The organism is Zunongwangia mangrovi, assembly GCF_900112105.1.
Lineage (GTDB): Bacteria > Bacteroidota > Bacteroidia > Flavobacteriales > Flavobacteriaceae > Zunongwangia > Zunongwangia mangrovi.
In genome coordinates this window covers 230,687-288,357 of sequence record NZ_FOKV01000003.1, presented here as the reverse complement: position 1 = coordinate 288,357, position 57,671 = coordinate 230,687, and the positions used below count along the sequence as shown (strand labels likewise).

Here is a 57,671-nt window from a genome sequence, read left to right as displayed (position 1 = left end):
GCTTTTGATAATTATCATAATCGAATTTATATAGAAAAGCGCCTCTTCTCGAAGAGCTTTTATCTTTTTCGTTCAGTTTGATCAATAAGCCAAGCGTCATCAATTTTTTTCTGAAATTTCGATCGTCCAGTTTCTTTTGGTAAATAGCTTCGTATAAAGATTGTAATTGCGGGATCGTAAATTTTTCTGGTAAAAGCTCAAAACCTATAGGTTGATATCTCGCTTTACGCTTTAATCGTGCCATTGCATCTTCTACCATTTGGCTGTGATCTAATACCAACTCTGGCAATTCTTCTAAATCAAACCAATGTGCACCGTGCTTTTCTGTAAGCTCTTTATCGTAATCGTCGATTCTTATCAAAGCAAACTGTGCGATTGAAACACAGCGATAGCCAGGATCTCGATCTGCCAGCCCATAAGCTTTAAGTTGCTCCATAAAAACATTGTCTAAACCTGTAATTTCAGTAAGTACACGTTTGGCAGCAACGCTTACGTCTTCTTCCATTCGCACAAAACTTCCTATCAAAGACCAGGTTCCCAAAAATGGTTCTACCCTACGTTTAAAAGCAAGTAGCTTTAACTTCCCTGCATCAAAACCAAAAATAATACAGTCGGTTGCTACATACATTTTATCTTTTTGAACGTATAGATCTTTTAAAGCTGGCGTCATAAGTGTATTTTATACAGTTGGCTGTTAAATATAGGGAAATAGTTAAAAAATAATCAATTAAAAAGATGAATGTAAATTTTACGTTTATTATATTTGATCTATAAATTTACTAAAAATAAGCACTTTGAGTACTTTAACCAACGCGCAAAAATTACCGGAAACTTTCACTAATTTTAAGCCTAGCATTAAAGTGGCTTCTCCCGGAAGAATAAACCTAATTGGCGAGCATACAGATTATAACAATGGTTTTGTGATGCCTACCGCAATCGATAAAAAAATATACTTTGAATTTAAAGAAAATGAGACAGATAGTACCTGTCGTATTTATAGCGTTACCTATAACGCCTATTTAGAATTCGATCATAACAATTTATCGATAAGCGAAAAATCCTGGGAAAACTATGTTTTAGGAGTAACTAACGAAATCAAGGTTTTAGGAAAATCTTTGAAAGGATTTGATTGTATCATTAAAAGCGACCTTTCTACCGGTGCAGGAATTAGTTCTTCTGCGGCCTTAGAATGTGGTTTTGCTTCTGGACTAAATGCTCTTTTCGATCTTGGTTTAAGCAAAGTTGAAATTACTCAGCTATCGCAAAAAGCCGAACATAATTTTGTAGGTAATAAATGCGGAATTATGGATCAATATGCTTCAGTAATGAGTAAACAGGATCATATTATTCTTTTGGATTGTGAAAGTTTACATGCTGAATATATTCCGGCAGATTTTAAATCCTGTAAATTGTTGTTGCTGAATACCAATGTTTCTCACAATCTTGCCGATAGCGAATATAATACGCGTAGACAGGAATGTGAAGCTGCTGTTGAAGTGATTCAGAAAAAATATCCTGAAGTAAAAAGTCTTCGTGACGTAAACCTTGAAATGCTTGAAGAATTTAAAGCGCAGTTAGAAGGAAAACAGTACCAAAGAGCACGTTATGTGATCGAGGAAAACGAGCGTGTAATCAATGCCACAACTGCGATAAAAGCAGGAAAACTTAACGAATTTGGAGAATTAATGTATGGATCTCACGACGGACTTCAGCATAATTATGAAGTTAGTTGCCCGGAACTCGACTTTTTAGTTGAATTTTCCAGAGATAAAGATTACATCTATGGTTCCCGAATGATGGGTGGTGGTTTTGGCGGCTGTACCATTAATTTAATTGAAGCTGATAAGATCGACGAATATGTTGCTGAAGCTGCTGAAGCTTACTTCAAAAAATTCAATATAAAATTAGATACTATTGCTGTTTCACCAAGTGAAGGAACAATCGTAGAAAAATTATAATTACTAATTAGAAAACGATAAAAATGAGTCACGATATTAATTCGATCCCTCATAGAAGATATAATATTCTAACCGGTGAATGGATTCTTTGTTCTCCGCATCGTACAAAGCGACCATGGCAGGGAAAAACCGAGAAAGATACCACGCCTAAAAAAGAAACTTACGATCCCAGCTGTTATTTATGCCCGGGAAATACAAGAAGTACCGGTGATAAAAACCCAGATTATAAAGAACCTTATACTTTTATAAACGACTTCTCTGCGCTTTTAATTGATAGCCCTATGGCAACTCAGGAAAACGGATTAATGAAAGCCGAAACCGAAGTTGGTATTTGTAAAGTGGTTTGCTTTTCTCCAGATCACTCGCTTACGCTTCCTCTTATGGAAGAAGAAGATATTACCAAAGTTGTGAAAACCTGGAAAAAAGAATACGCCGAATTAGGTAGCCAGGACAACATTAATTACGTTCAGATCTTTGAAAATAAAGGCGCCATTATGGGCTGTAGTAATCCGCATCCACATGGACAAATTTGGTCACAAATGTCTATTCCAACAGAGATTGAAAAAAAATCGAAGCATTTTAAAGCATATTGGGATAAGAATCAAAGCAGTTTACTTGGGGATTATATAAAACAGGAATTAGAAGCTAAAGAGCGCATTATTGTTGAAAATAAGCATTTTGTGGCGTTAGTTCCTTACTGGGCAGTTTGGCCTTATGAGATTATGATCGCTCCAAAAAAACATCAACAGCATATTGGACAGTTAAACCAGGAAGAAGAAAAAGCTTTTGCTGAAATTCTTAAAAAACTGACCATAAAATACGATAACCTGTTTGAAACCTCGTTCCCATATTCAAGCGGAATTCACCAAATTCCAACCGATGGATCCGATTATCCTGAATGGCATTGGCACATGAGTTTTTATCCACCGCTTTTACGTTCGGCTACCGTAAAAAAATTTATGGTAGGATACGAAATGTTTGCCGGCCCACAACGTGATATTACTGCAGAGCAAGCTGCAAAAACTTTACAAAACTTAAGCGATATTCATTATCTAAAGCAATAATTTTTCCACCTAACCAACCAATAAAAAATCCCGAAGTGTAATGCTTCGGGATTTTTGTTTTATATGTATTTTCTTTGATTTCTACCAGAACATGGCGTAAAGCATCGCAACAATTAAAATGATAGCAAAACTACCAATATTAAAAATTGGTCCTGTTTTGAAAAGATCTTTACTAAGTTTAATAGATTTCTCCTGAATTTTACCACCGGTTTCAAGATAGGTAATGATAACCATAATGATCATCGTTAAAATCCATGTTGCCATCATCTGGTGCATAAATGGCCAGGTAATAAAGAACGGAGAATCGATCCAGCCGTTTGGCCCTATCTTGAAATATAAAGCAATTGGAATAGATACTAATACTCCCCAAATTGCAGCATTATTTGTTGTTTTTCTCCAAAATAAACCTAACATAAATACCGCTAAGATCCCTGGGCTAACAACACCTGTATACTCCTGAATATACTGGAAAACCTGCCCCAAACTCTTTAGTTGTGGTGCTAAAATAATTGCAATGATCAAAGCGATAGTTGCAGTTACTCTACCAACATTTACTAATCCTTTTTCTGAAGTACCTGCCTTCTCCTGGAAGAAAGGCTTATAAATATCCATTGTAAAGATGGTAGCCGTAGAGTTCAGCATCGAAGCTAAAGAAGATACGATAGCTGCTGCAAGAGCGGCTAAAACAAGTCCTTTAAGACCTGCTGGTACAAATTCTTTAATTAACCATGGTGCTGCGTTATCATTTATAATTCTTCCGTTTTCACCAAAGAATGAAGCACTGGTTACACCTTCGCTAATTAGTCCGCTAGCATCGGTATTCATCACGAAAGCGATTATTCCCGGAATTACTGTAATAAGCGGAATTAATATCTTTAAAAATCCTGCAAGCACAATACCACGCTGAGATTCTTTTAAACTCTTAGCAGCAAGTGTTCTTTGAATAATATACTGGTTAAAGCCCCAGTAATAAAGGTTAGCAACCCAAAGACCACCAACTAAAACGGCGATTCCTGGTAAATCCCACCAAGCATCTTTACCATTTGGAGTAATAATTTCCCCCTGATCTAGGATCATCGAGAATTTTTCTGGTACCTGCTCAAAAACTTCAGACATTCCTGTAAAGATGTTTCCATCACTAGAAACGTGTTCTAAAGCGATATAAGTTGTAATTAAACCCCCAATAACTAAAAGTACTACCTGCACAACATCTGTCCAAGCAACCGCAGATAAACCACCATAAAGAGAATATGCCGCTGCGAACAAGGCAAGACCGATGATACATTCCATAAAGATAGCACCATCACCACCACCAATAATGGTATCTAGCGCAGTAGCTCCTAAATAAAGAACAGAAGTAAGGTTAACAAAAATGAATAAACAGATCCAGAAAACCGCTAAGATCGTTTTTAAGTTCTTACTATAACGAACTTCAATAAATTCTGGAATGGTATAAAGTTTCTTTTCAATAAAAATGGGTAAGAAAAATTTACCCACAACAATTAAAGTGATCGCAGCCATCCATTCGTAAGATGCAATTGCTAATCCTAATGCAAAACCAGAACCAGACATCCCGATAAATTGCTCTGCTGAAATATTTGCTGCAATTAAAGAGGCCCCAATTGCCCACCACGGCAAAGATTTACTGGCCAGGAAGTAATCTTCTGAAGTATCCCCTTTTCCTCGAGAAACCCATAATCCAACCCCGATTATAAGCAACGCGTAGGCGACGAATACTATCACGTCTAATAATTCAAATTCCATATAAAATAAGTTTAGAATGTATTTTTAAGAAAATCTCAAAAGTTGAAAATAAATCGATGTAGCTTTCTAGCTTTAGAAAAATGCACCGTGTCCCAAATGAAATAAAATTTTCACAATATTTCGCTAAAGATATTACTTTTTTAATTTATAAACGTAAAATTTACGCTTATAGTCAAAAGTACTATTTTTTCACACTGAATTTAAAACTAATTCTGTTATAATAATCTTCTCCTGGCTCTAAAACGCTATTCGGGAAATTCCTGAAGTTGGGCGCATCGGGGAAGTTTTGTCCTTCAAAACAAATCGAAGGAAATTCAGATATTCTGGTTTGATAATCCAGATCGTCTGGTAAAGACTCTGGTGCATAAACTACTACCGCAGGTTGATTGGTAGACATATCTAATTTTATACCGGTTAGCGGTGCAAAAAGTTGTGCTCCCAGTTCGTCCCCATCACTGTTCAATACAAAAGTATCGTCCAGATTTCTATTCCCTATTAGGCGATTGTTCCCAAAATCTTTTGCGTGACCACGTAGATTGTTAAGATTTCCGGTTGGTAATTGCTTTTCATCGATCTCGAGGATCTTATCAGCATTGATCTTTAAAAAATGATCGCTTACACTTCCCTCACCATTCAGATTAAAATAGGCGTGATTTGTTAAATTCACAACCGTTTTTTTATCGGTCTTTGCTTCGTATTCGATAATAAGATCATTGTCTTCGTTCAAAGTATAAGTCACAAAGACTTCCAGATTACCAGGGTATCCTTCTTCGTTATGTTTACTAAAATATTTCAACTTAACAGAAGGATTTTCCTCGTGCTTTTCTTCTACGATCTCCCAGTATTTATACTGAAATCCATTCTCTCCCCCATGTAAATGAACTCCGTTTTCCTGATGAAGACTATATTCTTTGTCTTCTAACTGAAATTTACCTTCAGCAATTCTACCGGCATACCTTCCTATTGAAGCTCCAAAACACTGGTTATGCGTTTTGTTTAACGGTGATGGTAAATCTTCAATCTTTGGAGAGACCATTACGTTTACCATTTTCTGGTTTTTATCGTATAACTTTATACTACCAATTGCAGCACCAAAATTTACGATAATAACCTCTGTACTGGCTCTATTTACCAGTTTTACGGTTTTTAATTCTGTATTATTTTCCAATCCCATATTATTTATGATAAAAAAATCGTCCTGTTTAGATCACAGGACGATTTTTTAAGCTTATTTATTTTCTTCGATCCAATTATCGATTTTGGATTCTAAAACATCTAAAGGTAGTGCGCCATCCAGCAAAACTGCATCATGAAATTCTTTGATATCAAAATCTTCACCTAAAGCACTTTTGGCTTTTTCCCGTAGATCCAAAATCTTTTTCATTCCTATTTTATATGCCGTAGCCTGTCCTGGCATCACTATATGTCGTTCTACCATTTTTACACAGTCACTCTCGGCATTTGGAGTGTTCTTTTTGTAAAATTCGATACCCTCTTCTCTACTCCATTTTTTATGATGAATCCCGGTATCTACAACTAACCGACAAGCCCTCCATAATTCCATCGCTAAACGTCCAAAATCGGCATAGGAATCTTTATAAAAACCAATTTCTTTTGGTAAATATTCGCTATATAATCCCCATCCTTCTACATAAGCGCCGTAACCGTCAAATTTTCTAAACTGCGGAATATCTTTTAGTTCCTGCGCAATTGCAATTTGCATATGGTGCCCGGGAATTCCTTCGTGATAAGCTAAAGCCTCTAATTGATAGGTTGGCATCGCCTTCATATCATAAAGATTTACATAAAAAATACCTGGACGGGAACCGTCTGGCGCTGGTTGCTGATAAAATGCCTTACCTGCACTTCTTTCGCGAAAAGCCTCTACCGCTTTTACTTTGATTTTTGCTTTTGGTTTGGTTAAAAATAATCCATCTAGACTGCCTCGCATTTCATCGATTATTCCCTTGGCATCAGCTAAATATTGCTCTTTGGCTTTGGGAGTATTCTCGTAATAAAATTGCTCGTCATTTCGCATAAAATCGAAAAAATCCTGCAGCGAACCTTCAAATTCGACCTCTTTCATGATCTTTTCCATTTCGCCATGAATTCGGGTAACTTCACTAAGTCCGTATTCATGGATTTCTTCCGCAGTCATATCAGTTGTCGTTGTGCGTTTTAATGCTAGCGCATAAAATTTATCTCCCTTCGGAAATTTCCAGGCACCATCATCACTATTTGCACGTTTTTGCTGACTTTCTAAAATCTCTATCAACGAAAGATAAGCTGGCTGAACATGTTCTACCAATGCTTTTTCAGCTTCGCTTATCAATTTCACTTTTTGATCTTCAGTAATTTCAAGTTTTTCGATTTTCTCCTTGAAATCGGCCAAAAGTGTACTGGCATTTTCAGATTTTTCAAAAGGTTTTCCCTTAATGATATTTCTACTATCATCAATTACCTTTTCAAAAACAAATCTAGGCGGAACAATCCCGTTTTGCTCTCTAATTTTAATTCCTCCTATAACATCTTCAAATGCTTTTGTAAAACCTTTTAACCTTGAAATGTAAGCTTTAGCATCTGCAACAGAATCGATTCTGTGGTTATTGATCAAAAAAGCCGGTAAACTGGAATGATACCCAAACATCTGGTTTACCGGATAATCGTAAAACCGAAAATCGTAATCTTCAATTTCCTTATCGATCTGTCTTTTGTATAACTGATAACTTAGATTTGTTTCTCTATTTAGCGAATTTGGATCTATATTTTCAAGATATTCTTTTCGCTTTCTTGCTTCTTTCAACTCATCTGCATAACGTAAATGAGAAAAATCGTCCCATTTCCCATAATTGGTTTTTCTACCAAGTTGGGTTTGCATCATAGGTGATTCCTGAACTTCTACCTCGAATTGCTCTTCAAAATATTGGTTCAGTTCTTCTGAAGCTTTAGTAATTTCAGCTTCAGAATAGCTCTCTCCCTGTTGATTTTTACAGGAAGCAAAAGCTAAAATTGTAAGAAAAACGCCTAAATTTCTAAGATTCTTCAGCATGACAAATTATTTTTTCAATACCGAAAATTTTATGGCTGAATCACCAAATACGGTATGGGTTTGTTTCTGAAAATCTTCTTTTTCAGCTTTAAATATATTGTCCACATAATTTTGTGGATTAAGGTCGATTAAAGGAAACCAGGTACTCTGAATCTGGATTTGCATCTTGTGCCCTTTCTTAAATGTATGATTTACCCCTTGCAATGTAAGATTTACATCGGTTTTAGTGTTAGGCTCAAACGGTTCTGGTTTAGAAAAATCATTTCTAAAACGACCTCTCATCACTTCACTACGCACCATCATGTGATAATTACTCATTTTTAAATGATCCATCGTTTCAGGGTAATTCTCGGCATCTGGTGGATACACATCGATCACTTTTACTACCCAATCTGCCGCTGTTCCTGTTGTTGCAACTTTAAGCATGGCTTCAATTTCACCTACCACACTAAGATCTTCGTCTAGAACTTCAGTTTCATACACCAAAACATCTGGACGTCTTGCAGCAAAACGCTGGTCACCCGTCATGTATTCACGTGGCGTAAAAACAGTTTTAATTTCGTTATTATACGAAACTGGCTTTTCTGGATCACTTACAAACTCTTGTTTTGTGTCTGTAGCGGCTGTAGTAAGCTCTTGATCGTCCCCTAAATAGAATGTTTTAGCAACTGTATTTTTTGGAGGCCATTGCTCGTAATCTGTCCATTCTCTTTTCCCGGTATCATAAATATGTGCTTCAGCAAGATCTAAAGAACCTTTACCGTTTTGCTTTAAGAAATGGTTGAAGAATTTTGTCTCGTAATCCTGCTGATATCTTGTAGAAAGACTGTCTTCAAAATATACATTTCCAACAGATTGTCTTCCGCCTTCTCTAGCCCAGTCTCCATGACTCCATGGCCCGTAAACCAAAATATTATAAGTGTTGCTAGTTTCTTCGATCTTTTTGTATTCATTAAAAGGACCGTAAAGATCTTCGGCATCAAATAATCCACCAACGATCATTACCGCAGGCTTTACATCATCTAAATGCTGAATAATTCCTCTAGATTCCCAGAATTCGTCATAATTAGGATGATCTTTTAGTTGTTGCCAAAACTCATTGTCTTCTTTATAATATTCATCTAAAGAACTAAGTGGTGTATGATCTAAAAAGAACTGATATTGATCCTGAGTACCAAGACCTGGTAATTCGTACCAACTCTCTGTTGTAGGAGCATCTTTTTGATATCCAAAAAGAGCTGTTGCTCTCCAGTAACTTAACAGATAAGCACCATTGTGGTGAAAATCATCGAAAAAGAAATCTGAAATTCCCGCCTGCGGAGAAACCGCTTTTAAGGCTTTATGAGAATCTACTAAGGAATAAACAGAATAGAAACCAGGATATGAAATTCCCCACATCCCAACATTTCCATTATTGTTATCTACGTTTTTTACCAGCCAATCTATAGTATCGTAAGTATCGCTGGCTTCGTCAAACTGCTCGCCTTTTTTATTCGGGATGTAAGCACGCATATTATCGTACTTCCCTTCACTCATCCAACGCCCACGCACATCCTGGTAAACAATAATGTTACCTTGTTGCATAAGATATTGGTTAGGACCAATCAAAGAACGCATTTGCCCTTCTCCATAAGGTCTGGAGCTGTAAGGCGTTCTTTGCATTATTATAGGATACTTTTTAGAAGTATCTTTTGGAGAGTAAATTGTGGTGTGAAGCTTAGTACCATCCCGCATTGGGATATCAACTTCAGTTTTAGTGTAATGATCTTTTACATTATAATCACTGCCAGATTGAGCAGCAACCTGAAATACTACAAATAGTAAAAATGTATAAAGTAATGACCTTTGGTGTAATTTCATTATTCAGGAATTGTGTTTTTAATCCCTAAAGATAGAAATTACACCGCGAATCGTAAAGGATTTTTAATTTTTAGCGAGCTCCCCTTTTTTCTGAAGTCCGCTTTGCAGCCAGTTAATATATTCTGAAGCTTTTGGCGTATAACCAGTTGGCTCATTTAGCAGATTAAAATCACTATCTAAAAGCACATAAAACGGCTGTGAATTATTTTTGAAATTTAAGGTTTGGAAGGTCGCCCATTTATCTCCAATCGTCTTAATTTTCTTAATGCTACCGTCTGGGCGCTCATAATTAAACTGTTTATCTTCTGGCAATTCTTCTTTATCATCTACATAAAGTGATACCAAAATATAATCGTTTTTAAGAAGGTCGTAAACTTCAGGATCTGTCCATACTTGTTCTTCCATTTTACGACAGTTTACACAAGCCCAACCTGTAAAATCAATAATTATAGGTTTTCCCTGTTCTTTTGCTGCAGCCACACCTTCTTCAAAATCATGATAACTTTCTAATCCCATTGGGCCGCTGGTATCTTTATCGTACAAGCTATAAAAACTTGGTGGTGGAAAACCACTTAGTAATTTTAAATTTGAATACGAAGTATTGGTAAGCCCCGGAATTAAATAAAGAACAAATAGCAGACTTATAATCCCAAGACCAAATCTTGCTTTGCTGATCTTTTGTTTTGGGCCATCATGCGGAAAACGAATTAAACCGAAAAGATATAAGGTTAATCCAATACCCAAAACGATCCAAATTCCTAAGAAAACCTCTCTTTTTAAAAGTCCCCAGTGATCTACAAGATCTGCATTCGATAAAAATTTAAAGGCTAAAGCCAGTTCTATAAAACCCAATACAACTTTCACTGAATTTAACCATCCACCACTTTTTGGCAATGAATTTAACCAGTTTGGGAATAACGCAAATAAAGCAAATGGTAAAGCTAAGGCTAAACCAAAACCACCCATCCCTATAGAAAGCAAAGTTGCGCCGCCATCACTACTTAGAGAACCTCCTAGCAGGGATCCTAAAATTGGTCCTGTACAAGAGAATGAGACAATTGCTAAAGTAATTGCCATAAAGAAAATACCGATAATACCACCAATACTGCTGGCTTTATCATCAAGTTTATTTCCCCAGGAACTTGGTAAAGTGATTTCGTAATACCCGAAAAAAGAGAAGGCAAAAACGATGAATATCACAAAAAATATCACGTTTAGCGTAACATTAGTTGAAATATTATTCAGCAACTCTGGGTTTACACTATCCAGTAAATGGAATGGTAAACTTAAAAGCAGGTAAATTAAAAAGATAAAGAAACCATACAATATGGCATTAGTAACGCCTTTAGATCGCGTTTGCGCTCCTTTGGTAAAGAAAGATACCGTAAGCGGAATCATTGGGAAAACACATGGCGTTAGCAATGCGATCAAACCACCTATAAATCCTAAAAAGAAAATGCTTAAAAATGAAGATTCTTCTTCCTCTGTTTCGTAACCTTCCCATCCCTGAACTTCAATATCTAATTGCTGTGCTAAGCTTTGATCCTCTTCTTCTACAGTTAAATCTGTAAATCCCTGTGTAACTTCGTTACTTCCCAGAGAAATAGTAAAACGTTCGGTTTCCGGCGGTAAACATTGCTTATCATCACAAACAGAATAATATACTTCAGCAATAACATGTGTATCTTCAGGATTTGTAACTTTTATTTTCTGAGTAAATTCAGCTTCCTCTTCAAAATAAGTAATATCAGCTTCAAAAACCTCATCGTAAACCGGCTCAACTTCTGGCTCTAAAGTTTCTCCAATGAGCTCGTAGCCTCCTTCTTCAGCATTAAAAGTGAATTGTGTTGGGATTGGAGCAATATCCATTTCTACTTCTTTTTGCGAGTACAAATGCCATTTTCCTTCTAATTCGGCTTTAATTTTAATAATATAAATACTGTCACTTTCCTTTTCGAAAGATGCTTCCCAGGTTACCGGATTTTCAAACTGACCTCCTCCGCCAGCCATTGTTGGATCGAAAACCTGGGCTTTTAGGGGTAAAAAAGAAAGAAATAATAAGCTTAATGCTATAAATTTTTTCATTGATGAAATGTGATTTTTAATATAGGTTGATTTTCGGATGTTATCGCAAATCGATTATCTGCACGCCAGTTAACGATCCAGACGATCTTATCGCCAGAGGTTAGTAGCCAGGTATTTTCTTTTTGCGGCAAAGATAATTTATTGTCCTTAAAAAAGTCGCTTACTTTCTTTCGACCTTTCATACCGAATGGATGAAAGCTATCACCTTCCTGCCAACGGCGTAGTTTTAAAGGATATTCCAGTTTATTGACATTTACATAAATTATATGTCGATTGGTTTCCTGAATGGCTGCAACCTTATGGAAACTAAAAGCTGCATTGGGTAGCATAAAATTTTCCTCATTTTCTGCAATTTCGTAGGTCTCATTTAAATGAGATTGATCGATCCTAGTTAAAATAAGCTCATCGCGATCTTTTACCAATCGATGTGTATTCGAAAAAACCATTTTACCCGATTGGGCATCCAGCAAATTGTAAACATCGTTCCACTCGGTAAAACCAAATGTTTTTAAAAGTTGATATAAAACTGCCTTGGTATGTGGTAAACGCTGTAAAAAAAGCACATCGAAAGAATATCCAAAATCGACTTTTTTGACTGCTTTTTTATAAATCAACTCGGTATAATCTTCAACAAGATCGAGTTGCTGGCGCAGGTATTCCTGAGTGTTTTTAAAGCCATCTAAAAAATTTGGATTCATTTCTTCAAAAAGCGAAATTACCTGATGCCTTATTTTATTCCGAAGGTATTTTGTAGAGGCATTGCTGCTATCTTCTCGCCACAAAATTTGATTTTCACGGGCGAAATTTTCAATTTCTTCCCGACTAAATTTTAATAATGGACGTAAAATTTTATCATTTTCAGCTTTGATTCCCGCTAGACCTTCTGGCCCAGTACTTCTCACAAAATTGATAAGAAAAGTTTCTAAAGAATCATTGGCATGGTGCGCTACCAAAACATAATCGGCAGCTTCAGCGATCCGCAATTCCTCAAACCATCGATAACGTAGTTCTCGGGCTGCCATTTGTATAGAAAGCTTATGATCTTCAGCAAAAGAAGTGGTATCAAAATGCTGAATATGGACTTTTATCCCAAGATTTTGTGCTGCCCTTACCACAAATTCCTCGTCACCATCACTTTCATTATTTCTTAGATTAAAATTGCAATGGGCAACAGCAACATCTAATTTTGCCTTTTTACAAAGATGCATCAAAACCATACTATCTACACCACCACTTACTGCAAGGATCAACTTGGCATTCGCCAAATTAGGGAAGTTCGATTTTATATGATTTTTAAAGGCTTTTTCCATAAAAATCAAAGATACAAAATTCGATAAGCTGAAATTTTAAAGTTTGCTGTTTTTAAGCCTAAGAATGGCTTAATCCCTCATTAGGCATTAAAAAAAGTTTTTCCTATTTAATATTCTTAAGCTTACACCTAAATTCTTAATTTAAAATTCAAAAAAAATACTTATCTTTGACGTTAGTAACGTAATGCAGAATATTTTTGATTAAATCGTTTACAGATAAAGAAGCAGAGAAAATTTGGATTGGAATACCTTCCAAAAAACTCCCTCCAAAAATTCAAAATGTTACGCGAAGAAAATTAAGAATGATTAATAATGCTCAAACTATAAATGATTTAAGAATTCCACCTGCGAATCATTTGGAAAAACTAAGCGGAAATTTAGAAGGATTTTATAGTATTAGAATTAACAAGCAATGGAGAGTGATTTTTAAATGGAATAATGACAATGCTTTTGAAGTAAAAATTATTGATTATCACTAAAATCGAAAAAATGAACAAATTAGCTAACATACATCCAGGCGAAATACTAAAGGAAGAGTTTCTAGATCCTTTAGAAATCACTGCTTATAGACTTTCTAAAGAAACCTTTATTCCACAAACAAGAATTAGCGAGATTATTAATCGTAAAAGAAGAATTACAGCAGATACTGCATTACGTTTTTCGAAATTCTTCGGGACTTCTGCTAAATTCTGGTTAGGACTACAGGACGACTTTGATTTAGAAGAACAAAAAAATCTGAAAGATCAAGAATTTAATAATATCAAACCTCTTGAAAACAGTGCAGCTTAAAACTTGCTAAATATTCTTTTCCAAAACCTTTCGCATCGCCCTTGCTTTCACCATGCACTCTTCGTATTCCTTTTCTGGTTTGGATTGTGCGGTGATTGCTCCTCCAACCGAGAATGATGCGTATTTATTTTCTGAATTATAAAGAATACTGCGAATTACCACGTTAAAATCGAAATCTGCTGCCGGTGTAAAATAGCCAATCGCACCACTATACAAGCCACGTTTGGTTTCTTCCAAATCTTCGATAATTTTCATTGCTGAAATTTTTGGAGCACCCGTCATACTTCCCATAGGGAACGTACTTTCTAACACATCAACGGCGGCAATATCGTCCTGAAGCTCTGCGGAAATGGTCGAAATTAACTGATGTACCTGCTTAAAAGAATACACCTCGCATAGTTCTTCAACTTTTACGCTTCCTTTTTTTGCAGTGCGAGAAAGATCGTTTCTCACCAGATCGGCAATCATTATATTTTCAGAACGCTCCTTTAGATCTTCGGTAAGATTTTGGGCATTTTCAGCATCAATTTTTGGATCGGCATGTCTCCCCGCAGTTCCCTTTATAGGTTGAGAAACTACCCTATTTCCTATCTTCTGAATGTAACGTTCTGGTGACGCGCACATCGCGTGATAGTTTTCCAGCTTTACAAAACTCGCGAAAGGCGGATTAGAAATTGTATTAAGCGCATTAAAGACATGCAAGGGCTCTAAATCAATATTTTCAGCATAAAATTCCTGACAAAAATTAGCTTCGTAAATATCCCCACGATGAATATGCTTCAACATATTTTCGATTTTCTGAAGATATTCTTCTTTAGAAAGTCGGGATTGTATTAGAGTCGATTTTTGAGGTTTTTGAGCTGTTTTTTCAGGAATTACAATATCATTGATCGCTGCAAAATCCAGATCGATTTCATCATCTACTACCCGTAAATATTGCACTTCAAGCTGATTACCTTTCAGCAAAAACAATTTTTGAGGCTGGAAGAAATAAAGTTCAGGAAAATCGAGTCCGTCGTAATTTTTACTCTTTAGATTTTCGGTATCATTTTTAAGATCGTAGGATAGATACCCAAAAATCCAATCGGCCGTAGTTTCCTGATATTCCTTTAATTTATCAAAAGCTTCTACAGCATCGGTTTTGATAGCCGTAAAAGCTTCTACTGCTAAAATTGCATCGTATTGCCGGTATTTATCTGGATACTCGTTACTAACCAGCCAAACAACTTCTCTAAAACCAGAAGCCCAGCTTAGCAATTTTTGCTTAAATAAATTTACATTAGAAAGTTCAAAAATCTTGTTACTCCGCACACTTAAGAAGTTTGTTGTGCAAAAGTATTTAATTTTGAATCAATTTCTTTTTCTAATTCAGGATTTACTACAATTCCGTTTTCAAAATTATCGTAAAAACTAGGGAAACTTAGCGTTTCAACTACTTCACCTCCAAAAATGGTGAACGCTGTTTTTGCGTATTTTAAAGAAGCTGCTGCACCACCCTGTCCAGGAGAAGCCGCTGCCAAAAATATTTTTTTACCGGCTAAAAACTGGTGTTTATAACGTGAAGTCCAATCGATCAGGTTTTTAAAATATGCAGATAAACTCCCATTATGCTCATTAATCGTGATAATTAAGGCATCATATTGTTCGATTTCTTTAGCAAATTTTTCAGCGTTTTCAGGAATTCCCTGCTCTTTTTCTACATCCTCGCCATAAAACGGAAGATCGTAATCTAAAACATTAATATCTTTCCTGTTATAATCTGAAGGTAAACGATTCATCAGGTCGTTCAGCAATTGGACATTTATTGATGAACTACTGTTAGATCCTGCAAATCCTAATATATTTTTCATTATAAATTTTTATGCAAACTTAAGATTTTCCGAGGTTTAGAGCAATTGTTTCTCAAAGAAACATTCTATCGAAAACATAAGAAATCTTTATGTTTCAAAATTGCCACTAGAAATTGAAGAGATGTTATCTTTATACTGAATAAAATTTGACGAAAATAAATCACGATGTATATTTTAAAAAACGACCATTTAGAAATAGGAATTCAGCATAACGGAGCCGAATTATGTAGTATCAAAAACCTGAAAAACAACAAAGAATATATGTGGCAGGCAGATCCCGAAATTTGGGGAAGCCACGCACCAAACTTATTTCCAGTAATTGGCGCTTTAAAAGGCAATCAGATAAAATATGAAGGTGAATTTTACGATATGCCAAGACATGGGTTTATACGCCACAATGAAAATCTTGAAGTAAAAAACCAAACCGAAACTTCGATTACCTTCAGCATAAAAAGTAACGAAGAATTACGTAAGATCTATCCTTTTGAATTTGAATTCGAACTTAGTTTTACCTTAAAAGATAAGTCTGTCGAAGTAAATCATCTGGTAAAAAATATGGATACAAAACCTATTTATTTTCAAATCGGCGGGCATCCTGCATTTAATGCGCCACTTTTTGAAGGCGAAACTTATGAAGATTATTATCTGGAATTCGATCAAGATCTCACTCTAGAAACTTACCTTTTAGGAGAAAGCGGCTTAGTAAGTGATAATACCAAAACGATCATTGAAAATTCAGATAGAATCCAGCTTACCAAAGATCTTTTTAATAATGACGCTTTAATTTTTAAAAATATAACTTCAAAAAATGTAAGCTTAAAAAGTAAAAATCATGGATCGATATTAAGCGTTTCTTACGATGATTTTAAAAATCTGGGAGTTTGGGCAAAACCTGGTGCGCCTTATGTTTGTATTGAACCCTGGCTGGGAATTGCTGATGTAGAAAGTACAGATCAAAACTTTAAAACCAAAGAAGGAATTATTGAGCTAGAAACTGGGAAAGAATACAGCGCAACATACAGCATTACGATAGTATAATTTTAAAAAAAGCAGCCCAAAAACATCGATTCTCAAACAAATTATAGATTTAAAAGTAGTTCTTTGAGAATCATAGCCTACCTTTGCAAAAAATTAAACCTCCCGTTGTGAGTTTTCAAGATCTTAATTTAAATACACCTTTACGCAATGCGCTGGAAGATATGGGCTTCCAAAAGCCAACACCTATCCAGGAACAGGCATTTTCGCCAATCATGTCTGGAAAAGATGTTGTAGGAATCGCCCAAACCGGTACCGGTAAAACCTTTGCTTATTTATTACCCTTACTTAGAATGCTTAAATTTTCTAAGCAAAAGAATCCGCGTATTTTAATCATGGTTCCTACTCGTGAACTGGTTGTTCAGGTTACCGAGGAAATCGATAAACTGGCGAAATACATTAATTTAAGAGTAGCCGGGATTTATGGTGGTGTAAATATAAATACACAGCAACAGGAATTACAACGTGGTTTAGATGTCGTTGTTGCAACACCAAGACGATTGTACGATCTTGTTTTAAGACGGGCCGTTCAGCTAAAATCGATTCAGAAATTTGTGATCGATGAAGTTGATGTGATGCTGGATCTTGGTTTTAAATTTCAGGTGCATAATATTATCGAATTGCTGCCACCAAACAGGCAAAGTATTATGTTCTCTGCAACAATGACTGAAATTGTGGAGCAGATGATCGACGAGAATTTTAAAGCTCCAGAGAAAATTTCTATCGCGGTTAGCGGTACTCCGTTAGATAATATCGAGCAACAAGGCTATATTTTGCCTAATTTCAATACAAAAGCGAATCTTTTAAAGCATCTTTTCAGTGATAAAGAAACCTTTAAAAAGATGCTTATTTTTATTTCAGATAAACGTATTGCCGATCGATTATTTGAAAGTTTAGGTAAAAAATTTCCAGGGGAAATTAGTTTGGTTCATACCGGTAAAAGTCAGAATTACAGATTAAAAAACGTTGAAGATTTTGATGAAGGTTTAACCCGAATTATGATCGCTACAGATGTGATGGCGCGTGGTTTAGATCTTAATGCTGTTTCGCACGTTATAAACTTTGATACGCCAAATTATCCTGAAAATTATATGCATAGAATTGGGCGAACAGGACGTGCTGAGAAAAAAGGACATTCTATTCTTTTTACTACTGAAAAAGAACTGGATTATCTAAAAGCCATCGAGGAATTGATGAAAATGGAAGTTCCAAAAATGGAAATTCCTGAAGAAGTTAAGATCTCTAATGAATTAATTCCTGAAGAACGCCCCAGAGAAATTGAGATTAACAATCCTAGTAAACCACTAGATGAAGCCGGCCCTGCTTTCCACGAGAAAAAAGAAAAAAATAAAAAAGTAAATCTTGGCGGTTCTTATCGTAGAGAAATTGCTAAAAAGTATAAAAAGCCAAAAACGCGAGGCGATAAAAATGCCAATCGTAGGCGTAAAAAATAAAGGAAAAAAGGAGCTACTTTGCTCCTTTTTTTATTCAATCTAAGTTTAAAACTTTAGCTTGTGTTCAATTTCTTAGCCGCCTTTGCAGCTCGCTTCTCTTTTAAGCTTAAAACCGCTTCTTTTTTAACCGAATTTTTAGCTGGTGACTTTGCTTTTGCCATAATCTTTAATATTAGGATTAACCTATTAAAGATAGTGATTCCTTCAATACAAAATTGAAAATTCTAAAGGTCAAAATGCTAAAATTTAAGCGGAATTTTAAGTAAGATAGAATATTCATTTTTGCTTGTAGAAAGCTCTAAATCATAAGCTTTCCCATAAATATATTGGAGCCTTCTTTGAATATTTTCAAGACCAATTCCTGAATTTTGATCTAAAATTTCCTTTTGCTTGGGCACCGAATTTTTCAGAAAAAATACAAGCTGATTTTCGATAATTTCGAGCTTCATTTTTATTTTCAGGATTCCTTCAGAAGATTTGCCATGTTTGAATGAATTTTCCAGAAATGGCAGAAATAGCATTGGCGGGATTTCGATATTCGATGAAAATTCAGCAATATTTATTTCAGCAATTAATCGATCCCCAAACCGTAATTTTTCTAACTCGATATAATCTTTTAAATGCTGAATTTCGCGCTTTAATGGCACCTTATTCTTCTTGGTTTCGTATAAAATATAATCTAGCAAATCGGCTAATTTTAAGATCATATCTGGCGCTGAATCCTTTTTGGTAAGCGCCAAACCATAAATGGTATTTAAGGTATTGAACAGAAAATGAGGATGAATTTGCATCTTTAAATACTGTAACTCCTGAATTTTGAGCTGTAATTCGCTTTCTAGCAGGGTATTTTTTAGCTCCTCGTTTTTATTTAAAGTTTTAAAATAAGATTTGGTAAGACTTAAGCCACAACCTAAGACGATTACCAGGTAAACCGCAAAATATATAAAGGTTAGCCCTTTAGAGACCGGATAACTTCCCTCCCATTGCAATCCAAACACCAGCAAATAGCCATAAAAAGCCGAAAAAATGATTAATGAGGCTGAAATCACTAAAGCATAAAATGAATAAAGTCCGAATAAAAAATACTTTCGTTTAGATAGATATTTTGGGATTAAGGTGTAAGAAAAAATATAAGTCGTGCCAATTGTAACCGGCATCAATGCAATTGAAAATCGCGCCGATAACCACAAATCTGAATCGTCTATCGCAAAAAAGAACATATAAAAGAAAAGCACTGCTACCCAAAATAAGCTGTGTAGCAGTAGTTTCTTAAATATCTTTATGGTCAATTTTAGTAACATTAATTTACAAATATGGTCAGAATGTTCTAACAAGATCAACTTTTGCGACCAACTACAAAAAAGCTTGGCTTTTCTACAAGTTTAGCGATAATTGTACTTAAAAATATATCTTTAATGTAGAAAAGAAGCTAAAACCTGTAATCTATCGCAAAGTGATTTTTTGAAGCTAAAAGGCTGTTAAGTTTGCTTCATCAATCTTTAAAAAAATAATTATGTACCTAGTATTACTGTATCAAAGTCGTGGATTTTTTGGCCAATTAGCCGATAGAATAAACGAGGGCGGGCCTTTTGCAATGTGGACTATACTTATTTGCTTCTTAATTACTATAGGACTTATCGCCTTTGCTGCCACAAAATTATCGCAGGATCATCTTTTCAAAAAAACGCTCAGTTTAATTCATCATATCGGCTTATTTGCATTGGTAAGCGGACTTCTTTTTCAGTTTCTTGGTTTAATACAAATGTTCGATGCAATAGAATCCTGGGGAAATGTTTCTACTGAAATGCTGGCTGGTGGATTAAAAGTAACTTTACTTACTATTATTTTTGGCACTGTAACTTTTCTGGTTGGCAGGCTGGGAATCATTATTTTAACAGCCATAAAAAAGTGATGTATTCTGAAATTGGTTAATTTTAAAAAGCATTAATTCTGAATAAATGGCGGCACCCATTAATTGTATTCTTGTAGACGACGAACCTGTTGCGTTGGATATTATGGAAAGTCATCTTTCTAAAATTGAAGACATCAATATTCTAGCACGTTGCAGTAACGCTACTGAAGCTTTTAATGTAATTAGCAAAGAGAACATCCATTTGATTTTTTTAGATATTAATATGCCGGGAATTTCCGGGATTTCCTTTGCCAGATCGATCAATAAAGACCTACAGGTTATTTTTACCACTGCTTATCGAGAATATGCGGTAGATGGTTTTAATTTGCACGCAGCAGATTATTTACTAAAACCTATTTCTTTCGAACGTTTGCTAGATGCCATAAATAATTATCGGAAAAATCATTCAGAAAAAGAAATCACGAAAATCGATGAAAAAGAAGCCGAATTTATTTTTGTAAAAATAGATCGCCAAATGGTGAAAATCGATTTTGAAGAATTGCTTTATATCGAAAGCTATGCTGATTATTTAAAAATCCACCTCTTAACTGATACGAAAATCACCAGAGAAACTATTACAGCGATTGAAGAGAAGTTACCTAGTTCAAAATTTTTAAGAACGCATCGATCTTTTATAGTTTCGATCCCAAAAATCGAATCTTATACTAATGAGCAGGTGGTGATACTACAAAAATCGATACCAATAAGCCGAAGTTTTAAAGAACAGGTTTTAGAAAAGTTGGCTGAATATCATTAAAAAAAGACTGTAAAAACATGCAAAATCTCATTCTAAAACAATCAATATTTCCCTATTGAATTTTACTCAGATTAATCAGGCTTTTAATTTACTTCCTAAACCAATTAAAAAGCCAAAACCTTATAATTTCTGAGTCAGTTTAGAATGAAAAAAGGCAGCCAGTTGGCTGCCTTTTAATTTATATCAAGTAATTATAAATATGTTCTTACATGCCTGTTTACCGGGATACATTTTGGCCCAATAACCGGCCAAGTACCATCTGCGTTAGCGCATTGATCATATTCTGTAATAACTGTACAAGTATTACAGTTTCCAAATTTTACTGAACTATCAAATTCTACGCTATTCCATCTTCCAAACATCCCGTAAGCATTGTTATCATTAACCGTACTTGGAGTAGTAGTAACAAAGTTTAAATTGCCTCTAGCCCAACCAGATTGATTAGACTGTGTGCCTGGCCATTTAAATCTACCATAATTACTAGAATCAGAATGTTCTGGCTGCTCATTTGCACCAGGCCCAGCAAATCTTATATTAGTATTAGGAGCTTCTGCGAATGTTATTTCACCTTCATTATAAATTATTGAATTGGGATCCATAGCTATCTGTTTTAAACTCATTACACTATAGTTTTGAATTCTACCTGTAGAAGAGAATGCTATAGAACTATTAGGAATTATCATATTCCCTGTATTTATAATTAAACCTCTTAAATTAAATCCCCAACTACCATTCATTCTGAATGTTCCACAATTTGAAAATACGCTGTTTTCAGTATTATCATAATTCTGAGACATCGACATAGTTCCTGCATTTTGCATATGCAATGTTGGGTCTGTTGAATACACTCCCAGGCAACTTAAATTTCCATGATTATAAAAAGTATTAGTTCCAGATGAATTACTGAAATAAATATTTCCTGTCATATCAATAGTTCCATAGTTATCTAATCTTAATGCTGATTTTGCATTACGAGTATTAATTTCCCCATCAATTGTCATCGTCCCATGATTCTCTATCGTATTTTCTCTACCATTATTATTTAAATTCAAATTCCCAAATTTATAACTACCCCCCTCGTCGATTATAAGATTAAAATTATCTCCATTCATCTGAATATCCTGTTTAATCCCTCTAAGACCTGTAATATTACCACCATTATAAACATGAATATCAAAACTTACTGGAAAAGTATTAGGTACAATAAGGTTACCGTATACGCTTATATCAACCTTATTACTAGCACCACCATTCATCGTATTATCAATTTTCAGCGTAGCTCCTTGAGGAATACAAATACTTGTATTATTTTGGAAAGTCACATTATATCTTATCGTAATATTTCCCTGAATACAATACGTTTTATTAGATTGAAATGTATAACCACCATTCCATATACTGGATGAAATGGTTTGATCACAATCACATTGCGCAATGGATGAATAAACCGAAAATAAGATCAGGAAAAGACTGAATAGTTTTTTCATAATTGTTTGCTGAAATTATTTTACAACCAATACAACATTTATGAAAGAACAGGCAGTGGCACTACCAATTACTTCATACGAAAGAACTCCGTTTTGGTTCAAAGAAAGATTGTCTAAAACTGATGAATCATAGGCCGTAACATGATAATCTAGATCTGTTGCAGATTCGAAATAAGGAATAGTTGAACCTGGTGTAGAAGACACCAATGGTTGAGAAAACTGCTTTTTGTACTCCTCGTACAAATTCACTTCTCCATTTCCTGTTTCTGAAGTATCTATGTTCAAACTAGGTAAATAAAAGAAACGAACTACATTCCCAGAAATACAAACCCAATCTGGCGAAGCGGGCGTTCCTACCTGCTGGCTTAGACATTGTCTCGTAGTATCGTAAATTAATAATCCTGTAGCAGGAGAAGAAATTCGGTTACGCTCTGCCGTTGTCATTCTTGGCACAAGTACTCCACCAGTAGAACTTTTAACATCTAGTATAGAACTATTATCAGGGCTGGACGTACCAATACCAACTTGCGAAAAACCTAAAGTAACATTAAAAAAAACAAATAATACGGCAAGAAGAATCTTCGTAGGGGAAAATTTTTTCATGTAAGGTGTAGGGTTAATTTTAAATACACTGCAATAGTATTGCAAAGTATTTTCATGAAAAAATAAAACCGATAAGCTTCATAATAAAGTCGTTAAAACGAATTAGCCTTTTATTATTTAAGAAAAATTTTAACTCCAATGATCAAAAAAGCCCTGTCAAATAATTGAACAGGGCTTCCAAAATTTTAAACTGATAATTATCTACACGTGCAACGCTCGATTATCTGTAGCAGCCAATGCAGCTTCTTTTACAGCTTCAGCAAAAGTTGGATGTGCATGGCTCATTCTAGAAATATCTTCAGCAGAAGCACGGAACTCCATCGCGGTAACAGCTTCAGCAATAAGATCTGCAGTACGAGCACCAATCATGTGAACTCCAAGTACCTCATCGGTCTTTTCGTCTGCAAGAATTTTCACCATTCCGTCGATATCTCCACTAGCTCTAGAGCGACCTAAAGCACGCATTGGGAATTTACCTTCTTTATATTTTACGCCTTCTTCTTTTAATTGCTCTTCCGTTTTACCTACAGATGCAACCTCTGGCCATGTATAAACAACACCAGGAATTAAATTGTAATTAATATGTGGTTTTTGTCCGGCAATGGTTTCAGCAACAAAAGTTCCTTCTTCTTCAGCCTTATGCGCTAACATCGCTCCTTTTACAACATCTCCAATTGCATAAATATTTTCTACATTGGTTTGTAGATGTTCATTTACGCTAATTCGGCCACGATCATCTATGGTTACTCCAGCAGCATCTGCATTAAGTCCGTCTGTATAAGGGCGACGACCTACAGAAACTAAACAATAATCTCCTTTTAATTCTACTTCCTTATCCTTTTTGTCATCTGCTTTAACGATAATTTCGTCTCCGTTTCTTTCAACAGATTTCACTTTTGTGCTGGTGTAGAATTTTACGCCCTGTTTTTTAAGAACTTTAGTAAGTTCTTTAGAAAGCGCACTATCCATAGTTGGGATAATACGATCCATAAATTCAACTACAGAAACATCTGCGCCTAAACGGCTATAAACCTGACCTAACTCTAAACCAATTACTCCACCTCCAATAATAATTAGATGTTTTGGAACTTCTTTTAATTTTAAAGCTTCAGTAGATGTAATTACTCTCTCTTTATCTAACTCGATAAATGGAAGATTAGATGGTTTACTACCTGTAGCTATTATGGTTTTCTTAGCTTCGATAGTTTCAGTCTCACCATCATTCTTTTTAATATTGATATGAGTTTTGTCTTTAAAAGAACCAATTCCTTCAAAAACATCAATCTTATTTTTATCCATCAAAAATTTTACACCATCACAAGTCTGGCTAACCACAGATGCTTTACGATCCATCATTTTTTCAAGATTCATTTTTATTTCTCCTGAAATTTCAATTCCGTGATCCTCAAAATGTTTTACTGCATCATGATAATGGTGTGAAGAATCTAAAAGTGCTTTACTTGGGATACAACCAACATTAAGACAAGTTCCACCAAGAGTAGAATATTTTTCTATGATTGCAGTTTTCATTCCCAGCTGTGCGCAGCGTATGGCTGCCACGTATCCACCCGGGCCAGAACCTATAACTGCAACATCATATGTACTCATAACAATAAGTTTTTATGTTGAATTTTAAACAATACTTACAAAAGTACGACTATTCTCTAAACCACCAATGCTAGCTAATTAGCTTTCTAAACTTTTAAGAAAACTTAAATTTCAAACGATATTGTTAATAATTCTTCTTCTATATTGAAGTTTCACCTGCTTTTATTCGATTTAAAACAGCTGCGTTGTACCTAAACCTTGCATACTTTTATCTAAAATCGTAACATTACAAACGAAAATTTAATCTATGCTAAACTTTTATATTTCCTAAAAAACATCTTTAGATTTATCGAATTTTAGCTTTTAGAAACTAAACTCTCTTAAACTGAATGGAAAACCATACTACCCATCCCGAAGAAAATGTTAAAAAAAAAGAATTAAGTATTTGGGCTGCGCTATTACCAGTGTTTGCTTTAATTATAATGCTTGGTTTTAATGTTTTGGTGGTATATGGAGATGATGCATTATCTGGTTCTAATCAGTTTATTTTACTATTAGGTGGCGCTGTTGCAGCAATTGTTGGCTACTTTAATAAAGTAAAGTTTGATACCATGATCGATGAAGTTGCCAAAAACATTCAAAGTACAGCTGGGGCAATTTTAATTCTTTTAATGGTAGGCGCTTTAGCAGGTACCTGGTTAATTAGTGGGATTATACCAACTATGATTTATTATGGCTTACAAATTTTAAATCCCACAATCTTTCTGGCAGCTACGGTTGTAATATGTTCTGTGATCTCTGTAGCGACAGGCAGTAGCTGGACAACCTCTGCTACCGTTGGTATTGCACTTGTTGGAATTGCAGATGCGTTGGGTATTCCACTTGGGATGACGGCCGGGGCAATCTTATCTGGTGCTTATTTTGGTGATAAAATGTCTCCGCTAAGTGACACCACCAACCTTGCACCGGCAATGGCAGGAACAGATTTATTTACTCATATTAGATATATGGCAATTACAACTGTCCCAACCATCGTTGTGACTTTAGTAATATTTGTTATTATAGGACTTAATTTAGATACCAGCGGTTCTACAGATACTTCTTCAATTTTAAATGCTATTGAAGCTTCGTTTAATATCACTCCATGGCTATTTGTGGTTCCTGTATTGGTAATCTTTTTAATTGTTAGAAAAACCTCTCCACTTATTGCTTTACTTATAGGTACTTTACTTGGTGCTGTTGCTGCTCTTATTTTTCAACCAGAAATTGTTCTTGAAATTAGCGGTAGTGACGAACTGACATTTGTAAGTGCTTACCGCGGAATTATGGATGCTATAACCGTAGATACTGCAATTGAAACTGAATCTGCTGCACTTAACGATCTTTTTGCCTCAAGCGGAATGGCAGGAATGTTAGGAACCATTTGGTTAATTATCTGTGCGATGGTTTTTGGCGGAATTATGGACGCCATTGGTGCTTTAGCTAGAATTAGTAAGGCCTTATTAAATCTTTTTGATAGTGTTTTTGGTCTTTTTGCAAGTACCGTTGTAAGTTGCCTTGCACTAAATGTAACCGCTTCAGACCAGTATCTGGCTATTGTTGTTCCAGGAAAAATGTTCGCAAAAGCTTATAAAGATAAAGGTCTGGCTCCAGAAAACCTTAGTAGAACTTTAGAGGATTCAGGAACAGTAACTTCTGTATTAATCCCTTGGAATACTTGTGGTGCTTATCACAGTGGTGTTCTTGGTGTACCTGTTCTTTCATATATTGGGTATAGTTTCTTCAATTATCTGAGTCCGTTTATGACCTTATTATTCGCTGCTTTCAGAATAAAAATTAAAGAGCTTGGTAATTCTACAAACACCCGTACAGCATAGCTTTTCGGATAAAATAGAATTACCCTATAAGAATATTCTTTTACAATAATCAAATTCTATCACAGTATAAAAATTAAGAATTTGATTTTTATGGAGACGCCGCTCTCTTCGCCTATATTTGCAGCAGAATTAAGAAAAAAAAGTAAAACCCAAAAACAACAACATATGTCTATTGTAGGTAAAAAATTTCCAAACCTAAGTGTAAACGCAATGAACGACTTAGGAGATACATTTAAAGTAAATGTATTAGAAGAAGCTCAGAAAAATAACAAGAAAGTATTATTATTCTGGTACCCAAAAGATTTCACATTTGTTTGCCCAACTGAATTACACGCTTTTCAGGCTGCTTTAGAAGAGTTTGAAAAAAGAAATGTAATGGTTATTGGTGCTTCTTGTGATACTCCAGAGGTTCACTTTGCATGGTTAAACACTCCAAAAGATGATGGTGGAATCGAAGGTGTTACTTACCCAATCTTAGCAGATTCTAACCGCAATTTAAGTTCTCGTCTTGGAATCCTTGATATTACAGGAGAATCTTATGATGAAGAAACTGGTGATGTAACTTTAGAAGGTGATAACGTAACTTATAGAGCTACTTACCTAATCGACGAAGAAGGTACTGTATTTCATGAAGGTGTAAACCACATGCCACTTGGTCGTAACGTACAGGAATTCATCAGATTAATCGATGCTTATACTCACGTTCAGAAAAACGGTGAAGTTTGTCCAGCAAACTGGGAAGAAGGTAAAGATGCAATGAAAGCTGACAGAAAAGGAGTTGCAGATTACTTAAGCTTAAACTAAAAAGCTTTTATTCTCGGCCAACTGAGATAGTTTAAAGATTAAGAAAAATTTTCATCCCCGGGATTTATCTCGGGGTGTTAATACCCTTAGATGGGAAAAAAATTGCTATAATGAAGACATTAGACCAAGATAATTTAAGTGAAATCGTTGCTAACAACGAAACTGTAGTTGTACAGTACATGGCTGGATGGTGTGGTAATTGCCGACTTATGAAGCCTAAATTCAAAAAGTTAGCAGGTGAAAACGAAAATGCAGAGTTTATTCTTGTTGATGCTGAAAAGTATCCAGAAAGTAGAAAGCTTGCGAACGTAAATAACCTACCAACATTCGCCACTTTTAAAAATGGAGATTTCGTAAACCAAGTTCAAACTAACAAGTTTGAAGTTCTAAAAGACTTAGTACATGAAGTTACCAGTAATTAAACACTTACAACGTAATAACGAAGTTGAAAAACTTGAAGCAACTGTAGAAGTGCTTGAAAATTTCACTGAGCATAGATCCGTTTCTGAAGAGGAAATGGACGTAATTGGTGAATTAATTACTAATATTTGTGGTGCTATAGAAGTTCACAAAATGGTAAGTGAAGAAGGAATGAAAGATACAGACGCTGCAAACGCATTTGTAAAGAAAGTTTTAGGATCTATAGATCAATAAAACTTAGTGATAAAAAGACCAAAATCGGGTTAATTGTTAATTCAGTTAACCCGATTTTTGTTTTATGATAATTTTAGTATCACTCCATTCCAAATAGTCTAAATTTATCTAGACTAATCCTTAACCAATTATTTTGCTATGTCTGAAATATCGTTTAAAGGCGAAAGAGTGATTACTTATGGAGATCTGCCTGCGATTGGTGAAAAAGCACCACATTTTGATCTTATTAAAACCAACCTATCTAAAGCCAAATTAGAAGATTTTAAAGGGAAAAGAGTTATCCTGAACATTTTCCCAAGTATCGATACCGGTGTGTGTGCAACTTCTGTTAGAAATTTTAATGAAAGAGCAACCGAATTAGATAATACCGTAGTCCTTTGTATTTCTAGAGATCTACCATTTGCACAAAAAAGATTTGTAAATGACGAAGGTTTAAAAAATGTTATTAACTTGTCTGACTTTAAAGAACGTGAGTTTGGGAAAGATTACGGGGTAGAAATGATCACCGGGCCTTTAGAAGGTTTACTTTCTCGAGTTGTAATTGTTCTGGATGAAAATTTAAATGTAATCCATGCTCAGCAAGTTCCGGATATTGCCGAAGAACCAAATTATCTTGCTGCGCTAAAAACGCTTTTGTAAGATGAAAGATAGTTTCCTAGGGAAACGTATTCGCGGTGGTGGCTATGCTCTTAAAGGAGCATGGTTACTTATAAAAAATGAACCCAGCATACAGGTACAATTTGCCATTTCTATCGTTGTAACTGTTGCCGGGTTTTATTTTGGCATTACTAAAACCGAATGGATGTTTCAATGCATCGCTGTTGGAATGGTGATGAGTGCTGAAGGGCTGAATACCGCTATCGAAGCCATTGCAGATTTTGTGCATCCAGATTTTCATCAAAAAATAGGTCATATTAAAGATGTTGCTGCCGGCGCTGTTTGTATAGCGGCGTTTATCGCAATTATAATTGGCTGTATTATTTATATTCCTTATTTACAGGCATTATAGGTGTTTCATGTAAACTACCTATGGGTAAGCCATTGCGGAATTTGTTTAAAATTTTTCAATAGTTCGAGGCAACCTCAGAGCATTCAAACTCTATCATCGAGTTAAATTTGTTTTAAAGTACTTCAGCCGCTTACCTACACTTGTAGATCTTCTTAACTTCAGGAAAAATTCATGTTATGAAAAAAATTCCTGCGCTATTTTTACTATTTTCAGTAATTCTAAACCTCAATGCCCAAGAGATAAAAGAGCTTGGCTTGATGCTCGAAAATTATGAATATCCTTATCCGGTTTCGTTTTATCATTTTAATGCACAAAAAAATGATTATAAAATGGCCTATATGTATATACAGCCAGAAAATGATAACGGAAAAACAGTAACATTACTTCACGGAAAAAACTTTAATGGCGCATATTGGGAAACCACGATCGACGCCCTAACCACAGAAGGTTTCAATATTTTGGTGCCTGATCAATTAGGCTTCGGGAAATCTAGCAAACCAGAACATTTTCAGTATACTTTTCAGCAATTAGCCGAAAATACTAAAGGATTAATAGATTCTTTGGGAATTGAAGAAACTACGATTTTAGGCCATTCTATGGGAGGAATGCTTGCCACACGTTTCACTTTAATGTATCCTGAAGTCACTAAAAACCTGGTTTTGGTAAATCCCATTGGTTTAGAAGACTGGAAAGTTAAAGTGCCTTATCAAAGCGTAAACGATTGGTATAAAAATGAAATCGGTAAAACCTACGAAGACATTAAAAATTATCAAAAAGAGAGCTATTATGCAGGCGATTGGAATCAAGATTATGCAAAATGGGCAAAACTTTTAGCCGGATGGACGCTTAATGAAGATTACGATCGCATTGCATGGAATTCTGCATTAACCTACGATATGATCTTCACCCAACCTGTTGTTTACGAATTTAGTGAAATTAGTGTTCCTACTTTATTGATCATTGGTACCAGAGATCGTACCGCACTGGGAAAAAATTTAGTCTCAAAACAGGTAAAATCGACCATGGGATTATATGACAAGTTAGGAAAATCTACTCAGGATAAAATACCAAATGCCCAGCTAGTTGAAATACCAGATACAGGGCATCTACCACATATCGAGGTATTCGATAAGTTTATAACCCCGCTTCTCGAATATCTAAAAAAGTAAACTACCACGAAGTAAGCCACGAAGCATTCGTTGGACAAAATTTAATTTAGAAGCAAGTCTCTGGGAAATATACCCTTGGGTGGTGCCAATAAAGATTAATTTTCTGCGTTTTTGTATAAAATCAGCCTCTTTTAAAATTGAATTTTATTTTCTTTATTTTAGAAGAGGCTAATTTGTATTTTTGCCAAAATTCCGAAAAACCACACATGGCCAAAAAGAAAACCAGAACTAAGAAAACTACTAAAAAAACGAAGAAATTCTCTTTAGCGCTTAACAGACATCAAAAGGTGGTTTTGGGCAGTTTTCTTATGCTTTTTGGATTGGCACTTGTAGTGGCGTTTATCTCATTTTTGTTCAATTGGCAGGCAGATCAAAGCACATTACAGGAATTTAGTGATCGTAATATCGAAGCAAAAAACTGGTTAAGCAAATTTGGTGCTCTAATTAGCGATTTCTTTATCTATCAGGGATTTGGTGTCGCTTCATTCTCGATTGCCGTTCTTATTACCATCTCTGGTATTTATTTATTCTTTGGAATGGCAGCAAAAAAACTGGCATCTTTCTGGTTTTGGGGAATTTTGGTTATGATCTGGGCATCCATAGTTTTTGGCTTTTTTACAGAGCATTCTATATTAGGAGGAACCATTGGTTATGAAATGAATGATTTTCTTCAGGATTATTTAGGCTTTTTTGGTACGGCACTGCTCCTGTTTTTCCTTTTTATCGCTTACGCTGCATTACGCTTAAAGCTTACGCCAGAAATGGTTGGTACGTTTGTAAAAACTAAAAAGGACGATATTAATGCTGAATTTAAAGCTGCCAAAGAAGCTTCTGGTCAAAAAATGACCGCCAATGAGACCGATGAAGAACAAGACTGGAAAAAACAATCTGTAAAAACTGAAGAAAAAACACTTCAGGTAGATGATTCGGCTCCAGAAATTGATTTCGAAAACAACCTTTCTGAAGTTAATGCGGCTTCAGAAATTAAGAATACCCCTCAAAAAACTTCCGAAGAAAAAGAAGAAAAGCCAGACGAGCTTGCAATGGAAGTAGAAACCGCTCCTGAAGAAGAGGAAGTAGAGGAAGATAAACTCAGCAAAAAATTAGTCAGTGATTTTGGCGAATTTGATCCTACATTAGAGCTAGGAAATTATAAATTCCCAACCATAGAATTATTGCAGGATTATGGCGGTGGCATTACGATAAATCAAAAAGAACTTGAGGAAAATAAGAACAAAATTGTAGATACGCTTAAGAACTACAAGATCGAAATTGCCCAAATTAAAGCTACGGTTGGTCCAACGGTTACCTTATACGAAATTGTTCCTGAAGCCGGAATTAGAATTTCTAAGATCAAAAACTTAGAAGATGATATCGCACTTTCATTAGCAGCACTTGGAATTAGAATTATAGCGCCAATCCCAGGAAAAGGGACTATTGGTATAGAAGTGCCTAATAAAAATTCTACCATCGTATCGATGCGATCTGTAATTGCTTCACCCAAATTTCAAGGTGCCGAAATGGAACTGCCAATGGCCTTGGGAAAAACTATTAGTAACGAAACTTTTGTGGTCGATCTTGCCAAAATGCCACACATGCTTATGGCAGGTGCGACAGGACAAGGTAAATCTGTTGGGCTTAACGCGATACTTACTTCCCTACTCTACTCTAAACATCCAGCTGAAGTTAAGTTTGTACTGGTAGATCCTAAGAAGGTAGAATTGACGCTTTTCAATAAAATTGAACGTCATTATTTAGCAAAATTACCAGATACAGATGATGCAATCATCACAGATAACACCAAAGTAATTAACACATTAAATTCTCTTTGCATTGAAATGGACGATCGTTACGAACTGCTTAAAGATGCTATGGTTCGTAACATTAAAGAATACAATGTTAAGTTTAAAAACCGAAAATTAAATCCTGAAAACGGACATAAATTTTTACCATACATTGTACTCGTGGTCGATGAGTTTGCAGATTTAATTATGACAGCCGGTAAAGAAGTAGAAACTCCGATAGCACGTTTAGCTCAGCTTGCTCGTGCTGTAGGAATACATTTAATTATTGCAACGCAAAGACCATCGGTAAACGTTATTACCGGGATTATAAAAGCTAACTTCCCGGCTCGTATCGCTTTTAGAGTAACCTCTAAGATCGATTCTAGAACTATTTTAGATGGCCCGGGAGCAGATCAATTAATTGGTCGCGGGGATATGCTTTTCACTCAGGGAAGTTCTATGAAACGTTTGCAGTGTGCTTTTGTAGATACTCCTGAAGTAGATAAGATAACCGAGTTTATTGGATCCCAAAAAGCTTACCCAGATGCGCACATGCTGCCAGCCTACGAAGGCGAGGAAAGTGGCACAGGACTTGATATAGATGTGAGCGAACGCGATAAGCTATTTAGAGAAGCTGCTGAAGTTATTGTAACCGCCCAACAGGGATCGGCTTCTTTACTGCAGCGAAAACTAAAACTTGGTTATAACAGGGCCGGTAGAATTATAGATCAGCTTGAAGCTGCCGGAATTGTAGGACAGTTTGAAGGAAGTAAAGCAAGACAGGTTTTAGTGCCAGATCTTTTAGCTTTAGAGCAATTACTAAACGAAGAACCTAAATAAAGATTTTAAAGTAAAATGAAAAAAGTAGTATTTCTAATACTTGCATGTTTTAGCCTTGGGATACAGGCTCAGAATTCTCAAAAAGCTGAGCAACTTCTAAACGAAGTTTCTAAAAAGGTAAGCAGTTATGACAATATGGTGATCGATTTTAAATATGCTTTGGAGAATACTTCAGAAAATATTCATCAGGAAACTCGTGGCGACGCCAGCATAAAAGGAGACAAATATTTACTAAATTTTATGGGAACCACGCAACTTTTTGATGGTAAAAAAGTATACACGATCATTCCAGAAGACGAAGAGATCAATATCTCTAATTATGTTGCTGAAGACGAAAATAATATCACTCCGTCTAAAATGTTCACATTCTATCAGGATGGTTATACTTTTGATTGGGACATCACTCAAAACGTGAATGGTAGAACGATTCAGTATGTAAAATTAACACCTATAGATAGCGAAGCTGAAGTGAAAAATATTTTGTTGGGAATCGATAAAGAGACCAAAAATATTTACAATTTAATCCAAACCCAGCCAAACGGAACCAAGATCACGATCACGGTAAAAAGTTTTAAAACAAACCAGTCTCTTGCTCAAAATCTATTTACTTTTGACGAGAGCAGATATAGCAACTATTACATTAATCGTTTAGATTAATCTTACATCTTTGAAAATACTCGACAGGTACATACTGGTAAGTTATTTACAAACGTTCTTTACCGTTTTTATCATCTTGATGTTCATCTTTGTACTCCAGGCCATATGGTTATACATTGGTGAACTGGCCGGTAAAGACCTGGATGTAGCGATCATTTTAAAATTCCTTTTATACACCACACCTAAGTTAGTTCCTATGGTTTTACCACTAACCATACTACTAACTTCGATCATGGTCTTTGGTAATTTTGCTGAAAATTATGAGTTCGCTGCCATGAAATCTTCTGGTATTTCTCTGCAGCGAGCAATGCGAGGTCTAACATTATTTATATTATTAGTTAGTGTTACCGCTTTTGTTTTTGCCAACAATGTTATTCCGGCAGCCGAATTCAAGATCATTAACCTGCGGAAGAATATTGCTAAAATGAAACCCGCAATGGCTATTACCGAAGGTGTTTTTAATGAAGTTGGAAACATCAATATTAAAGTTGATGAAAAATCTGGCGATAACGACCAGTATCTAAGTGATGTGATCATTCATGAAAACAACAATAGAGGAGGAAATTACACTGTAATAAAGTCGAAAGAAGGAGAGCTGGTAAGTAGTGAAGATTCTAATGTTTTATCTTTAATTCTTACAGATGGGAATTATTACAACGAAATTACACCAAGCGACTATTCTAAAAGAGACCAGAAACCTTTTATGAAAAGTTATTTTGAAGAGTATACCATCAATATCGATCTATCTGAATTGAACCAGGTAGATATGGAGGACGAGAGTTATACGACTCAAAGCATGCTTAGAATTGGTGAACTTACCAAAAGTATCGATAGCTTTTCTGTATCACTTAACGAGCGCAAAGAAGCTTTTGCAACGTCTATGTATAGTAGAACCGGAGTAAAAGGTCTAACTATTAATTTCAACCCGGAAGATTCTAAAAAATACGAAGCCTTCGAAAATTCTATTCTCGACAATTATAATAGTGATCAATCGCAAAGAATTATAGATGATGCTATTCGAACTACCAATGCTGCAATTTCTCATTTATCCATTAAGAAACAGGAATTTAAGCAAAGTGTTAGAAGACTAAATAAATACGAGATTGCTTTACACGAAAAATACGTGCTGGCCGTGGCCTGTATCGTCCTATTTTTTGTTGGTGCTCCTTTAGGTGCAATAATTCGTAAAGGAGGTATGGGATTGCCAATGGTTATAGCGATCATTATATTTCTAACTTATCATTTTATTGGAATCTTTGCCAAGAACAGTGCAGAAGACGGCAGTATTAGTCCGTTTATTGCCACGTGGCTAAGCACGCTTATCATGTTACCTTTAGGAATTTACTTCACTTATCGAGCTACTACAGATCAGGGATTATTTTCTTTAGATATGATCACCGAGCCTATATCGAAGTTCTTTAAAAAGATAGGATTGGTAAAGCCTAAAGATAAATAGATTAAATACCTTTGCTAACCTAAAAAAGTTGCAAAATGTCAGGAATTAATGAAGGACATAAATCCTTTGAATTAAATACAATAAAAGAAGCTATTGAGGACATCAAAGCTGGGAAAGTAATTATCGTTGTAGATGACGAAGATCGCGAAAATGAAGGTGATTTTGTTGCTGCTGCAGAGAAAGTTACACCAGAGATGATCAATTTTATGGCTACTCATGGACGCGGATTGATTTGCGCTCCTATTACTGAAGATCGCTCTAAAGAACTGGGATTAAATTTAATGGTAGACGATAATACCGTTTTACACAATACGCAGTTTACCGTTTCTGTAGATCTTATTGGTCATGGTTGTACAACAGGAATTTCTACCCACGATCGTGCAAAAACGATTAAAGCATTAACCGAAAAAGAAACTAAATCTGAAGATTTAGGCCGTCCAGGACATATATTTCCACTACGTGCAAAAAATGGTGGCGTTCTAAGAAGAACTGGCCATACTGAAGCTTCTATCGATCTTGCTCGGCTTGCAGGTTTACAATCTGCCGGAATTTTGGTAGAGATCTTAAATGAAGATGGCACCATGGCAAGACTTCCTGAACTTATGGAAGTAGCTAAAAAATTTGATCTTAAGATTATTTCAATAGAAGATCTTGTAGCATACCGTATGCAACATGATTCGCTTATTGTAAAAGAAGAAGATTTTGAAATTAAGACCAGATTTGGCGATTTTCGACTCAGAGCTTTCAAACAAACTACTAATAACCAGATCCATATTGCGCTTACCAAAGGATCATGGACCAAAGAAGAAGATGTTCTTGTTAGAATGAATTCTACTTTGGTAAACAATGATATTTTAGGCACGCTTACCAACGATGCCGATAAAAAGCTCGATGCGATGTTTAAGGCTATTGAAAAAGCTGGTAAAGGCGCGATCGTTTTTATTAATCCGGCAACTAAGCCATTGAGTTTATTAACCCGATTAGCAGAATTAAAAGACAGCCAGAAGGAAGGTGAAATAAAAGCACCGCAACCTTCTATGGACAATAAAGATTTTGGAATTGGTGCACAGATCTTACACGATCTTGGCATTCATAAAATAAAATTACTTTCTAACTCTAAGCAAACCAAACGTGTTGGTATGATTGGATATGGCTTAGAGATCGTAGATTACGTAAACTACTAGTAAATATTTATAATGGTATCTTCTTCAGGGCGTCTTACTTTTTTGAAACTGGAGAAGATATCATCTTTAGCACGGTAACCTACCGGTAATACTAAAACCGACTTTAAATTCTTTTCTTTCAGATTTAAAAGTTCGTCGTACTCCTCAGGTAAAAAGCCTTCCATTGGGCAGGCATCGATCTCTTCAGTAGCACAAACGGTAAGCAAGGTTCCCAAAACCAAATACGCTTGATTCTTAGCCCAAATTGTAAGATCCTCGGCAGATTTTTTTCCGAAGTCATCCACTAAAAAGTTCTTGAAAGGATCCAATATTTCATCTGGAGTTTCCCGTATTTGCTTTACTCTTTCAAAATAATTCAGAATAAAATCTTTATCCACTTTATCTTCAATACAAATCACCAGTACATGAGATGCTGTAGAAAGTTGCACCTGGTTCATCGCTTTTTCTTTTAACGACTCCTGTAATTCCTTGTTTTTTACAACCACCAATCTAATAGGTTGTAAGCCGTAAGAAGTTGCAGTTAAATTAAAAGCCTGCTTTAAAACATCGATTTTCGCCTCTGGTAAGATCTTTTCTGCATCAAATTTTTTAACGGCATAACGCCATTGCAAAGCTTTTATATTACTCATTTTATTCTCAATTTTTTACAAATTTAAACAATGCAGCTAGGAATCGTAACGTTAATCTAGAGAAATAGCTAAATCATCGAGTTTTATTAGTTATCTTCGAAATTAAAATGAAAAAGAAAAGAGTGCATGCGGCTTCTTAAGAAATCGATCCTTTACACGCTTATCCTAATCGTTATTGGGATATTGATCACGTTAGGATTAGAAGCTTTTATAGAACAGGATACTTCTAACCGTATTTATGCTGAAGTAAATACTGTTCCCCAGGCTAAAACTGCCATTGTTTTGGGTGCCAGCGTTTACAGCGATGGGCAGCTCTCCCCTATTTTACAGGATCGTGTAGATAGCGCTATCGATCTTTTTGAAAACGATAAAGTTGAAGAAATTTTGATTAGCGGTGACCATGGCAGCGATAATTATAACGAAGTCGATGCAATCGCAAATTATCTGACCAAGCATGGTATTCCAAAAAACAAATTAATTTTAGATCATGCGGGTTTCGATACATATGATAGCATGTATAGAGCTTCTAAAGTATTTAAAATAACCGATGCTATTGTGATCACTCAGGCTTTTCATTTACCAAGAGCTATGTTTATTGCCAAACATCTAAATTTAGATTATCACGGTTTTCAGGCAAAAGAGCGAGAATTCAAGATAGAAACTAAGATCATGAAACGTGAAAAACTGGCGAATTACAAAGCAGTATTCGAAGTGATCTTTAAAACTAAACCACGCGTACTCAATGAACAGCTTTAGTTAAGCTTTTTCTAAAAATGTAAGTTTAATTAGTGGTTTTTGTACTTTTCAGGAACCAACTAAAAATTAAAGCATGTTAACTGCAATTATACACATCTTAATCGATGCGGTAATCCTAATGATCGCGGCAAAATTCCTTAATAAAGTTCATCTTAAAAGCTTTAAGACAGCCATTTTGGTTTCCTTACTTATCGGTGTTTTAAGCTTCTTTTTAAGCTGGCTATTAACCGCCGTTCTAAATATTGCTACTTTAGGGATGTTCTACTTTTTAGGTTTAGGATTTGTAACAAGAATCGTTGCTTATGCCATAATTATCGAGATCGCAGACCAACTAAGCAGTGGTTTTAAAACCGAAGGATTTTTACCTTCACTATGGCTTGCCGTAATTTTAGCCCTTTTTGGAAGTATTCTAGATGCTATGCTTTTTTAGCGATTTTCGGCTTTTGCTTAGCTTTTCTTTTAGCCTTTTTAAATTTTCGGCCATACCAGATATAAAAACCGGTTATAGGTAAAGCAGATACAAAAAGGCTACATAAAAAAGCAATAATTTTCCCCGGAAGTCTAAAATATTGCCCACTGTGCAAACCATAAGTCATTTCCTGAAGCTTTAATCCTGCACTTTTAGTATCGTAGCCAGATTGGTGTAAAAGCGCTCCTGTTTTTGGATGAAATTGATAGTTAGATTGATGATCAAAATGAAGTGATTTGGGATAAGCGCCGGTAATAATTGGCGAATTTTCATCTTGTTTCCAAACAAAGTACATTCCGCTTACTGGATGTAAATTTAAAGTTTGCTGAAATACCAGATCTACCGCATTTTGCTGATTTTGGACATTTTCAGCAGTATTTTTTATTTCTGAAGTAAAAAAATCTGATTCGTAATGCTTTCCTAAATTTGCTACAGAATAGAATGAATCGTGCACCGGCTCGTATACAAAAGCTAAGCCGGTAACCGCCAATATAAAGGCTACAACTGAAGTATAAAAACCAGTAACATTATGCCAATCGTAATTGATTCTGCGCCATCTTGCACTCCATTTTACTGATAATCGTTGTTTTAGATACTTTATTTTTTTAGGCCACCACAGTACGAATCCGCTTAACAGTAAGATCACAAAAATGATGCTTGAAATCCCTACAATTTGCTTTCCTATTTCCTGCGGAAGCAATAAATACATGTGTAATTCTTCTATAATCGTGAAGAATTCGGTTTCCAGATTCACTTTTTTGATCAGTTCACCGGTGTAAGGATCAAAATTCAGTAAAAAATTGGTTCCGTCTTCAATAATAGTAACGGTAGCGGGTCGAGACGATCCGTTATAAACCACCATTGTCGCTTCAAAATCTGGCTGAAGATCATTTGCTTTATTCAGTAAAAAAGAAGGCGCTATAAATGTCGAATATTGATCCTCTACAAATCGATAATCGTAAAAAAGATCTTTTAATTCGTCATGAAAAGTAAAAATACAGCCGGTAATAGCTACAATAAAAACAACAATCCCAGAGGCTAATCCAAGCCATAAATGGATTTGATGTATTATTGATTTTAGAGCTTTTTTACCTGCCATTTTAAAAAATTTGAACAAATGTAAAAAGAAAAGCCGGACACCATAACAGCATCCGACTTAAACACAAACTAACTAGAATAACGTTTAATATTTTTAGAATTTATAAGTGAAGTTAGCCGACAGGTTTCGCCCAATTTGTGGGTTTATTGTAGACCATCCATTATAATATTCTTCGTCGTTTAGGTTGTTTAATTTTAGAGTAACTCCAAATTTTTCACTTTGATAGAATAATGAAGCGTTTAAAACTGTGTAATCATCCAGAGTAAATGTACCTGCTGTATTTCTATTAAAGATCATATTTTCGCTTCCGTAGTTTCCACCAAAACCAGCACCAAAACCATCTAAAGCATTTCCAGAGAATTTATAAGTTGCCCAAAGATTTGCAAGGTTTTGTGGCCCTGCACTTTCTGGACGGCGACCTAGAAAATCATCTCCAGGAGTTCCTTCGGTAAGTTCACTTTCGTTATAGCTGTAATTCGCGTTGATATTAAGTCCGGTTATAGGCGACGCGGTAATACTGGCTTCGAATCCGCGGCTGTATAATTCACCACCCTGACTGTAAACCATAGGAGCGATGGTCATCACGGTATTTCTTACCTGAATATCGTAATATGATAAGGTAGCCGCTACTTTGTTGTTTAGAAGGTTAAGTTTTACCCCTCCTTCTAACTGCGTTGCATGCTCTGGATCGAATTCGTAGTTTACAGAATTTTGATTCTCATCTATCACTTCTATTGGTGCTATATTACTAAAACCATCCTGATAATTAGCGAAAATCGACACCTTGTCTAATACTGGTTGATACACCACGCCGAATTTTGGTGACCAAGCCGTTTGGCTGTTGCTTTCACTTTCAAAACGATCCACACGTAAACTAGCCATGATCGATAATGCTTCTATAGGATTAAAGATATCTGAAACATAAGCACTATAAATTTCCTGTCTTGAAATTGAAGGAGTAATATCTGAATTTGCAAAAAGTGCATCTACTCCCGGCTCAGATAATATTCCGGTATCGTATCTTGGATCTACATAAGCATCTGGATCTGTAATCCCGAAAACACTGGCATTTACATTTTCTGCACTAGCATCACCAATATAGATCAATCCATTTCTTAAATATCCAGTTCCGCTATTTCTAAGTTCTCGATTGTAATAATCTAAACCAGCAACAATACGGTTTCTCATGTCACCAATTTCAAAATCTCCAATAAAGTTTTGTTGAATATCAGTGGTAAGTGTTGTAGAGTTTTGGTGATTCATTTGTCTTGCGAAAACCACCCCACTTTCTAAAGCTGTCCCGTAAGCTGCGTTATCACCGATGAAGTTAGCTGTTCCCTCATATAAATATGAATAATATCCTCTTGCTTTTGCTGAACTTTGAGAAACTGCTGTTTGTGACGTCCAGCTATCAGATAACTTGTAATTCATCTGCGCCTGGATGCTGTACATAGGATTTTCGATTCCCAAATCATCTGAAGTATAAGAACGATTGTTATCGTAACCTAATTCATCTAAGTTATTAACCACCAATTCACTTCCTCTATCTAAGAATAACATGGTTTGATTGGTACTTTCAACTTGATAAATTTCAGTGTTAATCAAGAAAGAAAGACGATCATTTACCTGATAAGATAAAGACGGTGCGAAGAAAAATGACTTTCTAAACCCTGCATCCTGAAAACTTTCCTGGGTATGGTAAGCCGAATTCACTCTTAAATTTACCCCTTCGCTTAAAGGTAAATTTACATCTGCAGTTAATCTATTTAAACCATAGCTTCCTGAAGTATATGAAACATTACCTCCAAAATCATTATATGGCTTTTTAGTAACTACGTTTATTAAACCACCGTAAGAAACCACAGAACTTCCAAATAAAGTTCCAGATGGACCTTTAATCACCTCGATTGCCTCGATGTTTTGTGGATCTGGACTACCATTGGTTAAAGCCGGTAAACCATTGGTTAAGTTTGGTTGTACGGCAAAACCTCTTAATGAATAATAACCTGCACCATCTGATCCTCTACCGGTAGATTCCCATAATTTTGTGATACCGGCTGCGTTTTTTAGGGCATCATCAAAATTGGTCACTACTTGACTTTGCAATAGATCTGCAGTGATCGAATTGTAAACCTGCGAGTTTTCCATTCTTGAAAGTGGTAATTTAGAAACATACACACTAGAGCTTTTGGTAAACTCGTTCGTTTTGTTTTCAGCATTAAGTAAAACTTCACCTAGCTGTTCTTCACTTCCTATTAAAACTACAGGCGCAACATCTGTAATTACTCCACCTTCTACAGAAACATTAATTTCAGTAGACTTATACCCTACATAAGAAAATTTGATCGTATATGTTCCCGGTCGTACATTTCGTAATTCGTAAAATCCGTTTTGATTAGTTTCTGTTCCTTTAGCGGTTCCTTCTAAAGCAACGTTTACATTAAAAATTGGTTGATTGGCACTATTTACAACCTGTCCTTTAAGCGTTCCAGAATTTTGAGTAAATCCTAAAGAAGAAATAAATAAGGATAAAAATAGTAGTAGTTGTTTTTGCGACATTTTTGCTGATCTATTTATTTAGACTCTTTTTAAATAATGCCGCAAATGTATAAAGCTATAATCGTTTTCAAAAGCTAATTAAGATTTATTTTAAATAAAAATAAGAACTATTTTATAATCAATTTGCTTCTTAAAGAAACAATAAATTAACTCTATACTAGAAAGTTTTTCCATAGAAACCGCTATATTTAAGCTTTTAAAAATAGTCTATGATCAAATTAATTATCACAGATATGGATGGGACCTTGCTTGATAGTGAGCATCGTATTCATCCAGAATTCTGGGAAGTAGAAAGAAAGCTGCGTGATAAAGGAATAATGTTTTCTGTAGCAAGTGGGCGGCAATATTACAATCTCGTTTCAAATTTTGAACAACTTAAAGGTCACATGATGTTTTTTGCTGAAAATGGGAGCTATGTGGTTCATAAGGATAAAGAACTTTACACCAACACCATGGATCGCGAGCAGGCAAACGAGTTTGTTAAACTTGGGCGCGAGGCCGAAAATTGCAACCTGGTTTTATGCGGAGTAAATTCGGCTTATGCTGAAAATGACGATGAAGAATTTATTACTGAAGTTGGTAAATATTACAAACGCCTAAAAGTTGTAGACGATCTTACAAAAGTAGATGATAAGGTTTTAAAAGTTACACTTTGCAATTTTGAAGGTGTTGAAGAAAATACATTCCCAAAATTCGAGAAATTTCAGGAAGATTTTAAGGTAGCAATCGCTTCAAGAATATTTATCGACATTATGTCGAACACTGCCAATAAAGGGAATGCCATAAAAGGCGTGCAAAAAGAGTTAAATATTTCTCCTGAAGAAACCATGGTTTTTGGAGATTATTTAAATGACCTTGAAATGATGCAAAATGCCAAGTATAGCTACGCCATGAAAAACGCTCACCCTGAAATTATTAAAGTAAGTAACTATGTTACTAAATACGATAATAATGAAAATGGTGTGGTAAGAACAATCAAAGAAATGGGACTGGTAGATTAATTATACGTCTAAAAAGAAGTATCGAAATTGTATAATTTCAACCTATATTTTATCCCGCTTTTGCGGGATATTTTAGTTTATAACAATATTCGTTTTATCTAAGCCGCTATTACCCGTTTTAGGATCGAAGGCAAACACGGTAATCGTATAATTTCCCTTGCTTAGATCGATATTCCCAAAAAATGTACTAGATTTTTCAGTCTGACTTAATTCTACTTCTTTAAAAAAGCCTTCAGCTTCTACTACCGCTTTAATTTCAAAACCACTGGCATCCCATAAACCACCTTCTTCTACCGGGCAGCCACACATCATCACGATATTTGCTTTAATTTCCGTAGAAATCTCTCCAGGAATGCGCTCATGCGTTTGCGGACTCAAAATATCGACTACAAAACCGGGAATTTCAAGAACTACTCCGTCTCCTATAATATCTTTCCCGGGAATCACCCAAAGTTGGGTGCTAGACTTTACTATTGCCTGTTTTTTATTGATTGGTGCGTAGGCTTCTACTTCAATAAAAGTTGGGGTAGAAACATCTAATTTCGCTAAAAATCCTGCGGTATTATTTTCTGAAAGATCCTGGTAGCGCTCTTTTGGTTGCTTCATTATTTTTTCTGAATTCCCCGTGCTTCCTTTGGTAATTCCTTCAGCAAGAATTTCTTTAGTTTGCGCATCTCTTACGATAATCTTCGCTCCACCAATCGAAGTTCCTATAAACTTCGCATCCTTGGCTTTAGCACGAATCATAATATTTGTTTGTGCTACACTACTAAAACTAACGAGTAGAAATACAAAACCGAAAAGTTTGGAAAAATTCATAAGATATCTTTTCCTCGAAAGATAAGAAAAGATATCAAATCTGGCGTTTAGGTTAACGGCTCCTCAGGGGTTTCTTCGGTAATAAAATTTTTAGGATCATCAAGGTAAGATTGGATATGATCTCTTAAAACCTGAATTTCTTCTTCTAAAAAGTCATTACTCTCTACACTATCGGCTAGCTGCAACCAGGGCTTTTTATTATCGTAATCGTATTCTCCATACACGATAAAAGGAGTTCCGTTTACACTGATGCTAGTACCTTCAAGCTTCCACATACTTGCCCAATCATAGATAAAATGAGCATCATCCATATACAATCTTACACAAGCGTGACTCGCCGGATACCCCGGTAGGCTATATTGATGCGTTCCCACTCCTTCAAAATTCATAAAATTGAAATAGTAAGGAAGAATCCAATCTTTATTTACAGAACTTACCTTTCGTTTAGCTTTGTAATTTCCGTAATGCAATCCATTAGGAGTTGGTGTAGAACGTTTACCGCTGCTAACTGGTCCCCATTTTATAAGCTTACCGCTTTCATACAAACCAAATGCCTGCACACGTTGCGAGATCAAAACCAGTTTTGGAATTGTATCTACCATCCCTAATTCTTTAGGAAACGGACTATAATCCATAAGATCTGCACTTATAGAATCTGGTATAACTAAAGGCTTACCGGCCCAAACTTTACGTTTGTCGATTCTATTTAATGCATAGATAATCTTACGCTGCTCCTCTGTAAATCGATTATTAAAACTATCTAAAGCTGTATTGGTTCGTAATGAATCGATACTGTAAACTACATCCAATCTATCTAAAGGTGGATCTATCTTTATGGTATCTAATACGCTAACCGGAATATTAACAGGTTCCTTTGGTTCTTCTTTTTTATTACAAGCAACCAAAGCGCAGGTTAGTAATATTAAAATTGTGGTGTTTTTGTAGATTTTCGTCATCATATAGTTCAATCCTAAGTTTGTGGATTAAATAGTAATCAGCAAAATTAGGTGATAACATTCCTTGAATCTACTAACAACGAGTTAATTATTTGTTGAATTCTTATTAAGAATAAAATCTAATTAAAATATTGAAAAATACTGTAGACAACTTTTCCTACTTAATTAATACAACGATAATGCTAATTTAAAGCTACTTATGTCGAATATAATTTAATTTGAAAGGCAGAAAATTCGTGAATTCGGAATTATGTCCTATTTAACAAAATAAGTCATTTTTGAGTTTTACATTTATGCCAGAATGCCATTAAAAATGACATTCTAATGACCTAAAATATTGCTTGCGCAATGCTAAAATTGTAAAAGAAATTTGACCAGAATTAAATTTTATAACCGACCATTCCCTACAATAAATAGCATTTTTTAAATGCTTTACCGAAAAAATTCAAATCAAAACCTCAAACAATATTTCCCCTATGAACTTTTGGTCTTTAAGTAAAGCTAAAAACAAGGAAGGTAAAATTGCAATCGTTACGGGTGCCAATGTTGGTATTGGTTACGAGACCACAAAAGGTCTAGCCAGTGTTGGTGTAAAAGTAATTATGGCCTGTCGTGATTTAAGCAAAGCAGAAAGCGCAAAGCAAAAGATTTTACAAAGTATTCCTGAAGCTCTATTAGAACTTATGGAAATCGATCTTGCCAGCCTTTCTTCTGTGCGATCTTTTGCGAAAGATTATAAAGCAAAATTCGATAAACTTGATATTTTAGTAAACAATGCCGGTGTAATGATGACGCCTTTTCAAAAAACCGAAGATGGTTTAGAATTACAAATGGCAGCCAACTATTTTGGGCATTTCTTACTTACCGGTCTTTTAATCCCGGTATTAGAAAAATCTTTTAGATCTCGTGTAGTTAGTTTAAGCAGTCTTGCACATCGTTGGGGCGATATTCATTTTGACAATCTTAATGCTGAAAAAGGATACGACAGGAGACAGTTTTATGCACAAAGCAAACTGGCCTGTTTGATTTTTGCCTATCATTTAGATAAGAAACTGGTTAAAAAAGGTTACGATATGCATTCTTATGCAGCACATCCCGGAGTTTCTAAGACTAACCTGATGAGAAACCTGCCGAAGTGGGCTAAATTCTTATCGCCTGTTCTTATGCCTTTCTTTTCACAATCTGCTGAAAAAGGCGCTCTTCCAACTTTACGTGCATGCCTGGACGACACACTAAATGGTGCAGAATATATTGGCCCTTCAGGGAAAAAACAATATAAAGGACATCCTGTTATCGTAGATTCAGATTATAATTCGAAGGATAAACATAAGGCTAAAAAACTGTGGAAGCTCTCAGAAGAAATAGTGAATTTTAAATATTTCAAAAATAACGATGAACCAAAAGCTCAGGCCTCGTAAGCACTTATTTTAAAATATAAAACACTCAAAAACTAAAAAGCAGCATCGAAAGATGCTGCTTTTTGCTCACATATAATAAAAAGAAAAGTCTAGTAAAGAACTCTAAAACGTATCGTTCCTTCTATCCCTTTTAATTCTTTGATCACATCGTTATCATATTTCTTATTAATATCGGTGATCACATAACCAATGGTTTCGTTGGTCTTAAGATGTTGCCCAACTACATTGATGTCGTTTGCTGCCAAAATCCTGTTGATATGCGCAATAATACCAGGTTTATTATGGTGAATATGAATTAACCTGTGTGCATTTTCTAATCTTGGCAACTGTAAATTAGGGAAGTTCACACTGTTTGTAGTTCCTCCCGTATTTATATATTCTATAATTTTACCCGGAACAAAATTCCCGATATTTTCCTGGGCTTCTTCTGTACTTCCTCCAATATGCGGAGTAAGAATTACGTTTGGCAATCCTTTTAACTTAGAAACAAATTCTTCCTGGTTTGTTTTTGGCTCTTTTGGGAAAACATCTACCCCTGCTCCTTTTATTTTTCCTGAAGAAATATGTTTATGTAAAGCTTCAATATCGATTACAGATCCACGGCTTAAATTCAATAAATAAGAACCGTCTTTCATTAAAGAAAGTTCACGATCTCCAATGATATTCTTATTCTCTTTTCTTCCGTCTACGTGGAATGTTACAATATCTACAGTTTGTAAAAGCTCATCTAAAGAACTGCATTTTGTAGCATTACCTAAAGCTAAGCGCTCTACAAGGTCATAATAGTAAACATCAAATCCCATACTTTCTGCCATTACAGAAAGTTGTGCTCCAATGTTACCGTAACCAACAATTCCCAGTTTTTTACCGCGGACTTCAAAACTTCCGGTAGCCGATTTATTCCAAATACCTTTATGCATTTCAGCAATACGGTCTGATAGGTTACGCATTAGGAAAATAATTTCTCCTATCGCCAATTCTACTACAGATCGCGTGTTACTAAACGGCGCATTAAATACTGCCACACCTTTATCTAAACAGGCTTCAAGGTCGATTTGATTAGTCCCAATGCAAAAAGCACCAACTGCCATTAAACGATTAGCATTCTCTAATACTTTCTTCGTTAACTGCGTTTTAGAACGAATTCCTAAAACATGAACATCTTTAATTTGTTCACTTAATTCTTCTTCGTCCAAAGCACCGGCTACGGTTTGTACATTATAGCCTTCTTCTTTCATAATCTTTAAAGCATCTGCATGCACATTTTCAAGAAGTAAAACTTTAATTCGGTTTTTTGGATACGAAATCGCTTTATTCATTTTATGGAGATATAAAAATTCATCGAAACTAGGAGTGATGTGATCGGCTTTCTCTGTAACCTTATCTCGCTCCACATTTTCGGTAAAGGCGTAAAATTTATTGGCAAGTCCGGCTGCTTTGATCTCATAATCTGTATAGCCATCACCTATCACATAAACATCGCCCTGTAGATCTAGTGATTGTAATTGTTTTACTTTTCCGTTATTGCTACTAAGCACATTATCTGTATTAAAACCAACAATTTTGCGGTTTTCATCAAACACAAAATCGTTTGCAAAAACATGCTCTGCTTTAATACCTAATTCTGCTACAATAGGAATAATAAATTCTTTAAAACCATTAGACATTATATAAATATTGTCCCTGTTTTCTCTAAAGAATTCTTCGTTACGTCTAAAGGATTTAGAAATTCGAGTTTTTAGATTTTCGATAAGTGGTTCAAGATGTTTTTCTTCAGCTTCTAAGATATCAAGACGCTCTCTTAACGAGTCTCTAAATGCCAGCTTTCCTTCCATTCCACGATCGGTTAAGGATTTTAGCTCTTCTAACTTAGCCTCTTTATCTTTTGCATCTGCCAGGGAAATCTCTCCCAAAACATCTAAAGCTTCTACCTGAGTAAAAGTACTGTCGAAATCAATTACGTAATTCCTCTTAGTTTCCATTAGTTCGTATCGTTACCCTTTTTAATATTGAGTTCTCCAAAACTACTATTTTTACTAGAGTTTATCGCTCTTAAATTCGCAAAAATCAAACTTAAATTACAAGCAATCAAAGCTTTTTAGAAAGTCTCTATTTTTTATTCTGCCTGCCGTTTTTTTGTAGATAAAAAGCAAGGTTTAAAGGTTTTTGTTCAAAATCCAATAATTTTAAACTTGAAATTATTTTTACTGAATTTAGACTAAATCGTATTAGTAGAATTTAAAAAGGATTTTTATTTGAATACCTTTGCCGTTGTTCGCCTAATTTTCTTCTTTAAACCAAAACTTCAGCATGAAAATTCTTCATACCGCCGATTGGCACATTGGTAAAAAACTGCATAAACATGATCTTTTTGCCGATTTTGAATTATTTATCGATTGGCTTTGCCAAGTAATTTCCGAAGAAAAAATAGATCTTTTATTGATCTCGGGAGATGTTTTCGATTTGGCCAATCCCTCGTCTGATGCCCGCAAACAGTATTATCAGTCGCTTATAAAACTGCAAAAACTAGATTGTAAGATCATTGCTACCGGAGGGAATCATGATTCGCCGGCAATGCTGGATGCACCAAAAGAAATTTTACGCGAACTCGATATTACAATTATTGGTGGTTTACCAGAAAAACTTGAAGAAACTATAATCCCTGTTTTTAATGCTGAAAATAAAGTTGAACTGGTTATCGCCGCTATTCCGTTTTTGCGGGATGCCGATCTAAGAACTGCTAACGAAGGTATTACTTACGAAGACCGAATTGAAGCGATTAGAAACGGAATTCAGCATACTTTTGAAAAGGCAGCTGAAATCTGCAAAAATCAATTTCCCGAAGTTCCGGCCATAGCCATGGGACATTTATTTGCTGCCGGCATCGAAACTTCAGAGAGTGAACGTGACATCCAGATTGGAAATCAGGCGGCTTTTAATGCTTCTCAATTTGGCGATTTTTTCAAATACGTGGCTTTAGGTCATATTCATAAACCGCAACGCGTTTCCGCAGAAATTCCGGTTTTTTATAGCGGCTCTCCTATTCCGCTTTCGTTTAGCGAACGCAAGGATGATAAACGAATTCTCATTCTAGATTCTGAAATTTCCTGGGAACCTAAAAGTGTAGCCGTTCCTCACTTTAGAAAACTGCTTAAAATTACTGGCGATCTTAACGATATTGAATTAAAATTTAATACGCTGGAAGATCACGATCATTTGGATTATTTAATTGAAGTCGATTTGATCGAAGAACAATATGACGCCCAAAAGATCTATGCGCTCGATGTTTTGGTAAATAATTTTAAAACACCAGGATACGAAATTGTAAAGCAGCGTGCACAATTTAAAAATAAGTTGAAGGGAACAGCCGAGTTATATGCAGAATCACAACAGCTGGAAGATCTAAAACCTACCGATGTTTTTGCTGAATTAGTTAGCGCACACGATTATGAAGAAGATACCAAAAATGAAATTTGGAGCGCTTTCAACGAAATTTTAGAAGAAATTCACCAATCTGAAAACTCTGCAAACTAGCATGAAAATATTAAAAATTGAATTCGAAAATATCAATTCGCTTCGCGGGCCGCAGCTAATCGATTTTACCGACAAACCATTTTCTGCCAGTTCACTTTTTGCCATCACCGGCCCAACCGGAAGTGGAAAAAGTACGATTTTAGATGTGATTTGCCTGGCACTTTTTAACCACGTGCCAAGATTGGGGAAAATCACCAAAAACGAAATTATCGCAAAAGGTGCGATTCTTACCCGTAATCAAAAAGAAGCTTTTGCGCAGGTAACTTACAGTTGTAAGTCGGGAAATTATGCTTCAAAATGGTCCATTTCGACCAATAGAAATGATAATCTTCGTGATTACGAAATGGAAATTGCAGATTTGGCGACCGATAAATTGATCGATCTTAAAAAGTCTGATGTTCCGGCGAAAAACGAAACTTTGATCGGTTTAAATTATAATCAGTTTATCAAAGCGGTTTTGCTGGCTCAGGGTGAATTTGCACAATTTTTAAAAGTCAATAAAGCAGAGCGTGGCGAGTTATTAGAAAAAATCACCGGAACGGGAATTTATAGGGAACTCGGGAAAAAAGCGTACGAAAAGAATAAAGAAGCCGGTAAAGAAATTTTACAACAGCAGCAGGAAATCGAGATCATTCAAAAATCATTGCTGAATAACGACGATCATGCTAAAATTTCCAAAGACTACGAGACGCAACAAGCCGCATGCGAACCACTGGAAAAAGAGATTCAGCGTTTATCGAAATTCGTCGATCTAAAGCAGGAAATTAAAAATCAGCAGGAAAATATCACCAAGGTTGCTTCGGAAAAAACTCAGGCTGAAGAAAGTCTAAAGCAATTCAATGAGAACAACGGTAAAAACCTTAGCGCACACGAAAATTTACAGGAGCATGCCGGTGATCTGAGAAACTGGAAACAAGGTAAAGAGAACGAAGCCGAAATTGCGAAAGAAATTACTGAAATAGAAGCCAAGATTGAGCAAAATAAGCAGGCATTTTCAGGATTACTTACTGAAGTTTTGCAGTTGGTAAAAACGGAAGTTTCAGCAAATGATTTTGAAATGAAGCTGAATGAATTTACTGCGAAGATTCAGCAATTTGAAGAAGAACGAAAGGAAAAAGGCCGCGAATACAAGAAACTGATGGATGAATTTAAACTGAAAACTGCCGATCTACCGATCGATTTCAGTAAAAATCCAGATGAAAATATCAAACAATTACAGGCGATTGGCAATTCGGCTTCAAATCATATAAAAAATTATGAGGCTGAATTATCGAATTTTGATCTTAGCGATACTGCAGCTTTAAAGTTTCAGCTAAAGGAGCAAACTGAAAAAACGCGAGCAGCGCAAAAAGCGAATGAAAAGATCGATCAGGCCGACAATGAATTAAAAAAAATTGCTTCAGAAAAAACCAATATCGAAAAGCAAAGCGAAGCGCTTCCGCAGCAAATAAAAGAGGTAGATACTAAAGTAAAATTTCAGCAAAAAGACCTTGAAAATTTACAATTACATCAAAAAAACCAGTTACTCGAGGCAAGATTAGAAGATTTGCGCCATAATTTAAGTGATAATGAGCCTTGCCCGCTTTGTGGCGCCAAACATCATCCTTTTGCAGATCATGCACCTGAAAAAGACAATGATCTGGAAGACAAAATTGGATTGCTACAAAAAGAATTTCAGGCGAATTCGGCGCGTTTGGCAAAAATTCAGGCAAATTTTGAGAGTTTTCAGCAGCAATTAAAAAGACTGGAAAACGAAGAGCAGCAATGGAAGGCAACTTTGGAAGAAAAAAGAGCTGTTTTTAAAACAACATTCAGAGATTTCGATTTTGCATCTGAAAAAAGCTGGGAACAAAAGATTGCAACGTTAAATGAGCAAATAGATGTAATCGAAAAATGGGAAAAAGAGCAAAAACAGCTTCAAATTGCCCAAAATACGATACCAGATCAACAAAAAGCACAAGAATTGCTGCGTGACGCTTTTAAATTAAAGGCTGAACAGGAGAACTTATATAAAGGTGATGATATTGGCGATAAAAATCGTTTGTATCATCGCCAGTTTACCACTTTACAGCAGGAGAAAAAATCTTTGGATGAGCAGCTGGAAAATTTGAAGATCAGGCTTCAAAAATTAGCTTCAGAATTATCGAATTTGGAGCAAGAGCTTTCTTCGGTTTTAAAAGAAAAAGGCTACGAGACTTTGCAACAGGCGCAGGAAAATTTATTGCCAGAAATAGACTATTTGCAGCTTAGGGAGCAGCGAGAAAAACTTCAGCAAAAATTAGCTCAGCTAAAAACGTCGTTTGATTTACTGCAAAAGCAATTAGAGGAAAAGCAAAAGCTGGATATTGAAGAAACCTCAGCAGAATTGCAAGAGCAACTCGGCAAAAAGCGCCAGGAGTTAAATGAAATTAATGAGACCTGTAAAGCTTTATATCGACAGTTAGAAAACCAGAAAGAAAACCTGCAAAAACTGGAAAAAATTCGAGAGGGAATCGCCGAAAAAGAACAAAAAATTAAGCGCTGGCGATTATTAAATGAACTTATTGGTGATGCAACGGGAAGGAAATTCAACGAATTTGCGCAGGATCTTACTTTAACCCAGCTTATTGCTTTAGCCAATAAACGACTGGCCGATCTTAGTGATCGTTACGTGATCGACAAACCACAGGATGAAGAAGATGATGGTTTAGTGGCGATCGATGAGCATATGGGCGGGCAACGACGCTCGGTAAAAACACTTTCTGGTGGTGAAACTTTTATTTTAAGTTTATCGATGGCCTTAGCATTATCTGACCTGGCTTCTAAAAATGTAGAGATCAATAGTCTGTTTATCGACGAAGGTTTTGGAACGCTGGACCCAGAAACTTTAGATCAAACACTGGATACTTTAGAAAAATTACAGGCAGAATCGTCGAAAACCATCGGAATTATTAGTCATGTTGATTCTCTAAAGGAGCGAATTGCAACGCAGGTAATGCTTACCAGAAATGGGCAAGGTTATAGCTCGATCACTATAAAAGGTTGATTTTTTAATAATTTTGCATCCGTAAAAGGTTTTAGTTGTTAATTTAACATTTTAAGATAGTTAAATTAATAATTTAATAATATATTTAGTTAAACTTAACAAGTTCTAAATTAAAACCTTAAAGCATGGATGCAAAAATCAATACTCTACTACGATTTTGTTTTTCTGTTTGGTTCCTGACTTTCCTAATGGCGAGTCCGGTTACGGCGAAAAGCCTTCCAGCAGAAAATGACGGAGATCCTTACCAGTCTTTTAAAGGGCGTGTAATAAATTCGGTTACAGAAAACCCAATCCAGTCGGCTCATATTAATGTAAAAGGAACTACGATTTCGACCATATCGAATGTTGATGGCGAGTTTTCTTTAAAATTACCGGCAGATATGCAGGATGCTTTAATCAGTATTTCAGCATTGGGATACCAAACCAAAGAACTTCAGCTAGATTATTTTAAAAGAGATAACGTGATCATTGCTATGCAGGAAAGCGTTCAGGAATTAGCCGAAGTGAACGTATATACCAAAGGTGATGCGACCGCACTGGTTCGCAAAATGATGTACAACCGCGATGAAAATTATGTAAGCGATGAAGCCTTAATGACTGCTTTCTATAGGGAAACCATTAAAAAGGGAAGCAGAAATATTTCGTTATCTGAAGCAGTAGCTGAACTTCACAAACAACCTTATTTTTCTAGTAAAGACGATGATATTGCTATTTTAAAAGCAAGAAAAAGCACCGATTATAAGCGGCTAGATACCGTTGCGCTAAAATTGCGCGGTGGTCCATTCAACACGCTTTATATAGACGTGATGAAATATCCTCAATTCCTTTTTGATACTGATAAACTAGGATTGTACAGTTTTGAATATGCCGAGCCTACCAAAATTGGTGAGCGAACTCTTTACGTGGTAGATTTTAAACAAAGAAACCGTGAAAAACCATGGTATTTTGGCAAGTTGTTTATCGATAGTAAAAGTTACACTTTGGTAAAAGCGGTATACAATCTAAACACCGACAATCGTCGCGCGGCAAGTAGAATGTTTACGAGCAAAAAACCTAATGGTGTAAAAGTTTATCCAGATAATGTACAATATCAGGTAGATTATCGTGAAAATAACGGAAAATGGTTTTATGGCTACGGAAAAGCAGATCTGGAATTTGTAGTGAACTGGAAGCATAAGATTTTTAACTCCCGTTACAAAGTACATAGCGAAATGGCAATTACCGAATGGGAAGTTGCAAATATCATCGTACCGCACAACGAAGAGTTTATTAAACCTGCCATAGTAATGGTAGATGATATCGACGGCTTTGCAGATGTAGATTTTTGGGGAAGTAATAATATTATCGAACCCGATAAAAGCATTCAAAACGCGATAGAGAAAATTCAGAAGAAAATAACAGATTAAAAATATAGCTCTTTTGGGAAAGGCCTGAAAGACTAAAGATGGTTTAAGTTGTTTGGGTTGAACACCGGGATAAAACTTTTGTTGTTTTAAAGTTCTATCCCGGTATTTTTATGGAATAAATTTAATTCTTTTGAAGATGAGTTTTATTCGGTTTTAATTGGGAATAACGTGGTAATAAATAGCCAGAAAATGACAAAACGTACCAAAGAGCACAAACAAATGAAATATCGCGTGATTATATTTTAGCTTATCGATGCTAAATATTATTGCTCCGATCGTATATGAAATTCCGCCTGCAAAAAGCCAAATTAAACCATCCTGAGACAAATTATTGAATAGTGGTTTAACTGCAAATACAATGATCCAGCCCATGGCCACATACATGATCGTACTTAATGTTTGAAATTTCCCAGTAAAAAATAGTTTTAAAATTACTCCTGCGATAGCAAATGCCCAAACTACTGCGAAAATAATCCAGCCCACTGTACCCTCTAAAGTTACCAAAGAAAATGGCGTATATGTGCCGGCAATAAGAATATAAATAGAGGCGTGATCTAGAATATTTAAGCGGTAGCGCAATTTTCGTTCTCTTACACTATGATAAAGTGTAGATGCCGTATAAAGAACGATCATACTACTACCAAAGATCCAGTAACTTACTTTTAGTGCCATAGCACTTAGCTGCCCGGCCTTAATGATCAATAAAATTAAACCTACAACGCTTAGCAATAATCCTAAGCCATGCGAAATGACATTAAGGCGCTCCTCAGATTTTGTATAATATTTTATCCTATCGCGATCTCTCACTTTAATCGATCATGAAGATTTATGTTTCAAAATATGAATCGATATACCTTTACAATAAGGATTACCGATAGTTTTTATAATTTCTCTTATCAAAAATATACAATCTCAGGGAAGCGAGCTCCCAAAATAAAGCTAAACCGAAATTAAATTAAAATAGTGTATTCTAATTTAGAAACCAGGTCTCGCGTAGAGTTTAAACCTAATTTTTTTAGAATGTTTTTACGGTGTTTATCAACAGTTTGATGACTGATACAAAGCTTATCCCCTATTTCCTTGCTTGTGTTATTCATGGCCAATAATCGCACAATATCGTTTTCTCTATTGGTTAAAGCATCGAGAAATATTTCTTTAGAGTAGTTTTTTAAGAATAAGGTTTCGTATTGATTTTTCTCGTTTAGGATCCTAATTTTTCCTCGAATAGGAAGTTCTTCGTCATGGCCTATTAAAGTTACCTGCCCAAAACAAAGAGCGATCTGACCTTCATCTGTATAATGAACCGGAATTTGATTTTCGATCACATTAAGGTATTTGCCTTCCTTTGGCACTTTAATTCTGTAATTATATTGAATATCCAACCTGGTACGATCTTCTACTTTAATGTTTTCAGCAATAAAAGCGGTCATTTCCTCAATCATCGCCAACCAGAGTTCTACCTCCTCTGGATGGATCATTTCTAAAAACAACTTAATACCTTCCTTATAAAGTTCTTCCCGGGTAATGCCCATTCCTAATTCGATATTCTTGGTAAAGTACTCGTATCGCTGCTCTAACGTATTGGTTAGCAATAAAAAAGTAGAACTGGTTGGTAAAACTTTATCCAATTCTTTAAGACGTTCGATATGTGGGGCGATCACAGCCGAGTCTAAATGAGCATTTTCACTAAAGATCTCGCTAAAACGGTCTAAGGGATTATTCATTCAAGAAAACTTAAGTTATCAAATTTAGTCGATTTTTAACAAATAATAATTCTAAATAACACCGTCGCAAACTTTCATAAGTCTTACTATGAGCGGTTTTCGATATTTATATAGCATCTTATTGTCATTTTTCTAAAAGTTAATCCTGAATTAATCGTAGCGCAATTCATTTAAAACTGAAATAACATTTGGTTACACTTAGCCATTAATTTTGCAAAAAAACAAATGACATTACCAGAACAAACAAAAACGCTACTCGATACATTAAGTTTCCCGGTAAGCTACGACCAACTGGGACAAAGCATTAAAGACGCAAACGGATTATTGGTTTGTGATGTACGAGGTTGGGGGAAAATTCAGTTTATGGATAAAGCCGAAGAAAGACACGATGCCATAGGTTTTGTAATTGCCGATTTATTAAACGGACTGCAACCCACTAAATAATATTGTAATTACGAGTTTTTTCTACTGCTTCCAGCTTACTATGCACCTGTAGTTTTTTATAAATATTCTCAATGTGTTTCCTTACCGTAGATGGCGAGATAAAAAGATTTTCAGCAATTCTAGTATAGCTTAAACCACTGGCTAGCTGTTCTAAAATTTCGGTTTCTCTATCGCTTAAACTTATCTGTTCTTTTGCAGTAGTTAAATTACTAAGGTCTGGATGTCTTAATAATTTTAGTGTCTTTTTAGCGATTTTTGGATTCATGGCTGCACCACCTTCTATGGTTTCCAGAATCCCGGCATGCAAATCTTCTGCAGCGGTATCTTTTAGCAAATAGCCGTCTGCCCCTGCTTTTATGGCATTAAAAATATGTTCTTCGTTATCAAAAACTGTTAACATGATCACTTTAACATGGGATATCTTTTTTTAATAATTGCAGTAGCTTCGATACCATCTATACCTGGCATTTCTATATCCATAAGAATAAGATCTATTGTAGATTTAAGATCTAATTGCTCTAAAACCTCTGCACCAGAGTTGCATGAAAACTTATGCGATAAATCTTCAAAAAAAGAGATTTTCTCTTCTAAAGCTTTCAGCAAAAAATAATTATCGTCTACAATTCCAGTTGTTATCATTTTTCAGTTTTAAAATCTCATTTAAAATTAGCTAAACCTAGTGTTCATCGAAAAAAGGCAATTGCCGTATGTATAGAAAACAAGAAAGCCCGGCTTTCGCCAGGCTTTTCATATAATCTAAAAATTAAAGTATACTATTCATACTATTCTTCAGTAGCATTTGCTCCTATATCGCCTTGAGCAGCTAAGGTTGCAAGATCATCTGCACTTGCATGAACGTTAATATAACCATCATAAGTAATTAGATCGTCGTAAGAAACTGCGGTAGCTTCTTCATCGTCTGTACCATCTGTCATGGATACATTAGTAAGGCTCATCCCAGTTGCTCCATCTACAGAGGTTAATGTAATTGCGATGTCACCAGGGGCATCTGCAACAGCTCCCATGTGAATGTGTGCCGGGTGCGTATTACCTTCAGTAGTGCCATCTAAATCTAATTCTACTAGAGTTTCACCACTTTCTCTTTCATAAAAAGTAGCCGTGCCGCTTACACCTGCCACATCAACTTCTGCAAGATCATAAGTTTGTGACTCACCAGTTAGTTCATTCTCGCCAATATCGGTTTGTGCCACAAGAGTTTCCAGGTCGTCTGCGCTGGCGTGAACGTTAATGTAACCATCGAAATCAATTAGATCTTCAAAAGATATTGAAGTTTCCTCGTCATCCAACATTTCTACGGTTGTTTCGCTAATTCCGGTATCTCCATCAACCGGTTCTAAGCTAATCGCAATTTCTCCACCTTCAGCAGCAGAATTAAAATGAACGTGTGCCGGGTGCATTGCCCCATCTGTAGTTCCATCCAGATCTAAAGTAATGGTGACAGAACCATCTTCATTTTCATCGAAAGTAGCTGTTCCAGAAACTCCAGATTCTCCTACTGCTCCTAGATCGTACTCCTTGGTTTGACCGTCAAAAGGCGGATTCAAATTTGCATCATCGTCATTACTACAAGATACAAGGCCTAAAAAGGCAATTAATAAAACACCAAATTTTTTCATTGTAATTTTCAATTTTAAGGTTAACAAATTGGTTTTTGGTTTTCGTAGTATAGATGGATAACGGGCTCTTGGGTTGCGTAATTTTATTGTTAAAAAAGGGGTGAAAACCTAACAATCTGAAGCTCAAAACATAATTTTTAAAGTTTAACTCAAATTTAATTTTTCTCTCTAAGAAGCAATGAAAACAAAATAATCTGCAATTAAATTTATTCTTTTGATTAAAATGTTTAATTTCA

At 35.5% G+C, this 57,671-nt stretch carries 51 protein-coding genes (1 of these 51 cut by a window edge); 27 read left to right on the top strand and 24 right to left on the bottom strand.

All coding sequences use genetic code 11. The features are described from left to right. Nucleotides 1-670: the 5' portion of an NUDIX hydrolase gene (locus tag BM201_RS09640; RefSeq protein WP_092542031.1), read on the bottom strand. It extends 35 nt beyond the left edge of the window; only the first 670 of its 705 coding nucleotides appear in the window; the start codon lies at nucleotides 668-670; the stop codon falls past the left edge of the window. Nucleotides 671-794: 124 nt separating this feature from the next. On the opposite strand from BM201_RS09640, the gene galK reads away from it, so the two are divergent. Continuing rightward, nucleotides 795-1,958 (top strand): galactokinase, encoded by a 1,164-nt coding sequence (gene galK, locus BM201_RS09635; RefSeq protein ID WP_092542029.1) that lies wholly within the window; start codon nucleotides 795-797, stop codon nucleotides 1,956-1,958. A 23-nt stretch (nucleotides 1,959-1,981) separates the two neighbouring features. Beyond that, nucleotides 1,982-3,022, top strand: coding sequence for a UDP-glucose--hexose-1-phosphate uridylyltransferase (locus tag BM201_RS09630; protein WP_092542027.1), 1,041 nt, complete (start codon nucleotides 1,982-1,984; stop codon nucleotides 3,020-3,022). 81 nt (nucleotides 3,023-3,103) lie between these two features. Here the strand turns inward: BM201_RS09630 and BM201_RS09625 are convergent, their stop codons facing one another. The 6 genes from BM201_RS09625 to tilS form a co-directional block, all read right to left on the bottom strand. Beyond that, nucleotides 3,104-4,786: a sodium/sugar symporter gene (locus tag BM201_RS09625; protein ID WP_092542025.1), complete on the bottom strand. Its 1,683-nt coding sequence runs from the start codon at nucleotides 4,784-4,786 to the stop codon at nucleotides 3,104-3,106. Between the two features lie 181 nt (nucleotides 4,787-4,967). Then, the gene (locus tag BM201_RS09620) at nucleotides 4,968-5,960 is read right to left on the bottom strand and encodes an aldose epimerase family protein (protein ID WP_245758614.1); all 993 of its coding nucleotides are present in this window, start codon (nucleotides 5,958-5,960) and stop codon (nucleotides 4,968-4,970) included. 54 nt (nucleotides 5,961-6,014) lie between these two features. Next, on the bottom strand, nucleotides 6,015-7,835 hold the full coding sequence (locus tag BM201_RS09615; RefSeq protein ID WP_092542023.1) for a DUF885 domain-containing protein: 1,821 nt from the start codon (nucleotides 7,833-7,835) through the stop codon (nucleotides 6,015-6,017). Between the two features lie 6 nt (nucleotides 7,836-7,841). Continuing rightward, a complete protein-coding gene (locus tag BM201_RS09610) occupies nucleotides 7,842-9,695 on the bottom strand; it encodes a CocE/NonD family hydrolase (protein WP_092542021.1) in 1,854 nt (617 codons plus the stop codon). Between the two features lie 63 nt (nucleotides 9,696-9,758). Beyond that, nucleotides 9,759-11,780, bottom strand: a complete 2,022-nt coding sequence (locus BM201_RS09605) for a protein-disulfide reductase DsbD family protein (RefSeq protein WP_092542019.1) — start codon at nucleotides 11,778-11,780, stop codon at nucleotides 9,759-9,761. Then, a complete protein-coding gene (gene tilS, locus BM201_RS09600) occupies nucleotides 11,777-13,090 on the bottom strand; it encodes a tRNA lysidine(34) synthetase TilS (protein ID WP_092542017.1) in 1,314 nt (437 codons plus the stop codon). The genes BM201_RS09605 and tilS overlap by 4 nt, the downstream gene beginning before the upstream one ends. 197 nt (nucleotides 13,091-13,287) lie before the next feature. On the opposite strand from tilS, the gene BM201_RS09595 reads away from it, so the two are divergent. Together BM201_RS09595 and BM201_RS09590 are read left to right on the top strand one after the other, a co-directional pair. Then, on the top strand, nucleotides 13,288-13,569 hold the full coding sequence (locus BM201_RS09595; protein ID WP_092542015.1) for a type II toxin-antitoxin system RelE/ParE family toxin: 282 nt from the start codon (nucleotides 13,288-13,290) through the stop codon (nucleotides 13,567-13,569). 10 nt (nucleotides 13,570-13,579) lie between these two features. After that, complete coding sequence (locus tag BM201_RS09590) at nucleotides 13,580-13,879, top strand: HigA family addiction module antitoxin (RefSeq protein ID WP_092542333.1); 300 nt, start codon at nucleotides 13,580-13,582, stop codon at nucleotides 13,877-13,879. A 6-nt stretch (nucleotides 13,880-13,885) separates the two neighbouring features. Here the strand turns inward: BM201_RS09590 and BM201_RS09585 are convergent, their stop codons facing one another. Next, nucleotides 13,886-15,190: an anthranilate synthase component I family protein gene (locus BM201_RS09585; protein ID WP_092542013.1), complete on the bottom strand. Its 1,305-nt coding sequence runs from the start codon at nucleotides 15,188-15,190 to the stop codon at nucleotides 13,886-13,888. Between the two features lie 2 nt (nucleotides 15,191-15,192). Continuing rightward, nucleotides 15,193-15,729, bottom strand: a complete 537-nt coding sequence (locus BM201_RS09580; RefSeq protein ID WP_092542011.1) for an NADPH-dependent FMN reductase — start codon at nucleotides 15,727-15,729, stop codon at nucleotides 15,193-15,195. Nucleotides 15,730-15,894: 165 nt separating this feature from the next. Here BM201_RS09580 and BM201_RS09575 point away from each other — a divergent pair, with 165 nt between their 5' ends. Both BM201_RS09575 and BM201_RS09570 read left to right on the top strand, forming a co-directional pair. After that, a complete protein-coding gene (locus BM201_RS09575) occupies nucleotides 15,895-16,767 on the top strand; it encodes an aldose 1-epimerase family protein (RefSeq protein ID WP_092542009.1) in 873 nt (290 codons plus the stop codon). Nucleotides 16,768-16,874: 107 nt separating this feature from the next. After that, entirely contained in the window at nucleotides 16,875-18,218 is a 1,344-nt protein-coding gene (locus BM201_RS09570) for a DEAD/DEAH box helicase (RefSeq protein ID WP_092542331.1), read from the top strand. 239 nt (nucleotides 18,219-18,457) lie between these two features. Here the strand turns inward: BM201_RS09570 and BM201_RS09565 are convergent, their stop codons facing one another. Beyond that, on the bottom strand, nucleotides 18,458-19,507 hold the full coding sequence (locus BM201_RS09565) for a sensor histidine kinase (RefSeq protein WP_175487018.1): 1,050 nt from the start codon (nucleotides 19,505-19,507) through the stop codon (nucleotides 18,458-18,460). Nucleotides 19,508-19,731: 224 nt separating this feature from the next. On the opposite strand from BM201_RS09565, the gene BM201_RS09560 reads away from it, so the two are divergent. After that, nucleotides 19,732-20,130: a hypothetical protein gene (locus BM201_RS09560; protein WP_092542005.1), complete on the top strand. Its 399-nt coding sequence runs from the start codon at nucleotides 19,732-19,734 to the stop codon at nucleotides 20,128-20,130. Nucleotides 20,131-20,176: 46 nt separating this feature from the next. After that, nucleotides 20,177-20,887, top strand: a complete 711-nt coding sequence (locus BM201_RS09555) for a LytR/AlgR family response regulator transcription factor (RefSeq protein WP_092542003.1) — start codon at nucleotides 20,177-20,179, stop codon at nucleotides 20,885-20,887. Nucleotides 20,888-21,078: 191 nt separating this feature from the next. On the opposite strand, the gene BM201_RS09550 is transcribed toward BM201_RS09555, so the two are convergent. The 3 genes from BM201_RS09550 to lpdA form a co-directional block, all read right to left on the bottom strand. Then, entirely contained in the window at nucleotides 21,079-22,374 is a 1,296-nt protein-coding gene (locus tag BM201_RS09550) for a hypothetical protein (protein ID WP_092542001.1), read from the bottom strand. Between the two features lie 15 nt (nucleotides 22,375-22,389). Then, nucleotides 22,390-22,977, bottom strand: coding sequence for a hypothetical protein (locus BM201_RS09545; RefSeq protein ID WP_084840237.1), 588 nt, complete (start codon nucleotides 22,975-22,977; stop codon nucleotides 22,390-22,392). Between the two features lie 201 nt (nucleotides 22,978-23,178). Next, nucleotides 23,179-24,585, bottom strand: coding sequence for a dihydrolipoyl dehydrogenase (gene lpdA, locus BM201_RS09540; RefSeq protein WP_092541999.1), 1,407 nt, complete (start codon nucleotides 24,583-24,585; stop codon nucleotides 23,179-23,181). Between the two features lie 329 nt (nucleotides 24,586-24,914). On the opposite strand from lpdA, the gene nhaC reads away from it, so the two are divergent. The 11 genes from nhaC to ribB all read left to right on the top strand — a co-directional run bounded on the left by nhaC (nucleotide 24,915) and on the right by ribB (nucleotide 35,959). Continuing rightward, a complete protein-coding gene (gene nhaC / locus BM201_RS09535) occupies nucleotides 24,915-26,402 on the top strand; it encodes a Na+/H+ antiporter NhaC (RefSeq protein ID WP_092541997.1) in 1,488 nt (495 codons plus the stop codon). A gap of 165 nt (nucleotides 26,403-26,567) precedes the next feature. Then, complete coding sequence (locus BM201_RS09530; protein ID WP_084840338.1) at nucleotides 26,568-27,206, top strand: peroxiredoxin; 639 nt, start codon at nucleotides 26,568-26,570, stop codon at nucleotides 27,204-27,206. Between the two features lie 107 nt (nucleotides 27,207-27,313). After that, nucleotides 27,314-27,628 carry a thioredoxin family protein gene (locus tag BM201_RS09525; protein ID WP_092542327.1) on the top strand — a complete coding sequence of 105 codons (315 nt, stop codon included), beginning with the start codon at nucleotides 27,314-27,316 and terminating at the stop codon, nucleotides 27,626-27,628. Continuing rightward, nucleotides 27,609-27,860 carry a DUF6952 family protein gene (locus BM201_RS09520; protein ID WP_084840241.1) on the top strand — a complete coding sequence of 84 codons (252 nt, stop codon included), beginning with the start codon at nucleotides 27,609-27,611 and terminating at the stop codon, nucleotides 27,858-27,860. The genes BM201_RS09525 and BM201_RS09520 overlap by 20 nt, the downstream gene beginning before the upstream one ends. Before the next feature lie 138 nt (nucleotides 27,861-27,998). Next, nucleotides 27,999-28,499 (top strand): thiol peroxidase, encoded by a 501-nt coding sequence (gene tpx / locus BM201_RS09515; RefSeq protein WP_092541995.1) that lies wholly within the window; start codon nucleotides 27,999-28,001, stop codon nucleotides 28,497-28,499. A 1-nt stretch (nucleotide 28,500) separates the two neighbouring features. Beyond that, complete coding sequence (locus BM201_RS09510) at nucleotides 28,501-28,869, top strand: diacylglycerol kinase family protein (RefSeq protein WP_092541993.1); 369 nt, start codon at nucleotides 28,501-28,503, stop codon at nucleotides 28,867-28,869. 176 nt (nucleotides 28,870-29,045) lie between these two features. After that, entirely contained in the window at nucleotides 29,046-30,038 is a 993-nt protein-coding gene (locus BM201_RS09505) for an alpha/beta fold hydrolase (RefSeq protein ID WP_092541991.1), read from the top strand. A gap of 206 nt (nucleotides 30,039-30,244) precedes the next feature. Next, nucleotides 30,245-32,662, top strand: coding sequence for a DNA translocase FtsK (locus BM201_RS09500; RefSeq protein WP_092542325.1), 2,418 nt, complete (start codon nucleotides 30,245-30,247; stop codon nucleotides 32,660-32,662). Between the two features lie 15 nt (nucleotides 32,663-32,677). Further along, complete coding sequence (locus tag BM201_RS09495; RefSeq protein WP_092541989.1) at nucleotides 32,678-33,319, top strand: outer membrane lipoprotein periplasmic chaperone LolA1; 642 nt, start codon at nucleotides 32,678-32,680, stop codon at nucleotides 33,317-33,319. Between the two features lie 10 nt (nucleotides 33,320-33,329). Next, nucleotides 33,330-34,775 carry an LptF/LptG family permease gene (locus BM201_RS09490; protein WP_092541987.1) on the top strand — a complete coding sequence of 482 codons (1,446 nt, stop codon included), beginning with the start codon at nucleotides 33,330-33,332 and terminating at the stop codon, nucleotides 34,773-34,775. Between the two features lie 35 nt (nucleotides 34,776-34,810). Beyond that, nucleotides 34,811-35,959 carry a 3,4-dihydroxy-2-butanone-4-phosphate synthase gene (gene ribB / locus BM201_RS09485; protein ID WP_092541985.1) on the top strand — a complete coding sequence of 383 codons (1,149 nt, stop codon included), beginning with the start codon at nucleotides 34,811-34,813 and terminating at the stop codon, nucleotides 35,957-35,959. On the opposite strand, the gene BM201_RS09480 is transcribed toward ribB, so the two are convergent. Next, on the bottom strand, nucleotides 35,956-36,588 hold the full coding sequence (locus tag BM201_RS09480) for an NAD(P)H-dependent oxidoreductase (protein ID WP_092541983.1): 633 nt from the start codon (nucleotides 36,586-36,588) through the stop codon (nucleotides 35,956-35,958). The two genes, ribB and BM201_RS09480, sit on opposite strands and share 4 nt — an antisense overlap. Nucleotides 36,589-36,714: 126 nt before the next feature. Between BM201_RS09480 and BM201_RS09475 the strand changes: the two genes are divergently transcribed. Both BM201_RS09475 and BM201_RS09470 read left to right on the top strand, forming a co-directional pair. Next, nucleotides 36,715-37,344, top strand: a complete 630-nt coding sequence (locus tag BM201_RS09475) for a SanA/YdcF family protein (protein WP_092541981.1) — start codon at nucleotides 36,715-36,717, stop codon at nucleotides 37,342-37,344. A gap of 73 nt (nucleotides 37,345-37,417) precedes the next feature. Beyond that, nucleotides 37,418-37,774: a phage holin family protein gene (locus tag BM201_RS09470; RefSeq protein ID WP_092541979.1), complete on the top strand. Its 357-nt coding sequence runs from the start codon at nucleotides 37,418-37,420 to the stop codon at nucleotides 37,772-37,774. On the opposite strand, the gene BM201_RS09465 is transcribed toward BM201_RS09470, so the two are convergent. After that, nucleotides 37,761-38,912 carry a PepSY-associated TM helix domain-containing protein gene (locus tag BM201_RS09465; RefSeq protein ID WP_092541977.1) on the bottom strand — a complete coding sequence of 384 codons (1,152 nt, stop codon included), beginning with the start codon at nucleotides 38,910-38,912 and terminating at the stop codon, nucleotides 37,761-37,763. The two genes, BM201_RS09470 and BM201_RS09465, sit on opposite strands and share 14 nt — an antisense overlap. Before the next feature lie 93 nt (nucleotides 38,913-39,005). After that, on the bottom strand, nucleotides 39,006-41,471 hold the full coding sequence (locus BM201_RS09460; RefSeq protein ID WP_092541975.1) for a TonB-dependent receptor: 2,466 nt from the start codon (nucleotides 41,469-41,471) through the stop codon (nucleotides 39,006-39,008). 209 nt (nucleotides 41,472-41,680) lie between these two features. On the opposite strand from BM201_RS09460, the gene BM201_RS09455 reads away from it, so the two are divergent. Beyond that, complete coding sequence (locus BM201_RS09455; RefSeq protein WP_092541973.1) at nucleotides 41,681-42,472, top strand: HAD family hydrolase; 792 nt, start codon at nucleotides 41,681-41,683, stop codon at nucleotides 42,470-42,472. A gap of 72 nt (nucleotides 42,473-42,544) precedes the next feature. On the opposite strand, the gene BM201_RS09450 is transcribed toward BM201_RS09455, so the two are convergent. Beyond that, entirely contained in the window at nucleotides 42,545-43,291 is a 747-nt protein-coding gene (locus tag BM201_RS09450; RefSeq protein WP_092541971.1) for a hypothetical protein, read from the bottom strand. Nucleotides 43,292-43,338: 47 nt separating this feature from the next. Further along, on the bottom strand, nucleotides 43,339-44,250 hold the full coding sequence (locus BM201_RS09445) for a L,D-transpeptidase (RefSeq protein ID WP_092541969.1): 912 nt from the start codon (nucleotides 44,248-44,250) through the stop codon (nucleotides 43,339-43,341). 473 nt (nucleotides 44,251-44,723) lie between these two features. On the opposite strand from BM201_RS09445, the gene BM201_RS09440 reads away from it, so the two are divergent. After that, nucleotides 44,724-45,665 (top strand): oxidoreductase, encoded by a 942-nt coding sequence (locus tag BM201_RS09440; protein WP_092541967.1) that lies wholly within the window; start codon nucleotides 44,724-44,726, stop codon nucleotides 45,663-45,665. Between the two features lie 89 nt (nucleotides 45,666-45,754). Here the strand turns inward: BM201_RS09440 and serA are convergent, their stop codons facing one another. Continuing rightward, nucleotides 45,755-47,647 carry a phosphoglycerate dehydrogenase gene (gene serA, locus BM201_RS09435; RefSeq protein ID WP_092541965.1) on the bottom strand — a complete coding sequence of 631 codons (1,893 nt, stop codon included), beginning with the start codon at nucleotides 47,645-47,647 and terminating at the stop codon, nucleotides 45,755-45,757. Nucleotides 47,648-47,975: 328 nt separating this feature from the next. Between serA and BM201_RS09430 the strand changes: the two genes are divergently transcribed. The 3 genes from BM201_RS09430 to BM201_RS09420 all read left to right on the top strand — a co-directional run bounded on the left by BM201_RS09430 (nucleotide 47,976) and on the right by BM201_RS09420 (nucleotide 53,630). Beyond that, nucleotides 47,976-49,199 carry an exonuclease SbcCD subunit D C-terminal domain-containing protein gene (locus tag BM201_RS09430; RefSeq protein ID WP_092541963.1) on the top strand — a complete coding sequence of 408 codons (1,224 nt, stop codon included), beginning with the start codon at nucleotides 47,976-47,978 and terminating at the stop codon, nucleotides 49,197-49,199. A gap of 1 nt (nucleotide 49,200) precedes the next feature. Continuing rightward, complete coding sequence (locus BM201_RS09425) at nucleotides 49,201-52,224, top strand: AAA family ATPase (protein ID WP_092541961.1); 3,024 nt, start codon at nucleotides 49,201-49,203, stop codon at nucleotides 52,222-52,224. Nucleotides 52,225-52,349: 125 nt separating this feature from the next. Further along, the gene (locus tag BM201_RS09420) at nucleotides 52,350-53,630 is read left to right on the top strand and encodes a carboxypeptidase-like regulatory domain-containing protein (protein ID WP_245758613.1); all 1,281 of its coding nucleotides are present in this window, start codon (nucleotides 52,350-52,352) and stop codon (nucleotides 53,628-53,630) included. A 153-nt stretch (nucleotides 53,631-53,783) separates the two neighbouring features. On the opposite strand, the gene trhA is transcribed toward BM201_RS09420, so the two are convergent. Both trhA and BM201_RS09410 read right to left on the bottom strand, forming a co-directional pair. After that, nucleotides 53,784-54,437: a PAQR family membrane homeostasis protein TrhA gene (trhA, locus tag BM201_RS09415; RefSeq protein ID WP_092541957.1), complete on the bottom strand. Its 654-nt coding sequence runs from the start codon at nucleotides 54,435-54,437 to the stop codon at nucleotides 53,784-53,786. A gap of 143 nt (nucleotides 54,438-54,580) precedes the next feature. Then, nucleotides 54,581-55,354, bottom strand: a complete 774-nt coding sequence (locus BM201_RS09410) for a helix-turn-helix transcriptional regulator (RefSeq protein ID WP_092541955.1) — start codon at nucleotides 55,352-55,354, stop codon at nucleotides 54,581-54,583. Between the two features lie 225 nt (nucleotides 55,355-55,579). On the opposite strand from BM201_RS09410, the gene BM201_RS09405 reads away from it, so the two are divergent. Continuing rightward, entirely contained in the window at nucleotides 55,580-55,798 is a 219-nt protein-coding gene (locus tag BM201_RS09405; protein ID WP_092541953.1) for a hypothetical protein, read from the top strand. On the opposite strand, the gene BM201_RS18330 is transcribed toward BM201_RS09405, so the two are convergent. The 3 genes from BM201_RS18330 to BM201_RS09395 form a co-directional block, all read right to left on the bottom strand. Next, nucleotides 55,791-56,198 carry a LuxR C-terminal-related transcriptional regulator gene (locus BM201_RS18330; RefSeq protein WP_317039143.1) on the bottom strand — a complete coding sequence of 136 codons (408 nt, stop codon included), beginning with the start codon at nucleotides 56,196-56,198 and terminating at the stop codon, nucleotides 55,791-55,793. The two genes, BM201_RS09405 and BM201_RS18330, sit on opposite strands and share 8 nt — an antisense overlap. Before the next feature lie 2 nt (nucleotides 56,199-56,200). Next, nucleotides 56,201-56,437 (bottom strand): response regulator transcription factor, encoded by a 237-nt coding sequence (locus BM201_RS18325; protein ID WP_317039142.1) that lies wholly within the window; start codon nucleotides 56,435-56,437, stop codon nucleotides 56,201-56,203. A gap of 143 nt (nucleotides 56,438-56,580) precedes the next feature. After that, nucleotides 56,581-57,435 (bottom strand): superoxide dismutase family protein, encoded by an 855-nt coding sequence (locus BM201_RS09395; protein ID WP_245758612.1) that lies wholly within the window; start codon nucleotides 57,433-57,435, stop codon nucleotides 56,581-56,583. Between the last annotated feature and the right edge of the window lie 236 nt (nucleotides 57,436-57,671).

Excerpts from the sequence above, each read along its gene's own strand:
- BM201_RS09555 (WP_092542003.1), top strand. The coding sequence starts at position 20,177 with ATGGCGGCACCCATTAATTGTATTCTTGTAGACGACGAACCTGTTGCG.
- ribB (WP_092541985.1), top strand. The coding sequence starts at position 34,811 with ATGTCAGGAATTAATGAAGGACATAAATCCTTTGAATTAAATACAATA.
- BM201_RS09560 (WP_092542005.1), top strand. The coding sequence starts at position 19,732 with ATGTACCTAGTATTACTGTATCAAAGTCGTGGATTTTTTGGCCAATTA.
- tilS (WP_092542017.1), bottom strand. The coding sequence starts at position 13,090 with ATGGAAAAAGCCTTTAAAAATCATATAAAATCGAACTTCCCTAATTTG.
- BM201_RS09605 (WP_092542019.1), bottom strand. The coding sequence starts at position 11,780 with ATGAAAAAATTTATAGCATTAAGCTTATTATTTCTTTCTTTTTTACCC.
- BM201_RS09610 (WP_092542021.1), bottom strand. The coding sequence starts at position 9,695 with ATGAAATTACACCAAAGGTCATTACTTTATACATTTTTACTATTTGTA.
- BM201_RS09475 (WP_092541981.1), top strand. The coding sequence starts at position 36,715 with ATGCGGCTTCTTAAGAAATCGATCCTTTACACGCTTATCCTAATCGTT.
- BM201_RS09575 (WP_092542009.1), top strand. The coding sequence starts at position 15,895 with ATGTATATTTTAAAAAACGACCATTTAGAAATAGGAATTCAGCATAAC.
- BM201_RS18325 (WP_317039142.1), bottom strand. The coding sequence starts at position 56,437 with ATGATAACAACTGGAATTGTAGACGATAATTATTTTTTGCTGAAAGCT.
- lpdA (WP_092541999.1), bottom strand. The coding sequence starts at position 24,585 with ATGAGTACATATGATGTTGCAGTTATAGGTTCTGGCCCGGGTGGATAC.
- BM201_RS09520 (WP_084840241.1), top strand. The coding sequence starts at position 27,609 with ATGAAGTTACCAGTAATTAAACACTTACAACGTAATAACGAAGTTGAA.
- BM201_RS09495 (WP_092541989.1), top strand. The coding sequence starts at position 32,678 with ATGAAAAAAGTAGTATTTCTAATACTTGCATGTTTTAGCCTTGGGATA.
- BM201_RS09440 (WP_092541967.1), top strand. The coding sequence starts at position 44,724 with ATGAACTTTTGGTCTTTAAGTAAAGCTAAAAACAAGGAAGGTAAAATT.
- BM201_RS09550 (WP_092542001.1), bottom strand. The coding sequence starts at position 22,374 with ATGAAAAAACTATTCAGTCTTTTCCTGATCTTATTTTCGGTTTATTCA.
- BM201_RS09545 (WP_084840237.1), bottom strand. The coding sequence starts at position 22,977 with ATGAAAAAATTTTCCCCTACGAAGATTCTTCTTGCCGTATTATTTGTT.
- BM201_RS09500 (WP_092542325.1), top strand. The coding sequence starts at position 30,245 with ATGGCCAAAAAGAAAACCAGAACTAAGAAAACTACTAAAAAAACGAAG.
- BM201_RS09410 (WP_092541955.1), bottom strand. The coding sequence starts at position 55,354 with ATGAATAATCCCTTAGACCGTTTTAGCGAGATCTTTAGTGAAAATGCT.
- BM201_RS09510 (WP_092541993.1), top strand. The coding sequence starts at position 28,501 with ATGAAAGATAGTTTCCTAGGGAAACGTATTCGCGGTGGTGGCTATGCT.
- BM201_RS09430 (WP_092541963.1), top strand. The coding sequence starts at position 47,976 with ATGAAAATTCTTCATACCGCCGATTGGCACATTGGTAAAAAACTGCAT.
- BM201_RS09505 (WP_092541991.1), top strand. The coding sequence starts at position 29,046 with ATGAAAAAAATTCCTGCGCTATTTTTACTATTTTCAGTAATTCTAAAC.
- BM201_RS09445 (WP_092541969.1), bottom strand. The coding sequence starts at position 44,250 with ATGATGACGAAAATCTACAAAAACACCACAATTTTAATATTACTAACC.
- BM201_RS09455 (WP_092541973.1), top strand. The coding sequence starts at position 41,681 with ATGATCAAATTAATTATCACAGATATGGATGGGACCTTGCTTGATAGT.
- BM201_RS09615 (WP_092542023.1), bottom strand. The coding sequence starts at position 7,835 with ATGCTGAAGAATCTTAGAAATTTAGGCGTTTTTCTTACAATTTTAGCT.
- BM201_RS09470 (WP_092541979.1), top strand. The coding sequence starts at position 37,418 with ATGTTAACTGCAATTATACACATCTTAATCGATGCGGTAATCCTAATG.
- BM201_RS09625 (WP_092542025.1), bottom strand. The coding sequence starts at position 4,786 with ATGGAATTTGAATTATTAGACGTGATAGTATTCGTCGCCTACGCGTTG.
- serA (WP_092541965.1), bottom strand. The coding sequence starts at position 47,647 with ATGGAAACTAAGAGGAATTACGTAATTGATTTCGACAGTACTTTTACT.
- BM201_RS09620 (WP_245758614.1), bottom strand. The coding sequence starts at position 5,960 with ATGGGATTGGAAAATAATACAGAATTAAAAACCGTAAAACTGGTAAAT.
- BM201_RS09630 (WP_092542027.1), top strand. The coding sequence starts at position 1,982 with ATGAGTCACGATATTAATTCGATCCCTCATAGAAGATATAATATTCTA.
- BM201_RS18330 (WP_317039143.1), bottom strand. The coding sequence starts at position 56,198 with ATGTTAACAGTTTTTGATAACGAAGAACATATTTTTAATGCCATAAAA.
- BM201_RS09425 (WP_092541961.1), top strand. The coding sequence starts at position 49,201 with ATGAAAATATTAAAAATTGAATTCGAAAATATCAATTCGCTTCGCGGG.
- BM201_RS09530 (WP_084840338.1), top strand. The coding sequence starts at position 26,568 with ATGTCTATTGTAGGTAAAAAATTTCCAAACCTAAGTGTAAACGCAATG.
- BM201_RS09590 (WP_092542333.1), top strand. The coding sequence starts at position 13,580 with ATGAACAAATTAGCTAACATACATCCAGGCGAAATACTAAAGGAAGAG.
- BM201_RS09580 (WP_092542011.1), bottom strand. The coding sequence starts at position 15,729 with ATGAAAAATATATTAGGATTTGCAGGATCTAACAGTAGTTCATCAATA.
- BM201_RS09395 (WP_245758612.1), bottom strand. The coding sequence starts at position 57,435 with ATGAAAAAATTTGGTGTTTTATTAATTGCCTTTTTAGGCCTTGTATCT.
- BM201_RS09420 (WP_245758613.1), top strand. The coding sequence starts at position 52,350 with ATGGATGCAAAAATCAATACTCTACTACGATTTTGTTTTTCTGTTTGG.
- tpx (WP_092541995.1), top strand. The coding sequence starts at position 27,999 with ATGTCTGAAATATCGTTTAAAGGCGAAAGAGTGATTACTTATGGAGAT.
- BM201_RS09480 (WP_092541983.1), bottom strand. The coding sequence starts at position 36,588 with ATGAGTAATATAAAAGCTTTGCAATGGCGTTATGCCGTTAAAAAATTT.
- BM201_RS09405 (WP_092541953.1), top strand. The coding sequence starts at position 55,580 with ATGACATTACCAGAACAAACAAAAACGCTACTCGATACATTAAGTTTC.
- BM201_RS09450 (WP_092541971.1), bottom strand. The coding sequence starts at position 43,291 with ATGAATTTTTCCAAACTTTTCGGTTTTGTATTTCTACTCGTTAGTTTT.
- nhaC (WP_092541997.1), top strand. The coding sequence starts at position 24,915 with ATGGAAAACCATACTACCCATCCCGAAGAAAATGTTAAAAAAAAAGAA.
- BM201_RS09460 (WP_092541975.1), bottom strand. The coding sequence starts at position 41,471 with ATGTCGCAAAAACAACTACTACTATTTTTATCCTTATTTATTTCTTCT.
- BM201_RS09465 (WP_092541977.1), bottom strand. The coding sequence starts at position 38,912 with ATGGCAGGTAAAAAAGCTCTAAAATCAATAATACATCAAATCCATTTA.